This is a genomic window from Collinsella sp. AM10-26, from assembly GCF_003472525.1.
Lineage (GTDB): Bacteria > Actinomycetota > Coriobacteriia > Coriobacteriales > Coriobacteriaceae > Collinsella.
In genome coordinates, this window is record NZ_QRMC01000006.1 from 63,343 (window position 1) to 121,013 (window position 57,671).

The following is a 57,671-nucleotide window of genomic DNA, read 5'->3' on the forward strand; positions in this document are numbered from 1 at the left end:
AATATCACGCGAGGTGGCGTCCTTGGAGACGCCCAGGGTCTCGTAGTAATCTTTTTCGTTCATCGTCGCCATGCGCGGCAACCTCCTGCTCACAGCAGCGTATATATTCCGGTAATTCTACCCGAGCGGCTTAAGCTAGATCCCAAAACAGCTCGAACAGAACATTTCCATCGAGCCAGCCCAGGTGGGTCGGCGCCAGACGAGCGCGAACGCGGCCCGAGACGACATCTGCCGAAGTAAAGGGTCCCTCATGGACCCCGAGCGCCTCGGGCAACCAAGTGGCAAGACCCAATTCGAGCGCGCGATCGCAGGCAGCTGCCAGCTCGCCCGTTGGGATGACGCAAGCTGCACGAACCAACAGGTCGGACGCAACACCGCGCGTCATGCGACAAGCGAGCATCAGGTCTTCGGCCGAAGCCTCGCGCTGCGACAGATATTCGGCCTCGAACGCCGTCGCGTCATCGTCGCGCTGAACCAAGCGCACACGGTACGCATCGCCTCGAGAAGGCGCGCCAGGGAACAACATAGCCAGGTGATCGAAATCCTCGGCATCGAGCATACCCGCGGCAGAGCGTCCTAGACCCAAATAGCCCTGTCCAGTCCAATAGGCAATGTTATGGGCGCATTCATGGCCGTCGAGAGCGTAACTCGCCACCTCATACGGGTGATAGCCGGCGGCACCCAGGAGCTCGCGTGCCACGTCCATGCAGGCGGCCTGAAAATCCTCATCGGGCTCGAGTGACTCGTCGCGGCACACCATGCGATAAAGGGGCGTCCCCTCCTCGAGCGTGAGCGGGTAGACCGACACATGATGCGGAGCCGCCGCCAGCACGCCATCGAGTGTGCACTGCCAACTCGCCGCCGTCTGCCCGGGAAGGCCACACATAAGGTCGCACGACACATCGAGACCAGCGTCCTTCACCGTCGCGATAGCCGCAAGTGCCCGATTAGCATCGTGAATGCGGCCAATAGCAGCCAGCTCGATATTGTCGAGGGTTTGCACGCCCAGAGAAATGCGCGTGAAACCCGCCTCGGCAAGCGCCGGGGCGAGCTCAGCGGTCAACGACTCAGGATTTGCCTCGCAGGTAAATTCAACGGGCTTGCACCACATGGAGATACGACGGGCAAGTTCTACCAGGCGCTCCCCTGCCAGCGACGGCGTGCCGCCGCCTACGTAGACTGTGCGGATCTGCCTGAGTGCCCCAGCGTTGCCAAAGGCATCGAGCCGCGCATACAGCTGCTCAAAATAGGCATCGAGCGCAGCGTCCAGGTCGCACGGGGCAAAGCTGCGCGAGTCAAAGTCGCAATAGCGGCATTTTTGAGCGCAAAACGGCACGTGCACATACAGCGCGGTAACGGACACCTTTAGGCCTCCAGCGGATGAGCGGGCACCGACTCGCCGGCGGCAAGCGCGGCCTCGCAAGCCACCACATCGCGCTCGATATCATCGACCAGCCCCATAAACTCCTCGTATGTGGAACAGCGCACCACCTGGGCGCGCCAAGCGGCTGCATGGGGCATACCCTTTAAGTACCAGCTTGCATACGTACGGGCGCGCGACATAAGCGGCAAAAGCTCGTGCGTCAGCGTCAGGTGCTCGCGCAGGGCGTCCAGGCGCTCGACGGAGCTGCGCGCCGGCACCGGTGTGCCATCGAGCGCAAGGGCGCGAGCATCGCCAAACACCCACGGGTTCCCGTAGATACCGCGCGCGATAAACACCGCGCTGGCACCCGAGTTGCGCAGATGCTCCACAGCGTCCTCGGCCGCGAACACATCGCCCGAACCGATCACGGGAATCTCAACGGCATCGGCCACCTCATCGACGACCGACCAATCGGCCTGGCCCGTGTAGAGCTGCGTGGCGCAACGACCATGCACCGCCACCGCTGCGGCCCCCGCCCCCTCGAGCATTTGGGCAAACGTCGCGGCATTACAGTCCTCGGCATAAAAGCCCTTGCGGATCTTCACGGTCACGGGAACGTGTGCCGCGCCCACTGCCGCCTGGACGATTTTCTCGGCCAGGTCGGGCGTGCGCATGAGCGCCGAGCCCTCGCCCTTGGTGACGACCTTGCGAGCCGGGCAGGCCATGTTGATATCGATCAGCAACAGGCGATCGCCCACGCGTTCCTCGACGGCAGCGACAGCGCTCGCAAATTGATCGGGCTTGGAGCCAAAGAGCTGCACGCAAATCTGCTGCTCCTCGTCGGCCGGCAGCACCAGACGCCACGTCTTATTGCTAGCATAGGCAAGGCCCGCCACGCTCACCATCTCGCTATAGGCCAGATTGGCACCGCGGCGGCGGCACATAATGCGATACGCGGGATCGGTCACGCCCGCCATGGGAGCCATAAGGAACGGCTGTTCGGCATAGGCGCCCAGCAGCCGCGTACTGTATTCAGAAAGCGCCATGGTCCTACTCGTCCACCTTGAGGATCGCCATAAAGGCCTCCTGCGGGACCTCGACCGAGCCGATGGCCTTCATGCGCTTCTTGCCCTCTTTTTGCTTTTCGAGCAGCTTGCGCTTACGCGAGATATCGCCGCCATAGCACTTAGCCAAAACGTCCTTGCGGCGCGCCTTGACGGTGGAGCGGGCGATGATCTTGTTGCCGATGGCGCCCTGAATAGGTACCTCGAACAGCTGACGCGGGATGATCTCCTTGAGCTTGTCGCACAGGCCGCGGGCCAGGCCATAGGCCTTGTCCTTGTGCACGATAAACGAAAGCGCGTCGACCTCGTCGCCCGAAAGCAAAATATCGAGCTTAACGAGCTCGGAGGGACGATACTCGTTGAACTCGTAGTCGAGCGACGCATAGCCCTTGGTGCGGCTCTTGAGCTGGTCAAAGAAGTCCAGGATGAGCTCGGCAAGCGGCATGTCAAAGCGCATCTCGACCGATTTGCTCGTGAGGTGGATCATATCGGTGGTAACGCCGCGGTGCTCGATAGCGAGCTGCATGACAGCACCCGTATACTCGGGCGGGCAGATGATCTTGGCCTTGAGGTAGGGCTCCTCGATACGCTCGATGCGCGTGGCCTCGGGCAGGTCCTGCGGGCTGCGGACATCGATCATCTCGCCGTCGGTCTTGTAGACGTGATAGTCCACCGAAGGGCTCGTGGCGATAAGGTCCAGGTTGAACTCGCGCTCCAGACGCTCCTTGACGACCTCCATATGCAGCAGGCCCAAGAAGCCCACGCGGAAGCCAAAGCCGAGCGCCACCGAGGTCTCGGGCTCCCACACCAACGACGGGTCGTTGACATGCAGCTTATCGAGCGCGTCACGCAGGTTCTCGTAGTCCTTGTTATCGATCGGGAACAGGCCCGTATAGACCATGGGCTTGGCCTCACGGTAGCCCGGAAGCGGCTCGGGGCAGGGATTCGATGCCCACGTGAGGGTGTCGCCCACACGCACGGCCTCGGGGTCCTTCAGGCCCGTGACCACGTAGCCCACCTCGCCGACCGTCAGCGCGTCGACCGGCGTCTCGGCGGGACGCTTGACGCCCACGCCGTCGACCAAAAAGTCGCCCTCGGCCTGCATCATGCGCAGGGTATCGCCCTTCTTGATGGAGCCGTCAAAAACACGAACCGTGGCAACCACGCCGCGGTATTCATCAAAATAAGAATCCAGGATGAGCGCCTTGAGCGGCGCGTTTGCATCGCCCTTGGGCGGTGAGATCAAAAAGACGATGGACTCCAGCAGATCGTGGATCCCCTCGCCGGTCTTGCCCGATACGCATACGGCATCGTCGGCAGGAATCGCCAGGTCATCCTCGATCTCGGTCTTGACCTCGTCGGGGTGCGCCGACGGCAGGTCGATCTTGTTGATGGCGGGCACGATATCCAGGTTGGCGTTCATGGCGAGCGTCGCGTTAGAGACGGTCTGTGCCTCGACGCCCTGCGTGGCGTCGACGACGAGCACCGCGCCCTCGCAGGCGGCCAGCGAACGAGAGACCTCATAGGTGAAGTCCACGTGGCCCGGCGTATCGATCAGGTTGAACTGATACGTCTCGCCATCGTCGGCGTCATAGGAAACGCGAACGGCATTGGACTTGATCGTGATGCCGCGTTCGCGCTCGATATCCATGGTATCGAGCAGCTGCGACTCCATGTCGCGCTCGTCGACGGTATGGGTGAGCTCGAGGATACGGTCACTAATCGTGGACTTGCCATGGTCGATGTGCGCAACGATCGAGAAGTTACGGATGTGGGAAATGTCAATTGAAGTATTCATGCGGACTATCTTACCCGAGGGGCACAAAAAATGGAGCCTGTTCCATAAAACAGGCTCCATTTATGCGCGTAATCTGTGTGGTGTGAAATTTACAACTTAGGCGTTGATGCTGTTCACGAGCTTGGCAAGACCGGACTTGCGGTTGGAAGCCTGGTTCTTGTGGATAACATGCTTGGCAGCAGCCATGTCGAGACGCTTGGTGACGGTCTTGAGGGCAGCCTGGGCCTTCTCGGCGTCGCCCTCGGCGACAGCGGACTGGACGTGCTTGGTCAGCGTCTTGAGCTCGGACTTGACAGCCTTGTTACGCATGCGAGCTGCCTCATTGGTGCGGATACGCTTCTTCTGAGACTTGATGTTTGCCACTTCTGGAGTTCCTTTCGAGTTCCTTGCAAAAAATGTATGACACCTCTGAGACACGGTGAGGTCATGCAAGCGCCTACTATAGCACGCTCCCCCTCAAAGGGATAGAACGAATTTGTCAAATAGGCAGGTATCATCACGATTTTCTCAAGATGTTCGTAATCCAGAGCAAAAGCGCGGTCTCAGAATCGGCCGAACCCTTGAGCGCGAGCTCCACATCAACGGCACCCTCGAGCGCTGCGACGAGCTCGGTCATCGAAAAACGACGTGCCCAGGTCAGGTGATTTTTGACCTGCCAGGGCTGAAGTTTGAGCGTCGCGGCGAGTTCACGCCCCTGCCCACGAGAGTCGAGCGCCTTGGCGACGATCAGCTCACGAATGCGACCGCATAGCAGCGTGTAGGTCCACACGTAGCTCTTAGAGGGCAGAAGCTTAAAGAGCTCGAGCGAACGCCGCATATCGCGAGCTGAGACGGCGTTGAGGAAGTCCCAAGGTTGAACCTCGGCCGTACGCACGATCCAACGCTCCACGTCGGCAAGCTCAATCTGGGGCGCCTCGACCATCTGGGAGAGCTTTGCCAGGTCGTTATCGAGCATGCGCGTGTTTTCGCCCGAGCGCGAAACGAGCTCCTCGGCGGCCGCCGTCGAGATCGACTTGCCGTGCTGCGTCGCCATCTGCTGCACGCGGCGCGGTAGCTCCCAGCGCTTGGTACCCGAGCAATCGACGATAGCCTTCTTGTCGATTTTGGCGATCGCCTTATACAGGCGCGTGTTCTTGGCAAGCGAGTCGGCGATGATGAGGCAGACCGTTGTGGGGCTGGGACTCGCCAGATACTCGACGAGCGGCTCCGAAACCGCCTTGGCAAGCTTTGAGCAGCCATCAAGGATTACCAGGCGAAACTCGTTGCCCATGGGAAAGGTATTGAGCGATCCGATAATGGACTCGATATCGGAGTCTTTGGTCATGTCGCGCTCGTCGAGGTTGAACTCGACCATTCCCGACTTTTCCAGACGCGCTTTCATACGCGAGACGGCGTGATCGCGCTTGACGCCGTCAGTACCGACGATCAGGTATGCCGGCAGCAGACCGGTTTCGGACATTGCGCTCCCCTCCCGCAGGCCTTCGTATTCATTCCGTGCCATTCTAGCCCAGGGGCCCACCACACGCCAACGATGTCGTCACGGTCGCTGGCATCGCATCGCAAAACCATTCGCAGTCGGCGCGACGGTAATGTCGCCGTGTTCGATAGTGCACGCGAACACACCGCCCGCTTCCTTCACGGAATCGATGCAGGCATCGGACGGATGGCCGTATCGATTCCCCTCGCCCGCGCTCGCGAGGGAAAGCTCGGGCTTCAGGACGTCCAGCAACTCACCATCGACTGAAACCTTGGAGCCATGATGCCCAAGTTTAAGTACATCGATATCCCCCACCTCCTGCACGAATTCCCGTTCTTGGTCGAGTTCGGCATCACCGGTGAGGAGCATGCGCAGGCCCATGCCTTCCTGAACATAAGAGAGCAGCAGGACAAGCGAGTCCTCATTTCCCTCGCCATCCACAGACTCGAATGGCCACATCACGCGGGCGCAAAATGAGCCGATGTCGACCATATCCCCACGGCGCACCTGTCGATACTCCACGCCAGGTCGGTTCAATACCTCGACAGGAGCATCCTCCAGCGCTTCGGCCGCCACGGCAATCGTTCCAACCGAAAACTGTTCGAGCACGGCAGGCAGACCACCCCAGTGATCCTCATCCCAATGCGTCACAAAGACGGCATCGATATGGTGCACGTTATTGCGAACCAACGCCGCTACCACGCGCTCGTCGACCCCGCAGTCGACGAGCGCTACTGCGCCGCCCTGGCGGATAAGAATCGCATCGGCCTGGCCCACATCGAGCACCGTCACCGAAGGCGGAGCGAATCGATCCCAGTAGACGTACGGAATCGCAGCCAAGAGCACCAGACATGCAAACCCCACCGCCATAGGCCGTGCCTGAGGGCGCGGCCACCAGACCAGGAGAACCGCCAGCAAACACGGCGCTAGGTAAATCCACATGCTATCCGGCGGCACACTCACGGATGCACCCGGCACGGCGGCAAACAGCTGCTCGAAGAACAGCGTGCAACGGGCGGTAATCATGGGCACAACGAGCGCCCAAGTGCGCAACGGCGCCACGAGCGAAAAGGGAACCAGCACGATCGACACAGCAAGCAGCAGACTCACCACCGGACCGATGACCGCATTTGCCAGCGGAGCAATGAGCGAGAACGTACCGAAGGCAGGAATGGTAATGGGAAGAGTCGCCAGCTGCGAGCACAGCGTGACGGAAAGCATGCTGGCAATGCCCGATGGCACACCCAGCTCACCCATAGCGTAGGTCGCATAGGGGCAAAAGCACAGGATGGCTAAGACGCTGGCGCATGAAAGCTGAAACCCCATCTCGAACAGCACCGTCGGCCGCAGTAGCACAAAGATGGACATGGTTACGAAGAGTGCCGATGCGCCGTGCCGGCGACGGCCCGCGCCGTTTACGACAAGCGTCGCGAACACCATGCAGCACGCACGCACGGCCGAGGGAGACGCGCCCGTAAAGGCAGCGTAGCCTACAAGCGTTATCGCCAATATCGCCCGCTGAAGGCCACGTGAGCACCGAGTCTTTTGCAATACGCCCTCGATTACAAACCCCACGATAGCCAAATGGCTGCCCGAGACGGCGATAAGATGCGCCGTTCCCGTCACCGAAAACCAGTCGCCCGCCGGCTGGGCGCGCAGCTCGGCCGAACGACCGCAGACGACACCGGCTATGAGCGCACGCGCCGGGTCGGTCGCAGGCGCGATGGAAGCAAGCAGCCCATTTCGCAGCCGAGGCAGCGGCCCCAGAGAGCCCTCATCGACCGACACAATCCGAACGGCTTTAACCTTGCGCACCTCGCCTCGGAGCATGCGCGATCGTCCATGCGCATCGTTCTCAAAACGTGAAACGCGACCGATAACACGCACGTGCGCCCCGACCTTGAGCTCGCGGCCACACGATAGGCGAACCGTTGCCAAGCTCTTGCCGTCCGTGCGTGCCTCGCAAGTATAGGAATACACGTCGTCGTTTATGGATGGATCACCCTGCACGACAAACTCGAGGCTGCTTGCCGCTCGACCATCGAGCGCCTTCGAGGCGCTGAGCGCGCCCACAGCCCACCACGCCGAGACGACCGCTCCCGCCACGAGACCGACGGACGCGGCATACAGCCACCGCTTAAAAGGGGCAAACCGCGCACAAGATTGAGCCAGCGCAACGAATACCGCCGCCGCAACGGGAATAGCCCATAGCGGCCCGAACGCTGGCGCCTGCTCCCCCAGTAGCGCATCAGCGGCCACGTTGAGCACCAAGGCGCAGCTCACGCACATGCCGACACACAGGGCCATCGTCCACGGAATCAGGGGCCGCGGAGGCATCACATGCTCGCGCTCGGTCGCACTCATACGCAGATGCAATCTTTGATTTTGGCAAGCTTCTTCTCGCCGATTCCCGACACACGCATCAGATCGTCAACCGAGGCAAAGGCACCGTTCTTTGTCCGCTCATCGATAATCGACTGAGCCATGGAGGGACCGATGCCCGAAAGCGTCTGCAGCTCTGCCGCGCTTGCCGTATTGATGTTTACTAGGCCTTTTGCGCCACTCACGCCCGATGATGCGGAAGCCCCACCATCGACACCGGCTTCCGCAATGGACGCCCGCTGTTCCCCTACCGTTGGAACGTGAATCTTCTGTCCATCGATGACCTTAGATGCCCGATTGAGCCCCGTAACGTCTGCCTCGGGCGCCAGCCCGCCGGCGGCATCAATCGCCTGAGCCACCCGCGCGCCGTCCTTGAGGCGATATACACCGGGCGACACAACGGCGCCATCGACATCGACATAGACCTCTGCCGCGGCAGAAGCCTTAGTCGAAGATCCTTCGGATGTCTTTCCGCTCGAAGCATCGCCGGATCCCGGCTCCACTAACGAGCCCGAACCATCAGTGCGCTCAAACGACACACCGCCGGCACCGCCGCCAAGGTTCGCCATCGCCAAGCCGCTCGCCATCGCAATGACGCCCAGCATCGCCACCACCACTGCCTTATGACCGAGCAGCTTGCCCGCCCAGCGGTCCATCTTTTTGACCCGTTCGTGTTGTTCGCGCTGCGCCATAGCAAAACCTCCCAACAACATCGTGTCAGGAAAAGAGCCCTGCAACAGCCATGCTTCAAAACCGGTTATCGCGGTCAAACCAAAAGCCGACCAAAACCTTGCACAAATCTGTCCATTTATTCAGGCACACGTCAGCAAATGAACACTTAGTCGCAAAATGCCCAGATGGCAAAAAACCGACGATGCAGGCGCATCGTCGGTCTATGCACAAATTTACTCGTGATCTTGGTAAATCTCACGCGGAGCAAGCTCCGAATGTTTGCGTTTTAAGGTCTTAGGCGCCTTATACGTGTTGCTATCGAAGTCGATGTACTCGGTCTGCTTGAGCAGACGCTCGATCATCTCCTCGTGATCGAACAACTCCCAGGCCTCATGCACGGCATCGAGTTTAGCATGCGTCTCGGGACGGCGCGGCATAAACAGCGTGCAGCAGTCGGGAGCGGCCTCAGTCGAGATATCGAACGTACCGATCTCCTCGGCGCGCGCGATGATCTCCTGCTTGTCCGAACCGATGAGCGGACGGAACACAGGGATCTTCACGGCCTCGTTGACGGCCATGATGTTCTCGAGCGTTTGGGAGGCAACCTGCCCAAGTGATTCGCCCGTAACGATGGCCTTGGCACCCTCGATGTGTGCAATGCGCTCGGCAACCGAATACATAATCCGGCGATACATGATCACACGCAAGTTGCTGGGGCAGGTGACCGAAATCTCACGCTGACAGTCGCCAAACGGGACTACGTACAAGCGGCCGATCTGGACACCCGGTGCAAGCGCACGGATGATGTCCTGCACCAAATACTCGCTCGTATCGGGCGTCTGCGGACGACCGGAGAAATGCACCGGCACGCACACCGCACCGCGACGCGCGAGCATCCAGGTCGCCACCGGAGAATCGATACCCGACGACAGCAGCGTCACGACCTTACCGGCAGAACCCACCGGCAGGCCACCCACGCCGCGCTCGGAACGCGCATACACATAAACGCTGCCCTGGACCACCAACACATGCACCATCGCATCGGGGTCGTGCATTTGAACCTTTTTATCGGGGAAGGCCTCACACAGCACCTCGCCCACCTGACGATTGATATCAATCGAGGTGAGCTCATAGTCGGTGTTGGAGCGCTTGGCGTGCACCTTAAACGAATCGAAGGAACCAAACTCGCGCAGCGCCTTCACGGCGGCGGCGCAGTACTCCTGCGGGTCGCGGTTGGTGTGATACGCCAAAGACACACGAGCAACGCCGGGAACGGTGCGAATGACACGCGCCGCCTCGTCGGCCTGATGCTGGTTAAAGGTCACGAGGATATAACCGGAAATTCGAGACACGGCATTCACGGAAAAGGCGGCCAAGGCCGCCTTGATGTTATCCATGAGGATATGCTCAAAATGTGCGCGGTTCTTGCCCTTCAGTCCAACCTCGTGATAGTGGACCAGGCAGACGCGAGCTGCCATTTAGGCTTCAGCAACCTTGTGGCCGAGCGCCTTCTCGTAACGAGCCTCATCGTAAGAGATGTCGCCATCGACAATCTCGTCCATAGCCATCGAGATAGTATCGGCACCGGAAAGCCCGATGGTGATGTCATCGACATCCTGGACGGCAAGCACGCGATTGTGCTGGCCACGCAGCATGCTATTGATGTCGCAGGCGCGCTTGGAGGCAAGCGAAGCGAGCAGGAAGCGGTTGTGATCGGTCTTCTCCAGAAGATCGTCAATGCAAGGCTTTACAACGGACACGGACCTCAGATCCTTTCATGCATATCGAGAACGCGAACGAGCTCATCGGTCGCGCGGTCGAGATCGTCATTAACCACGACGTCGTCGTAGCGGTCGGCAAGGGCAAGCTCATCGGCGGCGTTTGCCATGCGCAGCTCAATCGTCTCGGGCGTCTCGGTACCGCGACCGACTAGACGCTCGCGGAGCACCTCAAGCGAAGGCGGCTTGATAAAAATCAGCACGGCCTCGGGGAAACGCTCCTTCACCTGCAGGGCGCCCTGGACATCGATCTCCAAAATCAGTGACGCGCCCGAGGCGAGCTTGGATGTGACCTCGCTCACCAACGTGCCGTAGCAGTTACCGTGGACCTCGGCCCATTCAACAAACTCACCGTTTGCCACGCGGCGGTCGAACTCCTCGCGCGTCAGAAAAAAGTAGTTGACGCCGTCGACCTCACCTTTGCGTGGTGCTCGCGTGGTAGCCGAAACCGTCAGGCCCAGGTTCGAGCGGAGCTCGCGCACACGAGTGACGAGCGTGCCCTTGCCTGCGCCTGACGGTCCAGAAATCACAAAGAGCTTGGAATCCTGAGCGCTCACTTATTTGGTCAGCTGCTCGAGGAGCTGCTCGCGCTGACGGACGCCGAGGCCCTGGACGCGACGGGTAGCGGAGATACCGAGCTCCTCCATGATCTTGGCGGCCTTGGCCTTGCCATAACCAGGGAGAGACTCGATGAGGGTGGAAACCTTCATGCGGGAAGCGATGGGGTCATCGGAGTTGAGCACGGACTCGAGGGACTTCTCGCCCTTCTTGATCTGCTCGCGAAGCTCAGCGCGGGCGTGACGTGCGGCAGCAGCCTTCTCAAGTGCCTGCTTGCGCTGCTCGTCGGTAAGCTGAGGGAGTGCCATTCGAACCTCCAAATAGTTGGGTTATATCTGATGCAGTAATTGGCATTTTAGCACGTCAAACGCACTAAATGCCCAATCGACGGCTCCATAGATTAGACGATACCTACGAAAAGTGCAATATGCGGAGGTCAAAGTTAAGCCCCTGACCTGCGATTCCACACAAAGGGTAGGAAAGTTTTCGCAGGTACAGGGGCAAATTTGTGCTAATGATACCCAAAAGTGGTGACTTGAGGGAATCTTTTAGGCGACGTTTTCGACCAGCTCGGCAACAATAGCGTCAAAGGCGGCAACCGGATCGTCGGCACCGGTAATGGGACGGCCCACCACAATGTGGCTTGCACCACGCTCGATAGCCTGGGAAGGCGTCGCCACACGAGACTGGTCACCAAGAGCGGCACCCATCGGACGCACACCCGGAGTAACGATCAGGGTATCGGGACCCAGCAGCTCACGCATGTCGTGAGCCTCCATCGGCGAGCACACGATGCCATCGATGCCGTTGGCCTGAGCGAGCTTTGCCAGGCGGACGGCCTCCTCGGCCACAGGCGACTCGACGCCGATCTCGCTCAAGGCATCCTGATTCATGCTCGTGAGCACGGTGATGGCGACGAGCTTGGCGCGGTCCTCGCGCGCCTCCTCGGCACCCTCACGGCAGGCGGCGAGCATAGCACCCGAACCCAAGCCGTGAACCGAAAGCAGGTCGGCACCGGCAAGCGAGGCCGAGCGGGCGGCACCGCGAACCTGATGCGGAATATCATGGAACTTAAGGTCAAGGAAGACCTTAAAACCCAGGCCCTTGAACGTCTTGACGATCTCGGGACCCTCGGCGTAATAGAGCGTCATGCCCACCTTGAGCCAGGCGGCATGGCCCGAAAGCTCATGGGCGAGCTCGAGCGCACGCTCACGGTCGCAGTCGAGGGCGACGATAACACGGTCGCGGGCATCGGTCTCTAGCATTCGAAAGCACCTACCAGCTCGTTGATGTCCTTCACGCCCTGGGACTCAGCCCAAGCCTCGAGCTCATGCGCGATCTTGAGCGAAGCACACGGATCGACAAAGTTGGCCATGCCGACCGACACGCAGGTGGCACCGGCCAGGATAAACTCAGCCGCATCCTCGCCGGTCATGACACCGCCGACACCGTTGATGGGGATATCGACGGCCTGGGCAACCTCCCAGACCATGCGCACGGCGATGTGGTGGCACAGCGGGCCCGAAAGGCCGCCCTTGGGCTTGGCCACGCGGGACTTACGGGTATGGACGTCGATGGCCATGCCCTGAATGGAGTTGATGACCGAAAGGCCGTCGGCGCCGGCAGCCTCGAGGGCCTTGGCGATCTCGGCGACGTTGACCGGCGCCATCTTCACGAACAGCGGCTTATCGGTCACCTTGCGGCAGGCAGCCATAACGGAAGAGGCGCCCTCGGGCGTGGAGCCCATGGCGGCACCGCCAGCGGCGATATTAGGGCAGCTCACGTTGATCTCGTAGCCGGCAGCCCAAGGGCACAGCTCGACATACATCTCGAGTGCGCGGACAAACTCGTCAACAGAGTGACCGGCAACCTGGCAGATGACCTGGCAGCCGTCCTTGGAAAGCTGCTCCAGCCAAGGGCCGGACTCACGGGCAAAGGCGGCCACGCCGGGGTTCTGAAGGCCCACCGAGTTGATCATACCGCCGGGGATCTCGGCCATACGGGGTGCGGGGTTGCCGGGCCAGGGCTCGGCAGCGCAGCCCTTGGTGGTGATGGCGCCCAGCTGGGAAACATCGAAGAAGTTCTGGAACTGCCAGCCGTAACCAAAAGTGCCGGCTGCGGTGTTGATGGGGTTTTGCATCTTGACGCCGCCGAAATCGACGGCCATGTTCACGGTACCCACTAGAAGACCACCACCTTGGAAGCATCGAACACGGGGCCGCACATGCAGGCGCCCTTCATACCGTCAACCGTCTCGACGTTACAGGTGTTGCAGGCGCCAAAGCCGCAGCTCATCATGCGCTCAAGCGACACCTCGCAGTACACACCGGCCTCGGCGGCAGCGGCGGCGACCTTCTTCATCATGACGGCGGGACCGCAGCTGGCGACATAGTCGTAGCCACCCTCGCCAAGCAGCTCGGCGGCCGGATCGGTGCAAAAACCATGCGTGCCAAGCGAGCCGTCGTCGGTGCATACATTAACCGTGGCGCCCAACGCGCGGAACTCATCGATACCCACGGCCTTGGACGCGGTGCCAAAGCCCATGCACACGTCGACGGCCACACCCTGCTCGGCAAGCATGCCCGCCAGGCAGAGCACGGGCGGGACACCGATGCCGCCCGCCACGAGCAGCGCCTTCTTGGCGCCCTCGGGCACCAGCCAGCCGCGACCGCCAGGGCCCAGCAGGTTAGAAGTGGAACCAGAGGCCATCTGCGACAGACGGCGGGTGTCGTCGCCCACGACGGTGTACCACAGCTCGACGGTGCCGGCCTGGGCGTCGGCGCGATAGAAGCTCAGGGGCACGCGAAGCAGCGAGGACGCATCGCCGGGCACGGCGATGTTCACAAACTGACCGGGCTTGAGCGCACTTGCAAGCTTGGGGGCCGAGATTACGAGCGAGAAGATGCCCTCGGCGATCTCCTGGTTCGAGACGACCTCGAAGTCGTGCATGCGTGCAGTGGAAGGTGTGGGCATAGACGCTCCAATCCCCCATGCGGTTGCATGGTCAAAACGAACAGAAAGCGCGGCACCGCAAGGGCACCGCGCACAAAAGCGATAAGGCTATGCTAGCAGATGCAGCCGTCGGCAAGCGTCTGTTTACCGCCGACAAATACATCGGTGGCACGACCGGTGAGCGTGCGGCCAGCAAAACCGGAATTCTCGGCACGCGACTCGTAGCCGTCCTCGCCGACCGTCCAGGTGGCAGACGGGTCGAAGACAGTCAGGTCGGCAACGGAGCCTGCCTTGACCTGAACCTGGTCGAGGCCCAAGATCTCACGAGGCTTGATGGCCATGAGCTCAACCATGCGGCCCATGCTCATCTTGCCCGTATTGACCAGCTCGGTGAGCACGAGCGACAGCGAAGTCTCGAGGCCGATCATGCCAAAGGGTGCAAGCTCGAACTCGCGGGCCTTCTCCCACGGGGTGTGGGGAGCGTGATCGGTGACGATAACGTCGACGGTACCGTCGATGACGCCCTGACGGATGGCCTCGGCGTCCTCCTCGGTACGCAGCGGCGGATTGACTTTGAGCGAGGTGTTGTAGGTCTCGTCCAGGTCGTTCTCGGTCAGGAACATGTGGTGCGGGGTGGCCTCGCAGGTAACCTGAACGCCAGCGGCCTTACCGGCACGCACGATCTCCAGGCCATGGGCGGTGGAGATATGCTGGATGTGCAGCTTGGCACCGGTCAGCTTGGCAATCTCGATGTCGCGGGCGATCTGGAGCTCCTCGCCGGCAGCCGGCCAGCCCTCGAGAGCCAGACGGGTCGAGACCTTGCCCTCGTTGATCTGGCCGTGGCCGACCAGGTCCTCGTCCTGGCAGTGACTCATAAAGACCTTGCCGAACATCTTGCCGTAGTCCATGCAGCGACGGAGCATGCCCGCGCCCTGCACGCCGCGACCGTCGTCGGTGAAGGCGACGGCGCCGTGGGCGACCATATCGCCCATCTCGGACATGGCCTCGCCCTTAAGACCGCGGGTCATGGCGCCCGACGGATAGACGCGGCAGTGACCGACCTCGGCAGCACGGGACTTGACGAACTCCACGACGGTGCCGTTATCGGTGACGGGATCGGTGTTGGGCATGGAGCACACGCCGGTAAAGCCGCCCTTGGCAGCTGCGCGGGTGCCGCTCTCGATGTCCTCTTTGACCTCGTAGCCGGGCTCGCGAAGGTGAACGTGCATATCCACCAGGCCGGGGACGAGGTACTTGCCGGAAAGGTCGCGGACCTCAGCCCCCTCGACGGCGAGATTCTCGCCGACCTCGGCGATCTTGTCGCCGTCAATCAGGACGTCAACGACACCGTCAAGCTCGACGGACGGATCGACGACGTGGGCATTCTTAAGAAGCAAGGCCATTATCGGCACCTCCAAGCAGCAGATACAGGATAGCCATACGCACGCAGATACCGGCGTAGACCTGCTCCAGGATGACGGAGCGTTGCGGGTGGTCGGCCATATAGGAGTCGAACTCGACGCCGCGGTTGATGGGGCCCGGGTGGCAGATGATCGCATCGGGCTTCATGAGCTTCTCGCGATCCTTGGTCAGGCCGAAGAGCTTGTGGTACTCGCGAATGGTCGGGAACGGGGCGCCCTCGAGGCGCTCCTGCTGCACGCGCAGCATGTAGACGACGTCCAGCTCGGGCAGGACGGAATCGAGGTCACTCGTCACGTGGTCGCAGCCCAGGACCTCGGGCGCCGGCGGCAGCAGCGTGCCGGGAGCGACGGCGTAGGTCTCGCAGCCCATGATCTTAAGGGCGGGGATCAGCGAGCCGCAGACGCGGGAGTGCGCGATATCGCCAACGACGGCGACCTTCAGACCGTGGAAGTCACCCTTGTGCTCCCAGATGGTGTACAGGTCGAGCAGGGCCTGCGTGGGATGGTTGTGCTTGCCGTCGCCGGCGCAGATGACGCTCGCAGGCGAGTTCTGCGTAACGATATAGGGAGCGCCGGCGTGCTTGTCGCGCACGACGATGCAGTCGATCTTGTAGGCGTTGAGGGTCTCGACGGTGTCGACGAGGCTCTCGCCCTTGACCGTAGAGGTCGAGGAGCCGCCGAAGTTGAGGCTGTCGGCCGAAAGACGCTTCTCGGCAAGCTCGAAGGAGCTACGGGTTCGCGTCGAGGGCTCGTTGAACATGTTGACGATGGTCTTGCCCTTGAGCGTGGGAACCTTCTTGATCGCACGCTCGTTGACCTCGGAGAACGCCTTGGCGGTCTCGAGGATGAGCTTGATGTCCTCTTCGGAGTACTCGGTAATGTCGATCAGGTGCTTATGATTGAACGCCACGGTACTACTCACCTCCCAGCGGCGCGGAGCCCACGCGGGAACCCGGCGCGACGTCGTTGATCTCGACGGCGGTGTGGCCGTCGACTTCTTTCATATATAGGTGCACGTTCTCCTCATGCGACGAGGGAACGTTCTTGCCGACAAAGTCCGGCGAGATGGGGAGCTCGCGGTGGCCGCGGTCGACGAGGACCGCCAGCTCGATGCGGCTCGGACGACCCAGGTCCATGACGGCGTCGAGAGCGGCGCGGATGGTACGGCCCGTATACAGGATGTCGTCCACCAGCACGACGCGTTTGCCGTCGACGCTAAAGGGAATGTTGGTGGCGTGGATCGCGGGAGCGAAATTGGTAGCGTAGTCATCGCGGTAGAAGCTGATGTCGAGGCTGCCGAGCGGAACGTCGACGCCCTCGATCTCCTTGATCTCCTCGACGAGCTTCTTTGCCAGAAGGTCGCCGCGCGTGACGATGCCGACCAGAGCGAGGTCTTCACAGCCCTCGTTGCGCTCGAGAATCTCGTGCGCGATGCGGGTCATAGCTCGATTGACGGCGGTCTCGTCCATGATGACCGCCTTGGGGGAAGTCGTGCCCATCGATCTCCTTCCTCACATGTCTTGACTGCTGACACAGTCAAAAAAAATAGATGTCCGACCGCTTAAAGCGGACCAGACACCCACAGGAAGGGCTGCTCTTTGGCAGCTATGTAATTCCATGTGGGTATCTCGTACCCCTTTAATGGTCAAGGTATAGTGTAGCCAACCTCGAGCGTAATTGCGAGCATAAATACAAAGCAATCCATAAACGGGCGCAGGCGCTCCATAAACCTATATATATTTGTGGGACGAACTTGAAAACCTCGGTTCGAGCTGGCATAATCCCCTCTGCTGCACGCAAATCGGATCTACGTCCAGGGCCGTGGCGTGCGCACTATCGCCAAAAGAGGAATATCTCTGTGTAGATTGCGCACAGGGAGCGACTTCTGTGCTATAGTTCAGGCTTGTTTGTTAACGCGACATGTTCGTTTGTCGCCCAAGGAGGGTCAGTTATGTCCAAAGTTTGCGAAGTTTGCGGTAAGCACCCCGTTGCCGGTCGCTCCATCAGCCACTCTCACCGCGTCACCAACCGTAAGTTCCGCCCCAACATCCAGCGCGTCTACGTCGTCGTCGATGGTCACCGTCGCAAGATGAACGTTTGCTCCACCTGCCTCAAGTCCGGCAAGGTTGCGCGCTCCTAAATAAGGTCTTACCAACAAGTACCTCGGACTCTCCGGGTCAAAGACCTCGCGTTCACATAGAACTTACCAAGGGCGTCCTCCCCTACGGAGGGCGCCCTTTTGCACTCATTGGGGACAGACTTACATAAGTGTTTTCACGCATTGGGGACAGACTTAGATGAGCGCTTTCCTAAGCTCGCAGCGCATCGATGAACTCACGGCGTTTCGATCGGCCCCAATCCATACCTCACGCCGCCTCTTTCCAGCCTGTGGTGGCCTTGGTTACGCTCGTAGCGCCGATACCGGTGATACGGGCAATTTGCTTGACCGTGAGATGCGCCCGCCTGAGCCTCAGCAGACACGCATCACGTTCGGGACGAGGCAGGGCCTTGAGCAGCGCAGGATCTATGCTCGGCAACACTTCGTGCGCGACGGCAAGGGCATCCTCATCGGGGATCCGCCGGCGTGGAAGAACCCCCACTGACCAGATGCGCCCAGCAACTTCCTTGAGATGCTCGCAATAGCAACGGGAGCCTCCGACAATATCGAGCATGGGGGCCGCATCGCAGATATCAAAGGGATCATAGCCCAGCTGATATGCCTTGTAGCTTGACCAGCGGTATGCCTCGAGTGAGTCGAGCGCACCTTTCACGGGATTGAGATGAATATAGTCGAGCAGCTGCACCGCCTGCGTGTCCGTCTCAACAGCGACCCGCGAATAGCGATTGTCAAACAGATGGCCCGTTCTTCCCGTTTTCCCATTGAAATACTTAGCATACGCCGTCAGTGCGCACTGCATTGCCTTTGAAAGGTTGTCATATGGGTCATCAACCATCAAATGGAAGTGGTTGTCCATAAGGCACCAAGCCAACACCGCCACTTTATGACGCGCAAACCTGTCCGAGATGTCCGATAAGAAACGATAACGGTCGGAATCATCTTCAAAAATAATCTGTTTGGAGTTGCCACGGTCAAAGACGTGGTAATAGCCGGTGAGCGAAACGGCGCGGGCACATCGGGGCATAGCCTCTCCTTTCAAAACTGTACAGGCAACACCTAAAAGGAGAGACGCAACGCGAAATGCTGAGCCTGTAACCTATTTATATCCAATGAGCGGCTATAACAGGCCCAGAACGGCAAAATGGCAAAACGATGTCTGTCCCAAATGAGTGAAAGCACTCATGTAAGCCTGTCCCCAATGAGCGGGGCGATGCAGCAGAAAGATTGTTTTAGTTGAAACGTTTCATTATGTTGAAGCGTTTTAGTGTGCCTTTTACAGGAATCTTGCCACTCACCGAATTATTTATTGCTATCATGCAAGGCGTAGGGTAAATCTCCGATCGCAAGGAGACACAAATGGTGAAAAAGTCACCGGAAAACACTACTCCCGCAATTGTGGACAACGTAGAGGCGCTTGAGGCTAAGCTCGCTCAGATGCGAGAGGCCCAGGCGCTTTTTGCTACGTACACGCAGGAGCAGGTCGACAAGATCTTCTACGAGGCCGCCATGGCCGCCAACAAGGCTCGTATCCCGTTGGCGAAGATGGCCATCGAGGAGACCGGCCGCGGCGTTCTTGAGGACAAGGTCATCAAGAACCACTACGCCGCAGAGTACATCTACAACGCTTACAAGAACACCAAGACCTGTGGTGTCCTGGAGCGCGACGAGGCCTACGGCATCACCAAGATTGCCGAGCCCATCGGCATCGTGGGCGCCGTCATCCCGACGACCAACCCCACCTCCACCGCGATCTTCAAGACGCTGATCAGTCTGAAGACCCGCAACGCCATCATCATCTCCCCGCACCCGGCTGCCGCCAAGTGTACCATCGCCGCCGCCAAGCTCGTGCTTGACGCCGCCGTCAAGGCCGGCGCCCCCGAGGGCATCATCGGCTGGGTCGATGTCCCCTCCATCGAGCTAACCAACATGGTCATGCGCGACGTCGACATCATCCTCGCCACCGGTGGCCCGGGCATGGTCAAGGCCGCCTACTCCTCGGGCAAGCCCGCCCTGGGCGTTGGCGCCGGTAACACCCCGGTCATCATCGACGACACCGCCGACGTGCTGCTCGCCGTCAACTCCATCATCCACTCCAAGACCTTCGACAACGGCATGATCTGCGCTTCCGAGCAGTCCGTGACCGTCATCGACAGCATCTATGACCTGGTTAAGGCCGAGTTCCAGAAGCGCGGCTGCTACTTCGTCAAGCAGGGTGCCGAGATGGAGGCCCTGCGTGGCGCCATGTTCAAGAACGGCGCTCTCGATCACCGCATCCCCGGCATGGCTGCCGCCAAGATCGCCGAGCTCGCCGGCATCGAGGTTCCCGCTAAGACCAAGATCCTGATCGCCGAGGTCACCTCCACCGATCCGGCCAAGGAGGAGTTCTCCCACGAGAAGCTCTCCCCGGTCCTGGCCATGTATCACGCCAAGGACTTCCAGGAGGCCGTCGACAAGGCCGAGCACCTGGTGCTCGCCGGTGGCCCGGGCCACACCGCCTCTCTGTACGTGCACCCCGCCCAGGCCGAGAAGATCAGCCTGTTCGAGCACGTCATGAAGGCCTGCCGTATCGTCATCAACACCCCGTCTTCGCATGGCGGCATCGGTGACCTGTACAACTTTGGCATGAAGCCGTCTCTGACCCTGGGCTGCGGCTCCTGGGGCGGCAACTCCGTCTCCGAGAACGTTGGGGTGAAGCACTTGATCAACGTTAAGACTGTGGCCGAGCGCCGTGAGAACATGCTGTGGTTCCGCGCTCCCGAGAAGGTCTACTTCAAGAAGGGTTCCACGCCCGTCGCTCTCGACGAGCTCGGCACCGTCATGGGCAAGAAGCGCGCCTTCATCGTCACCGACCAGTTCCTCTTCAAGAATGGCAACACCCGCGCCATCGAGGCCAAGCTCGACGAGATGGGCATCGCCCACGACTGCTTCTACGACGTCGAGCCCGATCCGTCGCTGCAGTGCGCACGTCGCGGCGCCAAGCAGATGGCTCTCTTTGAGCCGGACGTCATCATCGCCGTCGGCGGTGGCTCCGCTATGGACGCCGGCAAGATCATGTGGATGATGTACGAGCACCCCGAGTGCAAGTTTGAGGACATGGCCATGGACTTCATGGACATCCGCAAGCGTATCTTCACCTTCCCCGAGATGGGCAAGAAGGCCTACTTCGTCGCCGTCCCGACCTCTTCGGGTACCGGCTCCGAGTGCACGCCGTTCGCCATCATCACCGACAAGGAGACCGGCATCAAGTGGCCGCTTGCCGACTACGCGCTGCTCCCCAACATGGCTATCGTCGACGCCGACAACTGCATGACCGCCCCGCGCGGCCTGACCGCTGCCTCCGGCATCGACGTCATGACCCACGCCATCGAGTCCTATGTCTCCATCATGGCTTCCGACTACACCAAGGGCCTCTCCGAGCGCGCTGCCAAGCTCGTTTTCGAGAACCTGCCCTCCAGCTTCGAGAACGGCGCCAAGGACCCGCACGCCCGCGAGGAGATGCACAACGCCTCATGCATGGCCGGTATGGCCTTCGCCAACGCCTTCCTGGGCCTCAACCACTCCATGGCCCACAAGCTCGGCGCCTTCCATCACCTGCCCCACGGCATCGCCAATGCCATCATCCTGACGCGCGTCATGCGCTACAACGCCGCCGAGGCTCCCGTCAAGATGGGCACGTTCTCCCAGTATCCTTACCCCAACGCGCTGCACAACTACGCCGAGATGGCCAAGTACTGCGGCATCGAGGGCAAGGACGACAAGGAGGTCTTCGAGAACTTCACCACGAAGCTCGAGGAGCTCAAGGACTTCATCGGCGTCAAGAAGACCATCGCCGACTACGGTGTTGACGAGCAGTACTTCCTCGACACCCTCGACGAGATGACCGAGCAGGCATTCAACGACCAGTGCACCGGCGCTAACCCGCGCTACCCGCTCATGAGCGAGATCAAGGAGCTCTACCTGGACGCCTACTATGGCCGCGAGCCCCAGGACTACGCCGTCTGCTAGTCTTTAGCACGGTTATTTGCGGCGGGGGTGCACGGGTGTACGCACGCCCCCGCCGTTGCTTCTATCGCATCGTTGAAAGGATGCAATCATGCTGCTTCCCGATTCCAAGACCGAGCTCGTCCGTCGTGGCAACAAGGTCGTTTACGACCTGGGCGACAAGATTGTCAAGGTCTTTAACGAGACCAAGCCCGTCTCCGACGTGTTCAACGAGGCTTTGAATCTTGCCCGCATCAATGAGTGCGGCATCCGCAGCCCCAAGGCGCTCGAGGTTTCTCAGCTCGAGAACGCCAACGGCTGGGCGCTTGTGACCGAGAAGGTTGCTGGCACCACCCTCGCCGACAAGATGGCTGCCGAGCCCCAGCGCCTTGGTGAGTACCTCGAGATGTTCGTCGACCTCCAGATCGAGATCCATGGCTACACCTCCCCGCTGCTCAACCGTCAGCGCGACAAGTTCGCCCGCATGATCGACAGCCTTGATCAGCTCAATGCCACCACGCGCTACAACCTTCAGGAGCGTCTGGACGGCATGACCAAGGAGTTCAAGGTCTGCCACGGCGACTTCAACCCCTCCAACGTCATCGTTGGCGACGACGGTCAGCTGTACGTCTGCGACTGGGCACATGCCACCCAGGGCTCCCCTGCTGCCGACGTTGCCACCACCTACCTGCTCTTTGCCCTCAGCAGCAAGGACCAGGCCGAGGCCTACCTGGAGCTCTACTGCGACCGCGCCGACATGCCTATGCAGGTCGTGCGTCAGTGGACGAGCATCGTCGCCGCTTCCGAGCTCGCTCGTAAGCGCAACGTGAACGATGAGTTCCTTAAGAACTGGATTGACGTCGTCGATTATCAGTAATATCTGAGCGATTTATTTCGCATCGGAGGCACAAAAGGAAACCCCGCAGCTCGCTGGGCCGTGGGGTTTCCTTTTAGATATCGAGGATGCCACAAGATAAAAGGACGGCCCCACATCTCCCCGATCTGGAGAAATGCGGGGCCGTCCCGTATATCGAACTACAAGCGAAATCGCCGATTAGCGGCGGGCAGCCTTAACAAGCTCGGCAACCTTGGCGACGATCTCGTCAATCGCCACGTCCTCGCGATCGCCCGTGGCACGGTCCTTGAGCTCGACGGTGCCATTCTTAAGACCGCGCTTGCCCAAAACCACCTGATACGGGAAGCCCATGAGGTCGTTATCGGCAAACTTAAAGCCGGGACGCTCATCGCGGTCGTCGACGACGACCTCGATACCCTCGGCGCACAGACCGTCGACGATCTGCTCACAAACGGTAGCGCACTCCTCCTTCTTGGGATCGAGCGGAATCACCGCGACCTCGTACGGGGCAACGGAGACCGGCCAGACGATACCGTGCTCATCGTTGTGCTGCTCCACGACGGCAGCGAGCGAGCGGGACACACCCACGCCGTAGCAACCCATGATGAGCGGCTTCTCCTTGCCGTCCTCGTCCATAAAGGTGGCACCCATGGCCTCGGAATACTTGGTGCCCAGCTGGAACACCTGGGAGACCTCGATACCGCGAGCAGCGGAGAGCGGCTTGCCGCAGTGCGGGCAGGGATCGCCGGCGACGACGGTGACCAGGTCGGCCCACTCATCGACGGTAAAGTCGCGCTCGGGGCAGGCACCGGTAAAGTGGTAGTCGACCTCGTTGGCGCCACAGGCCCACTGCTTAGACTCACGCAGGCTCTCGTCGCACACCAGACGGATGCCCTCGGGCAGGTTCACCGGTCCGATAAAGCCCTTGTGCAGACCGTAGGTCTGGAGCTCCTCGTCGGTCATCATGCGATAGCCCTTGCCAAAGACATGCTCGGCCTTGCAATCGTTGAGCTCGTGGTCGCCCGGGACAATGGCCACGACCGGCTTGCCCTCGGCGTCGATGAGCGCCAGCGACTTGCGCGTACCGTTCTCGGGGAAGCCGAAGAACTTGGCGACAGCCTCGATGGTGCCCATGCCCGGAGTCTCGACCTTGGTGAGCGTGCCGTCGCCGGGGCCCTCGGTCACGACGACCTTGGTGCTTGCAGCCTCGTCATCGGCAGCAAAACCGCAATCGTCGCAGTAGACGAGCGAAGCCTCGCCGGCGTCGGCCAGCGCCATGTACTCGACGGAGGTGTCGCCGCCGATCTCGCCGGAGTCGGCGACAACGGGCAGAGCCTTGATGTAGCAGCGCTCGCAGATGTTGGCGTAGGCCTGCTTCATCTTGTCGTACTCCTCCTGCAGACTCTCCTGCGTGGCAGAGAAGCTGTAGGCGTCCTTCATGATGAACTCACGACCACGCATCAGGCCAAAGCGGGGACGGAACTCATCGCGGAACTTGTCCTGAATGTGGTACAGGTTGACGGGCAGCTGCTTATAGGAGCGCAGCTCGTTGCGCACCAGGGCCGTGACGGTCTCCTCATGCGTGGGGCCCAGCACAAACTCGCGACCGTGACGGTCATCAAAGCGCACGAGCTCCTTGCCATAGGCATCGATACGGCCGGACTCACGCCACAGCTCGGCATCGACCATAATGGGCATCATGAGCTCCTGGGCGCCGGCAGCATCCATCTCGTCACGCACGATATTCTCGATCTTACGAATCGAGCGCCAAGCGAGCGGCAGATAGGAATACAGGCCGGCGGCCTCCTTGCGGATCATACCGGCACGAAGCAGCAGACGATGGCTTGCAAGCTCGGCGTCGGCCGGATCCTCTTTGAGCGTCGGTGCATAGAGCTTAGACATATACATTGCTCGAGTCATTTATTTCTCCTCAATAAGCTTGTCGACCTCGGCCATAAGCGCGTCGACAATTTGATCCTCAGCTACTTTACCAATGATCTGGCCATGCGAAAAGAGCAGAGCCTGACCACGTCCGCAAGCAACGCCCAGGTCGGCATCAGAAGCCTCACCGGGGCCATTAACGGCACATCCCATGACGGCAATCGAAAGCGGCGCGGCATAGTTCTTAAGTCGCTCGGTTACTTCCTCAGCGATTGCGATCAGGTTAACCTGGCAGCGGGCGCACGTGGGGCACGAGACAATCTCGGGACCACGGCGACGCAGGCCCAGCGACTGCAAAATTCCCCAGGCGACCGGCGGCTCCTCAACCGGATCGGCCGTAAGCGAGACGCGCATGGTGTCGCCAATACCCTCAGACAGCAGGATACCAAGACCCACCGAACTCTTGATGGTGCCCTGCAGCTTGGTACCCGCCTCGGTTACGCCCAAGTGAAGCGGAACGTGGGGAATCTCACGCGACAGGGCTCGATAGGTATCGAGCGTCGTTTGCACGCTATGGGCCTTGGCCGAAAGCACAATGTTCGTAAAGCCGCGGTCTTCAAAATGTTTGACGAAACGCTCGCTCGACATCACGAGCTTTTCGGGCTGCGTGAGGTCGTCACGCTCGGCGATATCCTGCTCAAGTGAACCGGCATTGACGCCGATACGAATCGCGCAGCCCGCGGCACCCGCAGCATCGATCACCGCGTCAACCTTGGCCCAATCGCCGATATTGCCGGGATTGATGCGCAGCTTGGCGGCACCGGCCTCAACGGCACCAATGGCAAGCTTATGGTTAAAGTGGATATCGGCGACAATCGGCACTGGAGACTCGGCACAGATGGTGCGGAAACCCTCAAGCGCGGCCTCGGTGGGCACGCTCACGCGCACGATATCGCAGCCAGCCTGCGCCAAAGCACGCACTTGCGCAAGCGTTGCCTGGGCATCAGCGGTATCGGTGCAGGTCATGGACTGGACCACCACCGGCGCGCCGCCACCGATCTGCACGCCGCCCACATGCACGGGACGCGTCAGCTCGCGAGGCAAAGGATGGGATAAAGACAGTCCAACCACTCCCCTACAGAATAAATCGAAGGACGTCGGAACGAAGCATATAGACAAACAACAGCGCAAAGAGCGCGATGCCCACATAGCTCACAATCGTCTGGACCTTGAGCGGAAGCTCGCGGCCCGCAATCTTTTGAATGATCTCGATGACCAGCTTGCCGCCATCGAGCGGTGGGATGGGCAGCAGGTTCATAAAACCAAGCGAGAACGAAATGAGGGCGGCAAACGACAAGAACGTGATGGGACCGGCAGCAGCAGCCTGCGAGGACATAACGCTAATACCCACGATCGAAGAGGACTGATCGAGGATCTCCATCGTGTGCTGCGGCTGGAGCAGGCGCATCACGCCCTCTGCTGTCTGCACGACATAGGAGAAGGACAGACGAGCCGACGTGATGGGGTCTAAACGGACCACCTGCGTAGAGGCATACACACCTAGGCGCTCGTCCTCTTTGAGTGCAACCGTGGTCGAATGCCGCTTGCCGTCACGCTCGTACTCGATGGCGATATCGTCCTTACCGGCAGCCTTGCCGATGGCATCGTAAACGTCCATCCAGGTAGAGCACGATACTCCGTCGACCGAAAGGATCGCGTCGCCACCCTCGATTCCCGCCGCGGCTGCAATAGACCCCTCGTCAACCTGACCGATCACGTTGGTATCCATCGGCACGGTGACACCCGCAATGGAATAGATGCTCATAAGGAGCAAAAAACCCGTCAGGATATTGACGAGAATGCCCGCGAGCAGCATAAAGGCGCGCTTGAGAAAGCCCTGGCCAAGATAGGTGTGCGAACGTTCTTGCGCAAGGAACTCGGCCTCGCCGCACGGCAGCTCCCACACATCGCCCTCGGCAGTCGCATGCTCACGATCGAACCGGCGGCCGTCAAAGGTGGTGTAACCCTCAGTGTCTCGCGGCAGCGTCTGATACTTGGTGGGATAGTAGCTCGGCGAGGGCTTCTCCCCTTCCTCATACCAAGGTGCGATGGAGCCCCAGCCCAGCAATAGGGCGCATGCCTCGAGCACATCCTCCTCGGAAAGCTCGAGCTCGACAGCAAGGTCTGCCACGCTCACGCGACCATGACGGTAAATAGCCGCGAGCACGCGATCGGCGCACGAGACATCGGTCGGATCCATACCGCAGATGGCAGCGTAGCCACCCAGCAGCAGCGGGGTCACGCCAAACTTGGTTCCAATGCGACGCGACGTGTAATGGATGTCAAAGCGGCACGGCAGGCCCAAAAAGAACTCGGTCACACGGACGCCGCAGGCACGAGCCGCCAAAAAGTGGCCGCCCTCGTGCAAAAACACGAGGACGGAAAGCATCAGCAGGCCCCAAAAGACCGATGAGAGAACGCTCAGAACAGTATCCATAAAACGAAAAAGCAATCCTTATGGGTTAGGAACGGGTTGCGACGAGCACCTGCGCAGCCTTTTCACGCGCCCACGCATCGATGTCGCGAAGCTGCTCAAACGAATCGACCGCCTGAATATCGTGGGCATCCATGCAGGATTCCACAATGCGATCGATATCGGTAAAGCTGCAGCCATCGTGCAGGAAGGCATCGACGGCGACCTCGTTGGCGGCATTGAGCACGCACGGCATGGTGCCACCCGTCTTGCCGGCACGCTCGGCCAGTGCCAGACAGCGGAAGGTATCCATGTCGGCAGCATCAAACGTGAGCTGCCCCAACTCGCGAAAATCGATACGAGGCGCCGGGGTATCCCAACGCTCGGGATACGAGAACGCGAACTGGATGGGAATACGCATGTCGGAAGCACCGAGATGCGCCATCACGGAGCCGTCGGCGAACTCGACCATAGAGTGAATCTTGGACTGACGCTGCACGACCACGTTAATGAAATCGAGGTCGCAGTTAAACAGATGCATGGCCTCAATACGCTCCAGGCCCTTGTTCATGAGGGTAGCGGAGTCGATAGTGATCTTGGCACCCATGGCCCACGTGGGATGTGCGAGGGCATCGACACGCGTCACGCAATCGAGCTCGTCGCGCGTGCGGCCAAAGAACGGACCGCCCGAGCAGGTGAGCCAAATACAATGAGCCTCGCGCGGGTTCTCCCCCAGATAGCACTGGTAAATGGCTGAGTGCTCAGAGTCGACCGGAATAAGCTGGCCCGGTTGCGCCAACGGCATAAGCAAGTCGCCACCGACGACGAGGGACTCCTTGTTGGCAAGAGCAAGGCGCTTATTCGAGGTCAAGGCCGCATGGCTCGCCTCGAGACCGGCAGCGCCCACAATAGCGACGAGCACGCAGTCGACATCGTCGCGACGCGCGAGCTCGCAAACCGCCTGCGCGCCAACGCCGAGCTTCGTTCCCTCGGGCAACTCCTGCAGCACGGCGTCATCGCCATGAGCGACATCGGCCACGGCAACCGCCGGAACCGAAAACTCGCGGGCAGCGGCAACGAGCTCCGAGGTGCTGGAATTAACGGACAGCGCCGTCACCTGTAGGCGATCGGCATGCTGGCGGCACACATCGAGCGCCTGGGTGCCGATAGAGCCCGTACAACCCAGGATGGCAACACGGAGGCGTCCATCGGGGCCATACGTCGTCTGGAATGACATTACAGCACGCCTCCAATCATCAAAAGCAGCTGCGCGGTAATGCAGCCGAAGATAAGCGAATCGCTACGATCGAGCATGCCGCCATGGCCCGGGATAAGATTGCCGGAATCCTTGACGCCCACGCCACGCTTGATGCGTGACTCGATGAGGTCGCCGATAACGCCCAGGACGGACACGACCACGCCGCACAGCAGCGCATAGGGCAGGCTGAGCTTGTAGAAGTGCGTCGCCCACAGGATGAGCCAAATCAAAACCGAGCCCAGGATGCCACCAACAAACCCCTCCCAGCTCTTTTTTGGAGAGATCTTGGGAACCATCTTGTGCTTGCCGATACGGCTGCCCACGATGTAGGCAAACGAATCGGAGACCCAAAGGGACGCGCAAACGCCCACCGAAAGCAGAGCGCCGGCAAAACCGGGCACGGAATCGCGCAGCAGCACGATAGCCGACAGCATAAAGCCAGTGTAGATGGGACCCATGAGCGTCACGGCCACATCAGATATGCGGGTACGCGGCGACCAGACATACCAAATGCCCACCGCGAGCATCAGGGCAAAAAGCAGGGCATTCAACAACATCGAATCGCCCAACGCCGACAGCGGAAAGAGCACGGCGGCAGCGATACCCATACGCTCGTTCGCCATCTTGCCATCGAGCCTTGTCATACGGAAAAATTCATAGCAGCATAGACCGCTCATGACGGAAACAAAGATGGCCGTGGGCACGATACCCAAAACCAGGCACAGGATAAAGACGACGGCGTAGACGATACCGGCGGCGGCACGGGTAATAAAGCCCGCCAGCCACGAACCGGTGCCACTCTTCGCTGCAGGCGCTCCCGCAGTGCCAGCTTTGCGCGCAGGCGTCTTGGGAGCAGATCCCTTGGGACGATCGGACACGATTAAGCCTCCTCGGTCTTGCTCAGTCCACCAAACCTACGGTCACGGCCCTGATAGGCCAAAATGGCGTCGACGAGGCCCCAGCGATCAAAGTCGGGCCAATAGGTATCGGTGACGTAGAACTCGGAATAAGCCACCTGCCACAGCAGATAGTTCGAAAGGCGCAGCTCACCAGAGGTGCGAATCACAAGCTCAGGATCGGGAAGACCGGCGGTATAGAGGTGGGAAGCAACCATGTCATCATCAATTGCGGCAGGATCGATCTTACCGGCGGCAGCGTCGAGCGCAATCTGACGGACAGCGCGGGTAATCTCGGCACGCGCGCCGTAGTTGACGGCAAGCGCCAGCGTCATACCGGTGTGATCGGCGCACTCGGCAAGACCGCGTTCAAAAACGTCGCGGGTCTTCTTGGGCAGCGCGGAAATGTCACCCAAAAAGACAACGCGCACGTTTTCGCGCTTCAGAAGCGGCAGCTCGTCGATAAACGTCTTGGCAAACAGATGCATCAAGACGTTGACCTCATGCTGCGGGCGGTTCCAGTTTTCGGTAGAAAACGCATAGGCAGAAAGCACGTCGACGCCCAGACGCACGCAGGCGGTAATGATCTCGCGAAGGGAGACGATACCCGCCTTGTGGCCCTCAGTGCGTGCAAGACCGCGCGACGTGGCCCAACGACCGTTGCCGTCCATGATGCATGAGATATGATGCGGAATGTTATTGAGGTCAAGGTCGGAAAAACCGACGCCCGCAGGGGCGTCGGCAAAGTACTCGACCAGTTTATGCTCGTCGTATTGCACCTTAGATCTCCATGACCTCGGCTTCTTTTTCCTTCAGAAGCTCCTCGACCTTGGCGACATACTCATCGGTGTGCTTCTGGACCTTAGCCTGCTCGCGACGGACATCGTCCTCGGTGAGCTCCTCATCGCGCTCGAGCTTGTTGTTGAAGTCGCGACGGATGTTACGGATAGACACCTTGGCCTGCTCAGCGTACTCGCGGCACTCCTTGACGAGCTCGCGACGGCGCTCCTCGGTGGGAGCCGGGAACGGCAGACGAACGACGGTGCCATCGGAGTTGGGGGTAATACCCAGATCGGAAGCGCCGATGGCCTTGACGATAGCGTTGATGAGCGCCTTGTCCCACGGCTCGATGAGCAGCATGTGGGCCTCGGGGGTCTTTACAGCGGCAACCTGCGTGACCGGCGTGGGAACACCGTAATAATCGACGGTGATGTCGGACAGAATGTTAGCGTTGGCGCGACCGGTACGGACCTTGGAGAAGTTATGCTTGAGGGACTCGAGCGACTTGTCCATGTGGGCGGTGATGTTCTCTGCCATGCTTAATCCTCCTGATAGACGAGCGTGCCGACGGGCTCACCCGAAAGCGCGCGCTTGACGGTGTCCTCGCCATCGATGTTGAGGACCAAAATCGGCATACGGTTATCCTGGCACAGTGCCGTAGCCGTGGAATCCATAACTTGCAGACCGCGGACGAGCACCTCATGGTAGGTGATCTTGTCAAACCGGACGGCGTCAGCACACTTGACGGGATCCTTGTCGTAGATGCCGTCAACCTTGGTGGCTTTAATCAGAATCTCGGCGCCGATCTCGCACGCACGAAGAGCCGCAGCGGTGTCGGTCGTAAAGTACGGATTGCCCGAACCGGCGGCAAAAATAACGACGTTGCCCTTGGAAAGGTGATTGATGGCGCGACGGCGAATATAGGGCTCGCAGATCTCGTTCATCTGGATAGCGCTCATCACGCGGCAGGGAACATCGTTATGCTCGAAGGCATCCTGCAGGGCAAGCGCGTTCATAACGGTTGCCAGCATGCCCATGTAGTCGGCCTGAGCACGCTCCATGCCACCGGCAGCGCCGGCCATGCCGCGGAAAATATTGCCACCGCCGACAACGACGCCGACCTCATGACCAACGGCGAGCAGCTCCTTGACCTGCTTGGCAAGATGGTCGGTAACCTTGGGGTCAATGCCATATTGGCCGTCGCCCATCAGTGCTTCGCCGGAAAGCTTCAGAAGCACGCGTTTATATCGGATGTCGGACAAAGCGATCCTCCTTTAATTAGACTTTTAATATGATAACAAAGGCTTAACGGGGAGCCATGAAAAAGCAGGCTGTGAGTAAAACCCACAGCCTGCTCATTACCAGCTACAAGAGCTTATTTACTCGCCACGGACCAGACGGTCAAAGGCAACGACGGTAATGGTGTCGCCGAGCTCCTTGGAGACCTGCTCAGCGTACTTCTTGATGGTGAGGGAGCTGTCCTTGATGAACTCCTGCTCGGTGAGCACGGACTGCTTGTAGAACTTCTCCAGACGGCCGACAGCCATCTTCTCCTGGATAGCCTCGGGCTTGCCGGACTCGGCAGCCTGAGCCATGTAGATCTGCTTCTCGTGCTCGACGGTCTCGGCCGGAACCTGATCGCGGGTAGCGCAGATCGGGGCGACGGCGGCAACCTGAAGGGCAACGTCGTGAGCGAAGGTCTTGAAGGACTCAGCCTGAGCGGTCTCGGCCTTCTCGAAAGCAAACTCGACGAGGACGCCGATCTTACCACCCATGTGGATGTAAGAAGCGAGAGCGCCGTTCTCGGCCTTACGGGCGGCGAAGCGGGAGATCTTCATGTTCTCGCCCATGATGTGAATCATCTCGGTGAGCTCGGAGGAAACGGTCTCCTCGCCCATCGGCTTCTCAAGCAGAGCGTCGACGTCAGCAGGCTCGGTGGTAGCGACAACCTCAGCGACCTTGGAAGCAAAGCCGGTGAACTTGGCGTTGGAGCCAACGAAGTCGGTCTCGCAGGAGAGCTCGAGCAGAGCGCCGGTCTTGCCATCCTCGGAGACGAACGCGGCGACAGCGCCCTCGTTGGTCTCACGGCCAGCCTTCTTGGCGGCCTTGGCAAGGCCGTTCTTACGCAGAATGTCGACAGCGGCGTCCATGTCGCCGTCAGCCTCGACGAGAGCCTTCTTGCACTCCATCATCGGGGAGTCGGTCATCTCGCGAAGCTGCTTGACCATAGCGGCGGTAATCTGGGCCATTGTGGTTCCTTTCAAAGAGATGAAAAAGAATTAACTAAGACTGATTTACTCGGCCTTGGGCTCAGCGGCCATCTCGGCCTCGGAGACCTGCTCCTTGCCGGAGCCAGCGAGGCAGGCGTCAGCCATGAGCTCGCACATAAGGGTGACAGCGGAGATAGCGTCATCGTTGCAGGGGATGCCGTACTCGACCTCGTCGGGATCGGAGTTGGTGTCGATCAGAGCGACGACGGGGATGTTCAGGCGCTGGGCCTCCTTGATGGCGTTCTCCTCGCGCTTGGTGTCGATGACGAAGAGAGCCTGGGGCAGACCCTTCATGTCGCGGGCGCCACCGAGGTTGGTCTGGAGCTTGGTGAGCTCCTTGCCGAGCACAGCCTGCTCCTTCTTGGGGAGCACTGCCATGCGGCCGTCATCGACCATGGCCTCGAGCTCCTCCATGCGGTTGATGCGGGAGCGGATGGTGACGAAGTTGGTCAGCATGCCGCCGAGCCAACGCTGGTTGATGTAGGGCATGTTGGCGCGCTCAGCAGCGTTCTTGACGGCCTCCTGAGCCTGCTTCTTGGTGCCGACGAACAGCACGTTGCCACCTTTGGCGACGTTCTTGACGAAGGTGTAGGCCTGGTCGGCGTCGAGGATGGTCTGCTTGAGGTCGAGGATGTAGATGCCGTTGCGCTCACCGAAGATGAACGGCTTCATCTTGGGGTTCCAGCGACGGGTCTGGTGACCGAAGTGGCAGCCGGCCTCGAGCAGGGTGCGGATATTAATCTTGGTAGCCATGTTAAACCTCCTGTGGTTTGCCTCCGCGCGGGGTCATCCTCCAAAACCAACCCGGACATGTGCCACCAAAGCCCGGGCACCACGGTATGAAGTAGCCGCGCGTGCGTGATAAAAACCTGTTGCCGTGAAGCAACCCGATGAATGATAGCAGGAATGCATCTTCCTGCCAACCCGCAATCAAAACCACACACCTGAGTGCGGCGCAGGACGTCCCAGCCACTATTCGCCGCGGGGATGGGCTTGAGCCACGGCCCGCTTAAGCCGATCGGGCGTGAGATGCGTGTAGATCTGCGTCGTGGACAGGCTCGCATGACCCAGCAGCTCTTGAACCGAGCGCAGGTCCGCACCGCCCTCGAGCAAGTCGGTCGCAAAGGTATGGCGCATCGCATGCGGGGCGATGTCGGCCGGAATGCCGGCGAGCGTCGCCAGCGTATGGAACCGCCGCCTGAGCATGGCGGCGCTCATGCGATTGCCGCGCGCCGATAAAAGCAGCGGATGCACGCCGTTTGCGCCGTCGCTTCGCCTTGCCTGCGCAAGGAGCTCCGGCCTCCCCTCCTCTATATAGAGACGGGCCGCCTCGAGAGCACGCCGATAGAGCGGCACAATACGCTCCTTGCTCCCCTTACCCCAAAGTCGCAACGTTCGCTCGGACCAAGCGATGGACTCCACATTGAGCGCCGCGAGCTCAGAGATGCGGGCGCCGGAGGCATAGAGCAGCTCGAGCATCGCCGCATCGCGCAATCCCGCGGGAGTTGAGGTATCGGGGGCTTTGAGGAGCGCCTCCACCTGTTGGTTCGTCAGCACACCGGGCAGATCACGCGGGAGCTTGGGCGAGGATATCGCCGAGACCGCATCGCCCTCAACGATCCCCTCGGCAGCCATCCATCGATAAAGTGAGCGAATGGCAGACAAGTGCGCCGCAAGGGTCCGAGCCGCCACCTGGTCACGCGACAGCTCGGCCAAATAGGAGCGAACCGTCCGTACGTCGGCGGCACGCGCATCGACGCCTTCGCGCTCGCACCATGAAGCGAAACGCTCCAGCCGCGAAGCGTAGGCGGTCACCGTGTTGGGAGCGAGCCCTTCGACGCGAGCAATATAGGCGATGAACGAGTCGATGGTGTCGTACAGGTCAAAGGCTATGACCGGTCGCCTCCAAACAGATCGGGGCGAGTGGCCAGATAGGCATCAAGAGCTTCGAGCGCACGGTCCGCATAGGCCTGGTAGCGGTCGCGCTTACTGCGGCGCTTGCCGTCCTCGAGCGGTGGCACGAGGCCAAAGTTGACGTGCATGGGCTGATAGCCCACGGTGGCAGGATCGGTCGCATAGCCCACGAGCGCACCCAGGGCGCCCACGCGCGGCAGCTCAACAGGCTCCGCCTCGATTGCCTCGGCATAGGTGTTGAGCGCGGCGAGCAGACCGGTCGCCACGGCCTCCATATAGCCTTCGGTGCCGGTGATCTGGCCGGCAAGGCGCACGCTCGTACCGGGCACGGCAAAGGTGCCATCGAGCACGTGCGGGGCGTCGACAAAGGTATTGCGGTGCATGACACCGTAGCGGAAGAACTCGGCGTTCTCCAGGCCCGGCACCATATGGAAGACGCGCTTCTGCTCGCCAAAGGTCAGGTTGGTCTGGAAGCCCACCAGGTTATAGGCAGTCTTCTCCTTGTTCTCGGCACGCAGCTGAATCGCTGCCCAGGGGCGACGTCCGGTACGCGGGTCGGTGAGGCCGACGGGCTTCATGGCGCCAAAGCGAATGGCGTCCTTGCCGGTGCGCGCAACCTCCTCGGCAGGCTGGCATGCCTGGAACAGATCGCCGCCCTCAAAGTCCTTGAGCACCACGCGGTCGGCCGTGGTGAGCGCCTCGATAAAGGCCTCGTACTCTTCCTTGTTGAGCGGGGCATTGAGGTAGTCGCCACTCCCCTGTTCCTCGTAGCGCGACTGCGAGAACAGCACGTCCATATCAAGCGTGGAGGCATCGACGATCGGTGCCGCGGCATCGAAGAACGCAAGGGCGTCGCCACCGACGAGCTTCATGACCTCTTCGCTCAGCGCCGGCGAGCACAAGGGGCCGGCGGCAATGACCACGTGACCCTCGGGAATCCGCGTGACCTCGCCGTGAATGATCTCGATATTGGGACGGGCGGCAACCTCGGCCTCGACAAGCTCGGAAAACTTGACACGGTCGACCGCCAGGGCACCACCGGCGGGAACAGCCGCGCGACGGGCGCAATCGAGCAGGACCGAGCCCATGCGCTCAAGCTCGGCCTTCAGCAAACCAGCCGCAGAGTCCGGACGGGTCGACTTAAACGAATTGGAGCAGACGAGCTCTGCCAGGTGATCGGTATGGTGGGCCGGGGAGCTCACCTGGGGGCGCATCTCGCACAGCTTTACGGCGAATCCGCGGTCTGCCAGCTGGATCGCGCATTCCGAACCCGCCAAACCGCCACCGATAACCGTCACCTGATCAAACAGCATCTGCAAACACCTTTCTAATTGACACGTTTTCCATTGTGACCGAAGGGGGTCTGGGCGTGAAGGGCAAACTTGGAGGGCGCATACCTTCCATCCATCATGCGCTCGATAAGACCCTCGAGCTCAAGCGAACCTAGGAGTTTGAGTACGCCGACGGCATCGAGCGAGACGAGCGCCGCGATGTCATCGACCTTGAGCGGAGAGGCGATGAGCGCATGCATCACGGTCTGCCGTGTTGGATCCAAGTCGGCAATACCGGGAGCATCGGGGCGCGAGTAGCGCAGGGTGCCGTAGATGCGTGAAATAGCCATCTCAATAGATTCCTCGTCGATGATGCAGCAGGCACCGTTCGCAATGAGGTAATTCGTGCCACGCGACTCGGGCGATAGGATCGACCCCGGCACGGCAAGAAGTTCGCGCCCCAAATCCATAGCAGCCTCGGCTGTAGAAAACGTCCCGGAAGGCATACCCGCCTCGGATACAAAGAGGGCTTGCGACAGGGCCGCGATCACACGATTGCGGCGCGGAAAGGCAAACCTGCGCGGACCCATGCCCCACGGAGAGATCGACACGATCGCGCCACCCGTATCGAGCGTGCGAGTAATAAGCCCCGCGCTCGAACGCGGGTAAACCACGTCGGCGCCCGTCCCCAGCACCACGACGTGTTTGCCGCCGGCGTTGACCGCAGCCCAACCCGAGGCCTGGTCACAACCGACCGCGCCGCCCGAAACAACCGTCACTCCCGCCTCGACCGCCACCTTTGCCGCAAGCTCTGCCACGGCAAGACCATACGGAGAGGCCTTGCGCGCGCCGATGATGGAGAGCGCAGGCGTCGAAAGCACCTCGGGGTTGCCGCGCACAAAGAGCGTCTGGGGTACATCAGAAAGCTCCAAAACGGTCTCGGGATACAACGCGTCACCTGGATGCAGCTCGAAGGTCCCCTCGGCCATCATTGGTCCCTCCTTCCCTGGTACATCGCCGCCTCGAGCACGTGATCCTGCGTCACCTGCTCGCTCTCGGCGACGTCGGCGATGGTACGTGCGATACGCACCAGGCGCACGATGCCGCGGCCCGTGAGATGCGTGCGCTTTGACAGGCCGAGCACACACTTCTCCGCCGCATCATCGAGCTCAAAGGTCGAAACGACGCCGTCAATGGACCGCGTCTCATCATCCTCGGCCTCGGCGTCCGCATCGTCCATACGGGATTCGCGCCAAGCGCGAAAAGCACGACCGCGCACAACGAAGTCACGCAACTCGGCCGACGACATACCCTCCGCACCCTCGATAATCACTTGGGGGTCGGGACGGGTCACATCGATCATCATGTCGATACGGTCGGCCAAAGGACCGCGCAGCTTTGCCCGATAGCGCTCCACCATCGATGCCGAGCAGCGGCATGGCACCTCGCGATCGCCCAAAAAGCCGCAGGGACAGGGATTGCTCGCGGCCAGCAGCTGAAAGCGCGACGGGAAGGTAAAGGCCCCGTCGACGCGTACGATCCTCACATAGCCGCGTTCGATGGGCTGACGCAGCGTCTGCAGCACACCCGTGGGAAACTCGGCAAGCTCGTCCAAAAAGAGCACGCCGCCATGAGCAAGGCTGATCTCACCCGGATGCACCGGGCGTCCTCCGCCGATAAGGCCTGCGGTCGAAATACTGTGGTGGGGACTGCGGAAGGGCCGGTGCCCCGCCAACAAGCCATCAATGTTCTCACCCAAAACCGAATGGATGCACAGCGCCTCCTGTTGATCTTCAACGGAAAGCTCGGGCAGGATGCCGGTCATACGGCGCGCAAGCATCGTCTTGCCCGATCCCGGGGACCCAATCATGAGCAGTCCGAGTTCTCCTGCCGCCGCAAGCGCCATGCCGCGTTTAGCGACTTCCTGCCCCAGTACGTCGGCATAGTCGAGCTCGGGCTCAAAGGTCGCCTCGAGCACTTCAGAATCCAGATAATGCCGCGCGGCGTCCCCCATGCCATGGGCAAGCTGAGATAGATGGTCGATAAACCCGCAGTCAACGCCCGCAAGCGGCACATGCTGATCGGACCTGCCGGCGATAAAGGACAGCCCCATATCACGTGCCAATAGCTGAAACGCCACCTCGCCCTTGACAGGAAGCACCGTACCGTCCAAGCCAAGCTCACCTGCGATAAGACAACGATCGAGGTTGTCGCGGGGAATCTGACCATCGGCCGCCAATACCGCAATGGCGATGGGCAAATCAAAGCCGCTACCGGTCTTGCGAATATCGCCGGGCGCCAGATTGACCGTAATGCCCGAGCGCGGAATCTCGAACCCGGCGGAGCGCATCGCGCAGCGAATACGACCGCGTGACTCCATCACCTCCATACTCGGAATGCCGAGCATCTGGATGCCCGGAACGCCACCGGCAAGCGAGACCTCGACCGTGACGTGAATCGCCTCGACGCCGCGGATGCAGGCCGCGTGAACGGCAAACGTCTCGAACGCCATCACGACACCTGCCAATCGAATGCGTTGTACTGATGCTCGATCTCGGCGATATGCCCGCCGCGGATGGTGACGCCCACGGCATCGAAGCGAATCGCCTTGAGCGGATAATGCTCCATGAGATAGCAACTTGCGATGCGGCGGTAGCGGCGTTGTTTTTGGGCGTCCACGGCCTCCTCGGGAAAGACCCGCGTGCTGCAATCCAGTGCAACGCGTCTGGTCTTGACCTCGGCCATCACCACGACATCGTCGAGCTCATCGAGCAGCACCAGATCGGCCTCACCCTCGGTGCAACGATAGCCCTGCTCCAGCAAGGTGTAGCCGCGCTCGTTAAAGTAGTCGATGGTGATCAGCTCGCCCAGCATGCCCAGCTCGCGGGGGCTGAGTCCCTTGATAAGCTCGGGCGTCATCGCCCCACAATCGAGCTCGCCGTTTTCCCAACGCTCCTTGAGCTGCTGCGTCTTGCTCTTTTTGCTTGCGGCACTCATGGGTCTCCTTTCCCGCACACTGCATTGCCCCGATGATGAGGGCACCTTTCATGCGGGTAAGTACCGGATGCAAACCAAAAGCTGACCAAATACCGACAAAAAATGGGCCGTACGCAACAATCACGTTGCACACGGCCCGCTACCAGCAGGTTTATAAAACGCCAGGGGTCCCTTTCTCCACAATTGATCTAGAAAAGGCGCTCAGTCTGCAAAAAGTTTCCGCAAAAGCTCACGCGGTGCAGTGGACAAAGTCCATGTTTGCGAATGGCCTCGATATGCTCGGGGCTTGCATAGCCCTTCGACTCGGCCAGATGGTACTCGGGGTACTCGGCGTCGTACTCGACCATCATCTCGTCACGCGTGACCTTGGCCATGATGGACGCAGCGGCGATGCAGGCGATTTTGGCATCGCCCTTCACCACATCGCGCTCGTTAGGAACGGCGCCCAAGGGGTTGCCATCCATGAGGACGCAGTCGGGCTCGAGGCGCGTATCGGCCACGGCGCCCGCGACGGCAGCGCGGATGGCGCGGGCCATGCCCATATCATCGATATCCGTAGGCGCGATATGGCAAAAACCGATCGCCGTCGCCACCTCGGCAATCTTCACCGAGAGCAGCTCGCGGCGCGCCGGCGTGAGCTTTTTGGAATCGTTGATACCCCAGACGCGCGGCTCCATAGGAAGACAGACGGCGCACACCGTCAGAGGACCGGCCACCGATCCGCGACCCACCTCATCGACACCAACGACCACCCCATCGCCGCCAAGCTCATGCATAAGCTCGTACATGTCATTGACGCGCTCACGCTCTGCAAGCTCTTTGGCATGGCGTTTGAGGGCGCGTTCACAAGCCTTGATCACCTGCTGGCGCGGGTCCTCGCGATAATGCTCCACGAGGGCGGGAATCTCCTCAAACGTAGCGCTCGCCAACTCACCGGCAACCTGCGATGCCGAAACCGAGCTCGTCATGTTGGCCATACCAGGCCCTCCTTGCATGCAAATCAGATAAAAAGAAGGGCCACCCGAAGGTGACCCTTGTGTCCAAACGAGTGGACAGACGCTGCGATCTTCTTAGCGCTTCTCGGGGATGCGAGCAGCCTTGCCCACCTTGTCGCGGAGGTAGTACAGCTTGGCGCGACGGACGCGACCATGACGAACGACCTCGAGCTTGGCGATCTTGGGGCTGTGAAGCGGGAAGGTACGCTCAACACCGACACCGAAGGACATCTTGCGGACGGTGAAGGTCTCGCGGGCACCGGCGCCGGCCATACGGATGACGTCGCCCTGGAAGACCTGGATGCGCTCGCGGTCGCCTTCCTTAATGCGGTAGTGAACCTTGACGTTGTCGGCGACGCGAACCTGAGGAATGTCCTCGCGGATCTGCTGACGCTCGATTGCGCGGATGTAATCCATGTGCAATTCCTTACTCTTCTAGAGGTGCCGTACCACCTTGGCCGGCACGTAGTTGAACAAACGTATTCGAGTATACACGCGCGGGTTTCTGCTGCAAGAACAATTTTTTACGCAGACAAAAAGACAAAACCCGCACATGATAACCGCCCGCCTCACGAATGAGACGGGCGGCATGAAGGGGGGCTACACTAGGCGTCTACACCCAAAACGTTAGGCGGAACGCTTGGCCTCGAGCTTGGCCTGAGCGGCGGCCAGGCGCGCCAGGGGCACGCGGTAAGGCGAGCAGGACACATAGTCCACATCGGCCACGTTGAACAGGCCCTTGATAGACTTAGGGTCGCCGCCGTGCTCACCGCACACGCCAAAGTGCATGCCGGGGTTGGTGGCGCGGCCCTTCTCGACAGCCATGCGCACCAGCTCCAGCACCGCCGTGTCGATGGTCTCGAAGGGGTTATCCTTCAAGATCTTCTTATGCATGTACAGCGGGATGAACTTGGCCTCGGCGTCGTCGCGCGAGAAGCCAAAGGTCGTCTGGGTGAGGTCATTGGTGCCAAAGCAGAAGAAGTCGGCGTGATGGGCGATCTCGTCAGCGACCATGCAGGCGCGCGGCAGCTCGAGCATCGTGCCCACGGGAATGTTGAGCTCGACGCCCTCCTCGTAGGATACCTCGGCGATGACACGCTCGATGACCTCGCGGGTCTGGACATGCTCGTCCGTGATGGAAACGAGCGGGACCATAATCTCGGGGCGCGGGTCGACGCCCTCCTTGATAAGGCGGGCGGCAGCCGTGGCCACAGCGCGGACCTGCATGAGCGGCAGATCGCCAAAGACGACGGACAGGCGCACGCCGCGCAAGCCCAGCATGGGGTTGGACTCGACCATGCCGTCAATGCGACGCAGGCGGGCGCGCAGGGCAGTGAGCTCCTCCTCGGGAGCGCCGGCGGCCTCCTTCTTGGTGATGGCGACCTCGAGCTCGCGAGGATTATCCAAGAACTCGTGCAGCGGCGGATCAAGCAGGCGAACGACCACATCGCGACCGGACATGGTCTTGAACATCGCCAAGAAATCCTCAGTCTGGACCTTGAGCAGATCGGCCAGGGCCTGCTGCTTCACAGCCTCGTCGTCGGACAGGATGAAGCTCTGGATAATGTTCTTGCGGTCGCCCAGGAACATGTGCTCGGTGCGGCACAGGCCTATGGCCTCGGCGCCAAACTCGAGCGCGAGCGCAGCATCCTCGGGGTTGTCGGCGTTGACGCGCACGTGGTTGGCGTGACCGTCGGTCCCGTCCAGGCGGATCTCGTCGGCCCAAGACAGGATGGTGTCCAGATCGCCGGTGAGCTCAGCGGAGACCAAATCGACAGCGCCATCGACGACGATGCCCTGAGTGCCGTCGATGGAGATGATGTCGCCCTCGTGCAGCACGCGGTCGCTGCCCTCGATGCGCACGACCTTCTCGGCCGCGTCGATATGGAAACGCTCGACACCGCAGACGCAGGGCGTACCCATGCCGCGGGCGATAACGGCTGCGTGGCTCGTCTTGCCACCATGGCTCGTCAAGATGCCCTCGGCGGCGACCATACCCTTCAGGTCATCGGGGTTGGTCTCCCAGCGGACCAAAATGACCTTATGGCCCTCGGCAGAACGCGCGACGGCGTCATCGCTCGAGAACACGACCTCACCCACGGCGGCACCGGGACTGGCGTTAAGGCCGTGTGCAAGCGCCTCGTACTTCTTAGAGGAGTCGAACTGCGGGTGCAGGAGCTGGTCGAGCTGAGCGGGGTCGATGCGGCTCACGGCCTCCTCACGGGTGATGAGGCCTTCCTCGACCATCTCGATAGCGATGCGCAGAGCGGCGGTGGCGGTACGCTTGCCCACGCGGGTTTGGAGCATCCAGAGCTTGCCCTGCTCGATGGTAAACTCGATGTCGCACATGTCACGGTAGTGATCCTCAAGCGTCAGGAAGACACACTCAAGCTCCTCACCTGCGGACTCGAGGCCCGGGGTGGTCTTGAGGTCGGCGATGGGCTCGGTATTGCGGATGCCGGCGACGACGTCCTCGCCCTGGGCGTTAACCAGAAAGTCACCGTAGAACTCCTTGGCGCCGTCGGCCGGGTTGCGCGTAAAGGCGACACCGGTCGCCGAGGTCTCGCCCTTATTGCCAAATGCCATAGCCTGAACGTTGACGGCGGTGCCGAGCTCGTCGGAGATACCATGCTGCTTGCGGTAGATGCAGGCGCGCTCGTTCATCCAGCTGCCGAAGACGGCCTGGATAGCAAGGCGTAGCTGGAGCTCCGGATCGTGCGGGAAGACGGGCTTGCCGTCCGCAACATCGAGCTCGGGGTACAGGGCGGCATCGACGTTGTCGGAGAAAATGCCCTTGAACGTCTCGACGAGCTCCTGCAGGTCCTCGGCCGAAAGCTCGGAATCGACGCGAACGCCGGCGACCAGGCGGGCCTGGGTCAGGGCATTCTCGAACAAGTCGGCATCGACACCCATGACGACGTTGGAGAACATCTGGATAAAGCGACGATAGCTGTCCCAGGCAAAGCGCGGGTTTTGCGTCTGGGCGATGAGACCCTGAACCGAGTCGTCGTTGAGGCCCAGGTTAAGAACCGTGTCCATCATGCCGGGCATGGAAAACGGAGCACCCGAGCGAACCGACACGAGCAGCGGATCGTTAGCGTCACCAAGCTTCTTGCCGCAGCGGTCCTCGAGGTCTGCCTCGGCGGCAACGATCTCGTCGAGCGCGCCCTCGGGCCACACGTTGCCGGCACCGGAGTATTCAACGCAGGTCTGGCAGGTAATGGTAAAGCCACCGGGGACCGGCAGGCCGATGCGGCTCATCTCGGCAAGGTTAGCGCCCTTGCCGCCAAGCACAAAGTTCATGGACTTGTCGCCCTCGGTGACACAGGTGCCCTGGGCGTCGGTTCCAAAACGGTAAACCCTCTTGCAATCGCTCACGATACTTCCCCTTCCATGCACTTACGCGCACGACCGTGGTAACGAATCGACCCGCCGGATGCGGGCCGTGAGGGAACTATACGGCGGGTTTTGAGCGGGCTTGAGCAGAGGATGCGCGGTTTGGTAAACGTGCTAAAACTGGCGGTAAACGGTAGGTAAAGGTGGTTACCTTATGAAGATACCACTAGAGTGTAATTGCAGGTTAAAAGCAGTAAAAACTGCTAAATCGCTTTACCATAATCATGCATTATTTTGAGGTAGTCTCTTTGGGTAGCTAATTTGGGACGGGGCTATTTTAGCTACCCCACACGAGCGTTCGGCCCCAAGCCGTATCCGGATTATGGGTAGCTAAAATAGCCCCGTCCCAAATTAGCTACCCAAACACAACCTTATCCCAAATGGGCTACGTTTGTTGGGCCCGACGGGCGGCGCGGCGTGCGCGGGCTTCTTTGATTTCCTCCAGATGGCTAATGATCTCGGCAGCGCTTTCCTCGATGGCCTTGCCGTCGGTACGCACCACAAAGCAGCCTAGGCGCTTCATGAGCGCACGAGCTTCCTCGAGCTCGCTGCGCACGCTCTCGGGCTCGGCATAGGAGCCGGCAACGGCACGGGCGTAGTCATCGCCCAAGCGGCTATCGCGAATCTCGGAAATAACGTCGACGGTCGAAATCAGGCCAAACAAACGCATCGGGTCGACCTCGTAAATTGACTTGGGCGGCTCCATGCCATGGGCCAACGGAACATTGGCAACCTTGTAACCTTGAAAGGCCAAAAACATCGACAGCGGCGTCTTGGACGTGCGCGATACGCCCAGCAGCACGATATCGGCACCCGACAGATCGTCGCAGCCGCGCCCGTCATCGTGCTCAACGAAATACTCCATGGCCTCGATACGATGGAAATAGCGGTCATCGGTCTTGTGAATCACGCCCGCGACGCCCTTGGGCGGTACACCGATGAGCGACGACAGCACGGCGAGCGTCGGGCCGATCAGGTCGACCGAGCGAATATGCAGCATGCCCAGGTAATCGAGCACACGAGCACGTAGCGCCGGGTCGACAATGGTGTGGAATACGGCAATATCGCGATGGTCCGCATCGACGCGCGGACCCACAAACGATTTAACCTGCTCCACCGAGTTCACCTTGGGCAGGCGCAAGAGATGAAAAACCCCTTCATCAAATTGCCCGGACGCCGCAAGCACCACCTCACAAGCGGTATCACCGAGCGAGTCGGAGATAACGATAACGGTGGGACGAGCGGTGACCGGGCAATCCATGCGGGGCTCCTTTTGCGCTTATGCGCAGGCTGGCTTACTTTTTGCGGGCAAGCTCACCGATATTGGCGATGCCGGAGAAAACGGCCTCGAAGCGGTTGAGCAGCTTAAGGCGATTATCGCGGAGCTGCTCGTCCTTGTCCATGACCATAACCTCGTCGAAGAAACGGTCGATGGGCGCGCGCAGGGCGGCGAGGGCAGCAAATGCGGCAGGATAATCCTCGGCGGCGAGAGCAGCATCGACGGCGGTCTGAGCGGCCTCAGAGGCGTCGGCAAGCGCAAGCTCGACCTCGCCCATCAGGCTGCGGTCGTACTCCGCACCCAGCTCGGGCTTGGAGATGTGCGCGGCGCGAGCATAGGCGGTAGCCAGGTTGTCGAAGGTCTCGGCATCGTTCTTGCGGGCCTCATCGAGAGCGGCGCAGCGGGCGAAGAAGACGGACGGGGCGATGATGTGCACCGCAGAGACGGCGGCAACGGTATCGGCCGGGATCTTCTCGTCGCGGGCCATGCTCACCAGGCGGCCATGGAAGAAGTCGCGAACCTGCTGGGCGACTTCGGTGGCGTCGAACTCAATGCCCTGCTCACTATAGAGCTCGAGCGCAAAGTCGATGAGCGACGTGGGGTCGATCGGCAGGCGGTCGCGCAGGATGTTGATGATGCCGATAGCGGAACGACGCAGCGCATAGGGGTCGGAGGAGCCGGTCGGGGGCTCGCCGATGGCAAAGATACCGGCAATGGTATCGAGCTTGTCGGCACAGGCCACGATGCAGCCAGCGGTGCCCTCGGGCAGCTCGTCACCGGCAAAGCGGGGACGATAGTGATCGCGAATGGCGTGGGCGACCTCGTCGTTCTCCCCCATCGCGGTCGCGTAATAACCGCCCATCACGCCCTGCTGGCTCGTGAACTCGACGACGGCGTTGGACACCAGATCGGCCTTGCACAGGTGCGCGGCGCGAGCGGCATCGGCGGCAAGGTGGGCGCCCAGATGAGCCTCGCGGGCGATAGCGAGCGCGAGCTGCTCGATGCGCTCGGACTTGGCGAGCACGCTACCGAGCTTCTCCTGGAAGGCAACCTTGGCCAGGCGCTCACGGAACTCGTCGAGGGAGATCTTCAGGTCCTCCTCGTAGAAGAACTTTGCGTCGTCCAGACGGGCGCGCACGACGCGCTCGTTACCGTCGATCACGCGCTCGGCATTCTCAGGCTTGCTGTTGGAAACGACCACGAACTCACGCGTGAGCTTGCCCTCGCCGTCATAGATCGGGAAGTAGCGCTGGTTGGTGAGCATGGACTCGCAGATGATCTCGTGCGGGACCTTGAGGAACTCCTCATCGAAGGTACCGACGAGCACCGTCGGCCACTCGCAGAGGTTAATGACCTCCTCAAAGACCTTCTTGGGCGTATCGACATGGCAGCCGGGACGGGCAGCCTCGACCTCGGCGATACCGGCAAGGATGGCCTCACGACGACGCTCGGCAGAAAGCACACCGGCGTCCTCGAGCACCTGCTCGTAAACAGCGGGGCTGGCAACCACATAGTCGCCAGGGCCAAGTACGCGATGACCGCGCGTGGTGTTGCCGCTCGTCACGTCGGCAAACAACACGGGCACAACATCCTCGCCCAAAAGGCAGCAGATCCAGCGGACCGGACGAACAAAGGTCGCATGCTCGTGACCCCAGCGCTGGCTGCGGTAGTTGGGCCACTGCAGGCCGGCGATGGTCTTCTCGCACAGAGCGGTCAGAATCGGCGTAGCCGGTACGGAGGGAATGTTCTTCTCGGCGAACACATACTCGCGACCGTCAGTGTCCTCGCGACGGACCAGGTCCTCGGCAGCCACACCGCACTTGCGGGCAAAGCCCTGGGCGGCCTTGGTGGCGTTACCGTCAGCGTCGAAGGCAATGTTGGCCGCGGGGCCACGCTTGACCTCGTGAACCTCATCGGTCGCGGTGGCGACGTTGGCAACGAGTGCAGCCAGACGACGCGGGCTCGAGATCACGCGGACCTCGCCGTGGGCCAGACCGGCCTCGTCGAGGCCCTTGGCGATCATGGTGCCAAGCTGCTTGACGGCATTGTTCAACGGTGCGGAGGGCATTTCCTCCGTACCGATCTCAAACAGGAAATCCTTAGCGTCTGCCATGGCTTACGCCACCTCGCCTTCCTGATCGGCATTCTCGTTAACTCCGGCGACCTCGGCCATATAGGCCTCGCAGCACGCCTTGGCAACGGCGCGGACGCGCAGGATGTAGTTGGCACGCTCGACCGCGGACAGCGCGCCGCGGGCATCGAGCAGATTGAAAGCGTGGCTGCACTTCATGACGCAGTCGTACGCCGGCAGCGGAAGCTTGCGCTCCAGGCAGGAATGGCACTCGGCCTCGTAGTCGTCAAACTTCTGACGCATCATCTCGACGTTGGCGACCTCAAAGTTATAGGCACTGAACTCGCGCTCGTTCTCGAGGAACACGTCGCCGTAGGTCATGGGCGTGCCGTCGGGCAGGTAGCTCCACACCAGGTCGTAGACCGAGTTGACGCCCTGAGCGTACATGGCGATACGCTCCAGGCCATAGGTGATCTCGACGGGCACGGGGTCGACCTCGATACCGCCCACCTGCTGGAAGTACGTAAACTGCGTGACCTCCATGCCGTTGAGCCAGACCTCCCAGCCAAGGCCCCAGGCGCCGAGCGTCGGGCTCTCCCAGTCGTCCTCGACAAAGCGGACGTCATGGTCGTTGGGGTCCAGGCCAATGGCGGCCAGCGAACCCAGGTAGAGCTCCTGGGCGTTAACCGGCGAGGGCTTGATGAGCACCTGGAACTGATAGTAGTGCTGCATGCGGTTGGGGTTCTCGCCGTAGCGGCCGTCGGCGGGACGGCGGCAGGGCTGCGCATAGCAGGTGCGCCACTCGGCGGGACCGAGCGAGCGCAGCGTGGTCGCGGTGTGGAAGGTACCGGCACCGACCTCGGAGTCATAGGGCTGCATAATGACGCAGCCCTGCTCGCCCCAGTACTGCTGGAGACGCAGGATGATGTCTTGGAAGGAAAGCGATGAAGCGTTCATGCCTCTAATATCCCCTTGTCGAAACGATTACACGGTTAGGTACTGTACTATAGCGGTTTTTAGTCGATAGCGCCGATACGGTTGAGCGGCCAGTAGCGAACAAGCGCCACGGCGATCAGGTCCGAACGGTCGACCGGGCCAAAGTAGCGGGAGTCGGCAGAGTTCTCGCGGTTGTCGCCCATCACCCACACGCACCCGTCAGGGACGGTGTAAGGATAGCTCACCTGAGCAGCGGGCGCCTGGACCGAAAGCGGCCAGCTCATGCCGGTCGTATAGTCTTCATCGAGCGCCTGGCCGTCGACGACGACCTTGCCGTCCTGAAGGTCGACCGTCTGGCCGGCCGTGGCAATAACTCGCTTGACGAGAACATCGTGCTCGGAGGTGCCATCGGGGTTGTGGAATACCACAATATCGCCCTGTTTGACGGGCTGACCGAGCTCGAGGCTCACCTTTTGCGCCAGAATCTGATCGCCAATCTCGATCGTAGACTCCATGGAGCCGGTAGGCACCACAAAGGGTTCAACCACAAACGAGCGAATCAAAAAGGTGGCGACGAGCGCAATCGCGACGACCACGATCCACTCAAAGGCACCCTTTAGCACGGAATGCTGCGATGGAACCATTCTCACTCCTCGCTTAGCGAATACGACGCGTCCAAAATCTCTTGCGCGTACACGCGCTCCTCGGGCGTAAGCCGTGCCGTCTCGATCAGATCGGGTCGCCAGCGGCAGGTACGCTCAATGGCATTCTTACGGCGCCAGGCGTCAACCTTGGCATGATCGCCACTCACGAGCACCGGGGGCACACCCTCGCCGTTGAACTCGGCGGGGCGGGTGTACTGCGCATATTCGAGCAGGCCACCGTCCTCGGCAGTCGAGAAGGACTCATCCACGTTGCTCATCTCATCGCCCAGGGCGCCGGGGATGAGGCGAACGACAGCATCGGCCACGACCATGGCGGGGAGCTCGCCGCCCGTGAGCACATAGTCGCCGATCGACAGGCGCTCGTCGGCATACGCATACGCGCGCTCATCGACGCCCTCGTAGCGACTGCACACAAACAGCAGGCGCTCACTTTTGAGTAGGCGCTCGGCCACATGCTGCGTAAAAGGCTCGCCACAGGGGGTAAAAAACACCACAGTGGGCTTGGGACCCTCTGCGCTAATGGCCTCGACGGCCTCGGCAATAGGCTCGACCTTCATGAGCATGCCCTGCCCGCCGCCGTACGGCTCGTCATCGACGGTACGATGGCGGTCGTGCGTCCAGTCGCGCAGGTTATACGCCTTAAAATCAAAAAGGCCGGCCTTGCGGGCGCGGCCCAAAATCGACGTGGACATGACGGGCTCAAACATCTCGGGAAAGACCGAAAGGGTCTCGATCAGCATGTTGTCCTCCCTACTTGTCCATATCGATCAAACCATCCATAACGTGGACGGAAATTGCCCCCTGATCGGGAAGATCGAGCACAACCTGCTCGATCACGGGAATCAGTACCTCGCCGTACCGATCGCCCTCGACAACCCAAACATCGTTGGCGGGCGTCGACATAATCTCGACAATCGTGCCGAGCGAGCCAAAGCGCTCATCGACCACCTCGCGACCCATCAGGTCGGTATAGGCGGCGTCGAGTGAATCGAGCTCAAAATCGTCACGATTTGCCAGCACATAGCATCCCGTGATGCCCTCGGCGGCCGTCAAGTCGTCAATGCCCTCAAACAAGACCAGATCGCCATCGCCCGTATCGGTGACGGACACGACCTTGCAAAAGCGGTCGCGCTTGAGTGCCGGCGGCGTCAAGGCGATGCGCATACCCGGCTCCAATACAGAAGGAAGCCCCCGCAGCGGCTGCGCGAGGACCTCCCCCTTCCTTCCGTGCGGCTTGACCACACGGGCGATGTTTTTGTACTGGGACCTCAAGGTCCTAGCCCAGAACCTCTACCTCGACTGCAGTGTCGAGGCGAGCGGCCAGTGCACGGGCGAGCGTGCGAATGGCCTTGATGGTACGGCCACGACGGCCGATGACCTTAGCGACGTCATCCTCGGCAACCGAAACCTCAATAGTAGAGGCGTCTTCGCCATCGATGACCTCAAGGCTCACGGAATCCGGGTCGTCGACGATCTGAACAACGAGATATTCGACGAGATCGGCGATGCGATCTGAGAGCATTGCCTCACCCTCGAGCTGTGCAGCGTCAACCTCAGGCACGATTTACTCCTCGGCGCCCTCAGCGGCCTCAGCGGCAGCCTTAGCGGCCTCGGCCTCTTTGGCGAGCTGCTTCTTGGACTTCTTGACGACGGTCTCGGTCTTCTCGCCCTCGTTGGCGGCCTTGACCAGAGCGACGACAGCGTCGGTGAGCTGAGCACCCTTTGCCTGCCAGTCGGCGATCTTCTCGAGATCGAGGTTGATGGTCTTGGGGGCGGTCATCGGGTTGTAGCGGCCAACCTCCTCGATGATACGACCGTCACGCGGGGCGCGGGAATCGGCGACGACGACACGGTAGTACGGACGCTTCTTAGCGCCGTGACGAGCAAGGCGAATCTTGACTGCCAAAGGAAACTCCTCCAACCAAGCAGCTTTAGGCTGCAACTACAAACAAACATTTGAATATAATACGCCATCGACGCGGGCAGGTGAAGTCCGTGAGACCAACTTCTTCGGTGTAGTCGAAGGCAAATCCATATCTTAGACAAGAATTCGCGATTTGCAAGCACATCCACGCACCCCACATGAGCTGCGCGGTATACTCATGCCATGAAAAGACGCGAACATACATACGGTTATGAGGATGCTGCGGGCGTCACGCCGCCGCCCTGGACGGGACCGGCGGTGGGCCTCATGGACCTCGACGCGTTTTTTGCGAGCGTGGAGATGCTCGACCACCCCGAGTGGCGCGGCAAGCCGCTCATCGTGGGCGGTGACGCCGATTCTCGCGGTGTTGTATCGACCTGCTCCTACGAGGCGCGTCGCTTTGGCGTGCATTCCGCCATGCCCTCGGCCGAGGCACGGCGCCTGTGTCCGCAGGCCATTTGGACGCATGGGCATTTTGATCGCTACCGCGAGGTCAGCGCGCAGGTCATGGCGATTCTCGCCGACGAGACCCCGCGCGTTGAGCGCGTATCCATCGACGAGGCTTTTATCGATATCACACCGGGTCGCTTTGCGCCCGAAGACCCGTTGCAGGTTGCACGACGCATAAGCGACCGCGTGGCAGCGCTCGGCGTGACCTGCTCCATCGGTGTCGGCTGCAACAAAACGGTCGCAAAGATCGCAAGTGAGCGGGACAAGCCGTTTGGATTGACCATCGTGCGTCCCGGAACCGAACAGCGCTTTTTGGCCGCGCTGCCGGTATCTGCCATGAGCGGCATCGGGCGCTCGGCCGAAGAGCGACTGCGCCGCATGCGCATCTACACGCTCGGCGAGCTGACACGTGCACCGGAATCCACCTTGGCCTCTATTTTTGGTGTCAACGGCGTACGCATGCGCCAGCGTGCTCTGGGACTCGAGGTTTCCGAAGTCACGAGTCTTGATGAGGAACGCGAGGTTAAATCGGTGAGCAATGAGCGCACCTTTGCGAAAGATTTGACTGAGCGTGGGGACATCGAAGCGGCGATTGCACTGTTGGGAGAGTCAGTGGGACGCCGTCTGCGCCGTCAGGGACTAACGGGCGCCACGGTGACGCTCAAGCTCAAGTATTCGTATGGAAGCGGGCGAACGGCGCAGCGGCGGCTGCCTCATCCGACCGACGATGAGAACATCTTCGTGGCGGTTGCACTCGAACTGCTCGACAACATCTGGCAGGAAGGCATGCATGTTCGCTTAGCTGGCATCGGCATGAGCGATTTCGATCACCAAGGCGGGATCCAAACCGACCTGTTCTGCGAGATCGATGACCGCGGAGCCCAATCCAGCGACCGCCGCGACCTCTCCGTCGCCATCGACGCCGTCCGAGACAAATTCGGCGACACCGCCCTATCCTTCGGCCGCCAATCCCGCTTCAACGATTAACCACCTTTGGGTAAAAAGAAAGCCGGGTAGCTGCGGAAAACCGCAACTGCCCGGCGATATGCGTGAGGTTAGCTAAACCCCGTCTCAAATGAGCTACTAGAGGAGGTTGAGGGGGAGCTGGGGGGCGTCGCCCCAGAGCTTTTCTAGGCGGTAGAAGTCGCGGGCTTCGGGAGTGAAGACGTGGACGACAACAGAACCGTAGTCCATGAGCATCCAGGTCTTCTGCTCACGGCCCTCGATGGAGAACGGATGCTCGCCGCAAGCCTCGGCGACCTTCTCCTCGATCTCGTCGACGATCGAATCGACTTGGCGGTTGTTGGTACCGGTGGCGAGCACAAAGTAGTCGCACACACCGGAAAGCTCGGTCAGGTCGAGCACCTGCACGTCCTCGCCCTTCTTGTCGTAGGCGGCCTGCGCGGCGGCGCGGGCGACATCCTCGGCGGCGACACCGCTCGCGGACAGCGAGGCGGCGGTGCGGTCGGACGTGGCGGCGAAGCTCTTGTGCTCCACACCCTCAAGAATCTGCTCGTCGGTCATGGTCTCGTCGGCCATGGAATACCTCTTTCTAGACGCACCCGAGCTAGCGCAGCTGGGCGTAATGGTTGTAAATCGTAATAGCCGTGGGATAAAGATAACGCCCGGTCTGAATCACATAGACCAGACCCTGCGCAAAACAGGAGAAGAACAACTCGTCGAGCGAGGACTTCCCCACCATCTTGCGCAGCGCATGGGCATAATCGCCGTGGCGGTTGGGTTCGATGGCATCGGCAACAAAGACCACCATATCGAGCGGCATCATGTCGCAAGCGCCCACGGTGTGACGGTCGACAGCCTGAAAGACCGCCGGCGACAGCTCGGGAAAAAGCTGCGGAAGCTCACAGGCGGCAACAGGGCCATGCAAAAGCGGCGTCGCAGCGGAAGGAGAGCCGGCAATCTTAATGCCATAATGCAGAGCGCGCGTGACCAGCTCGTCGTCGGAGAGCACCTTGTCCCAGTCATGGATCAGGCCGGCGGCGGCGGCATCAAAGCGGTCGACACCGTACACCTCGGCTAGGTGCAACGCAGTCTCGGCAACACCAAGCGAATGGACATAGCGCTTGCGCTTATCCTTCATGCGAACATCGAGCAGCCCATGAATACGCGCCAGCAGCGCGCGCTCATCGCCCTCAAACTGATCCTCTACCGGCAACGTAGACCCCCATCACTCAAAATCTTTTTGACCCAGATCGGCATACAGCCCGCGTTTACGAATATAGCCGAGCACGGACTCGCTCGTAAGATAGCGCACACTCATACCGCGGGCAACTCGCTTACGAATGTTGGTCGAGCTGATCGCCAGCGCCGGAATCTGGATATAGCGCACGTCGAACGGCAGACCCGACTCTTTGATTCGGGCACGCGCCGTATCGATATCAAAGCCCGGTCGCGTCGCCGCAATAAAGGTAGCAAGCTCAGCGATTCGTTCGGCATCATGCCAGGTCACAATATCGATAATTGCGTCGGCGCCCGTAATAAAGTAGAGCTTTACCTGCGGCGGGTAAAAGTCGCGAAGGGCATGAAGCGTATCGGCCGTATAGGTTACGCCCGGACGGTCGATCTCGAACCGGCTCGCCAAAAAGGCCGGGTTCGCGGCGGTGGCGAGAACCGTCATGGCATAACGGTCCTCGGCAGGCGTCACCGGCTTGTCAAGCTTAAAGGCAGGCGTGCCCGCCGGCATAAAGAGCACGGCATCCAAGTCGAGGGACTCGCGCGCCTGCTCAGCGGTCACCAGGTGTCCGTAATGGATGGGATCAAAGGTGCCACCCATAATGCCAAGCCTAAACTCCTGCCCAACCTCTAGAGGAAGCTCGGGCAGACCGATTCCACCGCGCAGCGACATGGCTTACTCGCCCTCCGGAGTCTCGACATCGTCCGCGGCATCCGCCACATCGACAACCTCGACGCCCTCATCCGCAGCATCGGCCACGTCAATGGCCTCAACGGCAACGTCCTCGCCAGCATCCTCGAGCTCCTCGTACTCCGAGAAGTCCTCGGCGCCCTCAAAGTCAAAGGCGCGCTGGCAAATGCGGACCTCGTCGCCCGCACGGCAGCCGGCCTTCTCGAGCGCATCGTCGACACCCATGCGCGCAAACTTATGCTGCAGGTAGATGATGGCTTCCTCGTTTTCCCAGTCGGTCTGGATGACCATGCGCTCAATCGCGCGACCAACCACACGGAACGCACCGGGCTCTTCCTGGACAATGCGGAACCGCTTCTCACGCTGCAGGCGGCGGCGCTCCCACTCATCGTCGCGCAGAACGACCGGCTCATCAGAGACCGCCAGCTCGGCGCGAAGCTTAGCCACCTGCTCGCCCACGGCAAGCATCAGCGTGTTGAGGCCGGCGCCAGTCACGGCGGACACGGCAAAGAACATATGGCCATCGTCGAGCGCCGCACGCTTAAGGTCGGCAATCTTGTCGGCCGTGCCCGGCGCATCGCACTTGTTGGCGACAACGATCTGCGGACGCTCCGAAAGCTCGGCGCCATACTGCTCGAGCTCGCGGTTAATAATGCGATAATCCTCGACCGGATCGCGATCCTCAAACCCGCCCGTCATGTCGACGACGTGCATGATCAAAGCCGTGCGCTCAATGTGGCGCAGGAACTGATGGCCCAGCCCCTTGCCCTCGCTCGCGCCCTCAATAAGGCCGGGGACGTCGGCAACGACGTAAGAATATTCGCCGGCACGCACCATGCCGAGGTTTGGCACGAGCGTGGTAAACGGGTAGTCAGCGATCTTGGGACGGGCGGCACTCATGCGCGCAATGAGCGAAGACTTACCCACCGAGGGAAAGCCCACGAGCGCGGCATCGGCCATAAGCTTCATCTCGAGCTCAATCCAGTGCTCCTCGGCCGGTTCGCCCAGCTGAGCGAACGCGGGCGCGCGGCGCACCGACGTCACAAAGTGGGTATTGCCCAGGCCACCGGCACCGCCGGGCGCCACGACGACGCGCTCGCCATCGTGCACCAAGTCGGCAATCTCGAACATCGGGGTCTGCGTCTCGGGGTCGAGCTCGCGCACCACGGTACCCATAGGGACCTTAAGAATCAGGTCCTCGCCGCTCTTGCCATTGCGACGAGCGCCCTGGCCGTGCGTGCCGCGCTCGGCGCGGAAGTGATGCTTAAAACGGTAATCGATCAGCGAAGACAGCTGAGCATCGGCCTGGATGACGACATTGCCGCCACGACCGCCGTCGCCGCCATCGGGGCCGCCCTTGGGAACAAATGCCTCGCGCCTAAACGACATGCATCCGGCTCCGCCGTCGCCGCCGCAAACGTTAATGCGGCTGATATCGGTGAACTGTGACAACAGAATCGCCTCCTACAAAAAAGAGGGAGACCCTTGAATCCTAAAACTCAAGTGCCTCCCACATATGTGCTCTATGAAGGGTGAATTACGCGTTCGCGAGCGGGCGTACGCTGACCCTGTGCTTGATACCCTTGTGGAACTCAACGGTACCGTCGACCAGCGCGAACAGCGTGTCGTCCTTGCCACGGCCAACGTTCTCACCCGGGTGGATGTGCGTGCCGTGCTGACGGACGAGAATCGTGCCCGTGGTTACCGTCTGGCCGGCGAAGCGCTTCGTGCCAAGGCGCTGACCGCGGGAGTCACGGCCATTACGGGAGGAACCGAGTCCTTTTTTGTGTGCCATTGTGTATACCTACTCTTTCGTTACGAGTGTAATCTACTCGGCGACGGGAGCCTCGGCAACAGCCTCGGCCTCTGCCTTGACAGCCTTCTTGGCGCGGGACGTAGCCTGGACCTTCACGATCTTCAGCTTGGTGAGCTGCTGACGATGACCCTTCAGACGACGATAGCGCTTACGCTTGTGGAACTTGAAGACCAGCTGCTTCTCGCCCTTGAACTGCTCAACGATCTGAGCGGTAACCTTGGCCTTGGCCAGCTTGTCGGGATCGGTGACGATCTTCTTACCATCGTTGAGGAAGATGACCGGCAGGGTGACCTTGTCGCCCTCATTGCCCTCGATCTTCTCGACGGTGATGACATCGTCGGTGGCGACCTTGTACTGCTTGCCGCCCGTGTTAACGATTGCGTACATGTTTACTTGCCCTTCATGCATCAGTTAGTGCAACAGCCGAATATAGTAGCAGGCGATAATACCCCCGTCAACGAGTATGTGGAGCAAATCCACAAGTTCGCACAGGTATGGGGCTGACGAGTCGGCCCTCGTCGTCCTCGCATGCTTGATTCTGACGCTCGACATCGTAGGAGCAGATGGTCACGAGGTCTTGCATACCGGTGGAAACAATAGGTGCATCCACGCCCGGGGTCAAGCCCTGCAACAAAACATCAGCAGCGGAAAGCAAAATTTCCGGACGCATGGAGCCCTCGTTGTCGGCATGGGTGTCGAGCATGAGCACCAAATGGTCCGGGCGATCCCCCGCCGTGAGCTCATAGCCCACGAGAGTGTGATCCAAATCCAAGCGCTTGCTTTTTTTGCCGCGCGCGTAGTCGATGCCATGGTCCGCGCGCAGTGCGTCGATCGCGCGACGCACCTCGTCGGCGCTTACGGGCGCCTCGGGATCCAAGTGCAGGTCAATGCGATACGACAGGCGCGTGAGCTGCGCCGTCAACGCCGGCGTGCGCACGTCGATGTACGCCGCCTCGATGGGTGCCAGATCGGCCGGAGACGCCGCAGCCAGGCGCCCAAACGCCTCGTCGAGCGCCACGAACTCGGTCATAAACAGGTCATACCACTCGCAGGTCGACGACGTACCCACCGGTAGCGCCGAAGAGAAGCCCACGCGCATGTGCGGAGAGAAGCCCTGCGTGACGGCATAGGGAAGTCCCGCACGGCGCACGATGCGCTCAATGGTATGGATTACTTCGAGATGGCCCAGGTACTTAAGGCGATCGCGCTTGCCATAGCGAACACGAAGTCTAAAGAGCGTGGGGTTGTCGGTCAGGCGCTCACTCATGCGCGATCACCCATCAATACATTCTTGGCGTGGAGCGTGGGGCAGATTCCGCAGCCGGTGCACGACGTGCGGGTGCAGTCGGGAGTCGTGACACCCTCGAGCGAGCGTCGGTACTCGCGCTCGAGGAAGCCGCGCGTGCAACCGGGGCTCACGTGCTCCCACGGCAGGCGCCAGTCCAACTCGTAGGGCAGGTGCACGAGCTCATTGAGGTCGATGCCGTTTTTGGCAGCAGCCCCCTTCCAGTTATCGAGCGAGAAATGCTCTACCCAGGCGTCAAAGCGAGAGCCCGCGCGCCAAGCATCGATGATGACGGGCGTCATGTCACGACCGGCGCGGGACAGCGCGGCCTCGATGAGCGAGGTCTCGGCATCGTGGTAATGCACGCGGACGGCACGGTTGCGAACGCTCGTGATAAGCAGCTTCTGGCGACGCTTGACGTCGTCGTAATCGAGCTGCGGGCACCACTGGAACGGCGTGGCAGCCTTGGGGATAAAGACCGAAACCGAGATGGACACCGAAATCGAGCCGCGACGAGCCTTGGGCACCACGGAACGACCGAGTTCCAGCACGTGATCGGCCAGATTGGCGATGGCCACGATGTCCTCGTCGCGCTCGCCGGGAAGGCCCATCATAAAGTAGAGCTTCATGCGGTTCCAGCCGGCCTCGAAGGCCGCCTTGGCCGCACGGTCCAGGTCCTCCTCGGTCACGTTCTTGTTAATGATGTCGCGCATGCGCTGACTGCCGGCCTCGGGCGCGAACGTCAGGCCGCCCTTCTTTTCGCCGGCGACCGACTCGGCCATATCCACGCCAAACGAATCCAGGCGCTGCGACGGAATGGACACGCGAATACCCGTATCCTCCAGGCGACGGTTGAGCCTGCCGAGCACGTCGCGAATGCAGGAGTGGTCAGTCGTGGAGAGCGAGGTCAGCGACACCTCGTCATAGCCGGTCTTTTCCAGACCCTGAATCACCGACGAGACGATCTGGTCGGCCGAGCGCTCGCGCACCGGGCGATACGTCATGCCTGCCTGGCAAAAACGACACCCACGGGCGCAGCCGCGCAGGATCTCGATAGACAGGCGGTCGTGGACCAGCTGTGCATAGGGTACGCACGACTGCGACAGCGGATTGGTGGCACCAAAGTCCTCGACGACGCGCTTGTAGACCACAGTCGGCGCATCCTTTCCCTCACGCGGCACGGTGTAGCCATGCGGCGAGCAGGGCTCGTCGTGACGAACCTCATAGAGCGACGGCACGTAGTTGCCGGCAATGGATGCAAGCTGCTCAACAATCTGCGCGCGCGGGACCCCTTCGTCACGCAGACGTCGATGCAGCTGGCAGGTCTCGAGCAGCGATTCCTCGCCCTCGCCAATGAGGATAGCATCGAAGAAGGCCGCGTACGGCTCGGGGTTGTACACCGAAGGACCACCGGCGATGACAATGGGGTCGTCCTCGGTGCGGTCGGCCGCCAACAGCGGAATGCCAGCGAGGTCGAGAGCCTCGAGGAAGTTCGTCACCGCCATCTCGTGCGGCACATGCAGGCCGACGATATCAAACGAAGCGACGGGGGCGGCACCTTCGAGCGACAGCAGCGGAATACCCGCCTCGCGCATGGCGTCACCCATATCGGGCCACGGCACATAGCCGCGCTCGCAGGAGATGCCCTCGGCCTGGTTAAGAATGTTGTAGAGGATGGCGATACCTTGGTTGGGCAGACCGACCTCGTATACGTCCGGATAGATCAGGCAACAACGGTAATCGGCATCGGCCTTGGAAAGCGTGCCCCACTCGTGATCGATATAGCGGCTCGGTTTCTCGACCTTGGCG

At 60.8% G+C, this 57,671-nt stretch carries 57 protein-coding genes (2 of these 57 only partly in view); 4 read left to right on the forward strand and 53 right to left on the reverse strand.

The annotated features are described in order from the left end of the window. The 18 genes from DW123_RS06590 to pyrR all read right to left on the reverse strand — a co-directional run. Positions 1-72, reverse strand: the start of a protein-coding gene (locus DW123_RS06590; RefSeq protein ID WP_199570202.1) for a DnaJ domain-containing protein. The gene continues 1,032 nt to the left of window position 1, outside the view; only the first 72 of its 1,104 coding nucleotides appear in the window; it begins with the start codon at positions 70-72; its stop codon lies beyond the left edge, outside the window. Between the two features lie 58 nt (positions 73-130). Beyond that, the gene (hemW, locus tag DW123_RS06595) at positions 131-1,363 is read right to left on the reverse strand and encodes a radical SAM family heme chaperone HemW (RefSeq protein ID WP_118273344.1); all 1,233 of its coding nucleotides are present in this window, start codon (positions 1,361-1,363) and stop codon (positions 131-133) included. Between the two features lie 2 nt (positions 1,364-1,365). Beyond that, positions 1,366-2,409 (reverse strand): tRNA dihydrouridine synthase DusB, encoded by a 1,044-nt coding sequence (gene dusB / locus DW123_RS06600; RefSeq protein WP_118273343.1) that lies wholly within the window; start codon positions 2,407-2,409, stop codon positions 1,366-1,368. Positions 2,410-2,413: 4 nt separating this feature from the next. Then, positions 2,414-4,225: a translation elongation factor 4 gene (gene lepA / locus DW123_RS06605; protein ID WP_117735177.1), complete on the reverse strand. Its 1,812-nt coding sequence runs from the start codon at positions 4,223-4,225 to the stop codon at positions 2,414-2,416. 96 nt (positions 4,226-4,321) lie between these two features. Continuing rightward, complete coding sequence (rpsT, locus tag DW123_RS06610) at positions 4,322-4,588, reverse strand: 30S ribosomal protein S20 (RefSeq protein ID WP_022094714.1); 267 nt, start codon at positions 4,586-4,588, stop codon at positions 4,322-4,324. Positions 4,589-4,721: 133 nt separating this feature from the next. Then, the gene (gene holA / locus DW123_RS06615) at positions 4,722-5,684 is read right to left on the reverse strand and encodes a DNA polymerase III subunit delta (protein WP_117735176.1); all 963 of its coding nucleotides are present in this window, start codon (positions 5,682-5,684) and stop codon (positions 4,722-4,724) included. A 78-nt stretch (positions 5,685-5,762) separates the two neighbouring features. Beyond that, complete coding sequence (locus tag DW123_RS06620) at positions 5,763-8,066, reverse strand: DNA internalization-related competence protein ComEC/Rec2 (protein ID WP_118273342.1); 2,304 nt, start codon at positions 8,064-8,066, stop codon at positions 5,763-5,765. After that, positions 8,063-8,776 (reverse strand): helix-hairpin-helix domain-containing protein, encoded by a 714-nt coding sequence (locus tag DW123_RS06625; protein ID WP_117735174.1) that lies wholly within the window; start codon positions 8,774-8,776, stop codon positions 8,063-8,065. The genes DW123_RS06620 and DW123_RS06625 overlap by 4 nt, the downstream gene beginning before the upstream one ends. A 213-nt stretch (positions 8,777-8,989) precedes the next feature. After that, positions 8,990-10,234, reverse strand: a complete 1,245-nt coding sequence (thiI, locus tag DW123_RS06630) for a tRNA uracil 4-sulfurtransferase ThiI (protein WP_118273341.1) — start codon at positions 10,232-10,234, stop codon at positions 8,990-8,992. After that, positions 10,235-10,516, reverse strand: coding sequence for a DNA-directed RNA polymerase subunit omega (locus DW123_RS06635; protein WP_035138532.1), 282 nt, complete (start codon positions 10,514-10,516; stop codon positions 10,235-10,237). A 5-nt stretch (positions 10,517-10,521) separates the two neighbouring features. Continuing rightward, on the reverse strand, positions 10,522-11,091 hold the full coding sequence (gmk, locus tag DW123_RS06640; protein WP_117742740.1) for a guanylate kinase: 570 nt from the start codon (positions 11,089-11,091) through the stop codon (positions 10,522-10,524). Next, positions 11,092-11,400: an integration host factor, actinobacterial type gene (gene mihF, locus DW123_RS06645; RefSeq protein ID WP_006236130.1), complete on the reverse strand. Its 309-nt coding sequence runs from the start codon at positions 11,398-11,400 to the stop codon at positions 11,092-11,094. It abuts the gene before it with no gap. A gap of 240 nt (positions 11,401-11,640) precedes the next feature. Then, positions 11,641-12,357 (reverse strand): orotidine-5'-phosphate decarboxylase, encoded by a 717-nt coding sequence (gene pyrF, locus DW123_RS06650; protein WP_118273340.1) that lies wholly within the window; start codon positions 12,355-12,357, stop codon positions 11,641-11,643. After that, positions 12,351-13,259 carry a dihydroorotate dehydrogenase gene (locus DW123_RS06655; protein WP_006236128.1) on the reverse strand — a complete coding sequence of 303 codons (909 nt, stop codon included), beginning with the start codon at positions 13,257-13,259 and terminating at the stop codon, positions 12,351-12,353. Before DW123_RS06655 ends, pyrF begins: the two co-directional genes overlap by 7 nt. 14 nt (positions 13,260-13,273) lie before the next feature. Further along, positions 13,274-14,041, reverse strand: a complete 768-nt coding sequence (locus tag DW123_RS06660) for a dihydroorotate dehydrogenase electron transfer subunit (RefSeq protein ID WP_117742738.1) — start codon at positions 14,039-14,041, stop codon at positions 13,274-13,276. A 116-nt stretch (positions 14,042-14,157) separates the two neighbouring features. After that, positions 14,158-15,447, reverse strand: a complete 1,290-nt coding sequence (locus DW123_RS06665; protein WP_118273339.1) for a dihydroorotase — start codon at positions 15,445-15,447, stop codon at positions 14,158-14,160. Beyond that, positions 15,431-16,375: an aspartate carbamoyltransferase catalytic subunit gene (locus DW123_RS06670; RefSeq protein WP_035138537.1), complete on the reverse strand. Its 945-nt coding sequence runs from the start codon at positions 16,373-16,375 to the stop codon at positions 15,431-15,433. The genes DW123_RS06665 and DW123_RS06670 overlap by 17 nt, the downstream gene beginning before the upstream one ends. 4 nt (positions 16,376-16,379) lie before the next feature. Next, positions 16,380-16,964, reverse strand: coding sequence for a bifunctional pyr operon transcriptional regulator/uracil phosphoribosyltransferase PyrR (pyrR, locus tag DW123_RS06675; RefSeq protein WP_117742736.1), 585 nt, complete (start codon positions 16,962-16,964; stop codon positions 16,380-16,382). 452 nt (positions 16,965-17,416) lie between these two features. Between pyrR and rpmB the strand changes: the two genes are divergently transcribed. Beyond that, positions 17,417-17,605 (forward strand): 50S ribosomal protein L28, encoded by a 189-nt coding sequence (gene rpmB / locus DW123_RS06680; RefSeq protein WP_022094725.1) that lies wholly within the window; start codon positions 17,417-17,419, stop codon positions 17,603-17,605. Between the two features lie 226 nt (positions 17,606-17,831). Here rpmB and DW123_RS06685 read toward each other — a convergent pair whose 3' ends face one another. Further along, on the reverse strand, positions 17,832-18,608 hold the full coding sequence (locus tag DW123_RS06685; RefSeq protein ID WP_117742735.1) for a transposase: 777 nt from the start codon (positions 18,606-18,608) through the stop codon (positions 17,832-17,834). 332 nt (positions 18,609-18,940) lie between these two features. Between DW123_RS06685 and adhE the strand changes: the two genes are divergently transcribed. Then, the gene (gene adhE / locus DW123_RS06690; protein WP_118273338.1) at positions 18,941-21,589 is read left to right on the forward strand and encodes a bifunctional acetaldehyde-CoA/alcohol dehydrogenase; all 2,649 of its coding nucleotides are present in this window, start codon (positions 18,941-18,943) and stop codon (positions 21,587-21,589) included. Between the two features lie 88 nt (positions 21,590-21,677). Next, on the forward strand, positions 21,678-22,442 hold the full coding sequence (locus DW123_RS06695) for an aminoglycoside phosphotransferase family protein (protein WP_118273337.1): 765 nt from the start codon (positions 21,678-21,680) through the stop codon (positions 22,440-22,442). 177 nt (positions 22,443-22,619) lie between these two features. Here DW123_RS06695 and DW123_RS06700 read toward each other — a convergent pair whose 3' ends face one another. The 26 genes from DW123_RS06700 to rpsP all read right to left on the reverse strand — a co-directional run bounded on the left by DW123_RS06700 (position 22,620) and on the right by rpsP (position 49,409). Beyond that, positions 22,620-24,341, reverse strand: coding sequence for a proline--tRNA ligase (locus DW123_RS06700; protein WP_233505239.1), 1,722 nt, complete (start codon positions 24,339-24,341; stop codon positions 22,620-22,622). Next, the gene (ispG, locus tag DW123_RS06705) at positions 24,342-25,433 is read right to left on the reverse strand and encodes a flavodoxin-dependent (E)-4-hydroxy-3-methylbut-2-enyl-diphosphate synthase (RefSeq protein ID WP_233502206.1); all 1,092 of its coding nucleotides are present in this window, start codon (positions 25,431-25,433) and stop codon (positions 24,342-24,344) included. A gap of 4 nt (positions 25,434-25,437) precedes the next feature. Next, positions 25,438-26,799, reverse strand: coding sequence for an RIP metalloprotease (locus DW123_RS06710; RefSeq protein WP_118273336.1), 1,362 nt, complete (start codon positions 26,797-26,799; stop codon positions 25,438-25,440). 25 nt (positions 26,800-26,824) lie between these two features. After that, entirely contained in the window at positions 26,825-28,012 is a 1,188-nt protein-coding gene (dxr, locus tag DW123_RS06715) for a 1-deoxy-D-xylulose-5-phosphate reductoisomerase (protein WP_118273335.1), read from the reverse strand. After that, a complete protein-coding gene (locus DW123_RS06720) occupies positions 28,012-28,911 on the reverse strand; it encodes a phosphatidate cytidylyltransferase (protein WP_233540145.1) in 900 nt (299 codons plus the stop codon). The genes dxr and DW123_RS06720 overlap by 1 nt, the downstream gene beginning before the upstream one ends. 2 nt (positions 28,912-28,913) lie before the next feature. Continuing rightward, positions 28,914-29,708, reverse strand: coding sequence for an isoprenyl transferase (locus DW123_RS06725; protein ID WP_117735162.1), 795 nt, complete (start codon positions 29,706-29,708; stop codon positions 28,914-28,916). 1 nt (position 29,709) lies between these two features. Further along, positions 29,710-30,246 carry a ribosome recycling factor gene (gene frr, locus DW123_RS06730; protein ID WP_006236112.1) on the reverse strand — a complete coding sequence of 179 codons (537 nt, stop codon included), beginning with the start codon at positions 30,244-30,246 and terminating at the stop codon, positions 29,710-29,712. Between the two features lie 2 nt (positions 30,247-30,248). Further along, positions 30,249-30,971, reverse strand: coding sequence for a UMP kinase (gene pyrH, locus DW123_RS06735; RefSeq protein WP_035138557.1), 723 nt, complete (start codon positions 30,969-30,971; stop codon positions 30,249-30,251). A 117-nt stretch (positions 30,972-31,088) separates the two neighbouring features. Then, a complete protein-coding gene (tsf, locus tag DW123_RS06740; protein ID WP_118273334.1) occupies positions 31,089-31,958 on the reverse strand; it encodes a translation elongation factor Ts in 870 nt (289 codons plus the stop codon). 45 nt (positions 31,959-32,003) lie between these two features. After that, positions 32,004-32,732, reverse strand: a complete 729-nt coding sequence (gene rpsB / locus DW123_RS06745) for a 30S ribosomal protein S2 (RefSeq protein WP_117735161.1) — start codon at positions 32,730-32,732, stop codon at positions 32,004-32,006. Between the two features lie 219 nt (positions 32,733-32,951). Continuing rightward, positions 32,952-33,872, reverse strand: coding sequence for a tyrosine recombinase (locus DW123_RS06750; protein WP_369833515.1), 921 nt, complete (start codon positions 33,870-33,872; stop codon positions 32,952-32,954). Beyond that, positions 33,869-35,206, reverse strand: a complete 1,338-nt coding sequence (gene trmFO, locus DW123_RS06755; RefSeq protein WP_117735159.1) for a methylenetetrahydrofolate--tRNA-(uracil(54)-C(5))-methyltransferase (FADH(2)-oxidizing) TrmFO — start codon at positions 35,204-35,206, stop codon at positions 33,869-33,871. Before trmFO ends, DW123_RS06750 begins: the two co-directional genes overlap by 4 nt. A gap of 14 nt (positions 35,207-35,220) precedes the next feature. Further along, a complete protein-coding gene (locus tag DW123_RS06760; RefSeq protein WP_369831512.1) occupies positions 35,221-36,156 on the reverse strand; it encodes a DNA-processing protein DprA in 936 nt (311 codons plus the stop codon). Further along, complete coding sequence (locus DW123_RS06765) at positions 36,153-37,676, reverse strand: YifB family Mg chelatase-like AAA ATPase (RefSeq protein WP_117735158.1); 1,524 nt, start codon at positions 37,674-37,676, stop codon at positions 36,153-36,155. The genes DW123_RS06760 and DW123_RS06765 overlap by 4 nt, the downstream gene beginning before the upstream one ends. Then, positions 37,676-38,161, reverse strand: a complete 486-nt coding sequence (locus DW123_RS06770) for a YraN family protein (RefSeq protein WP_117735157.1) — start codon at positions 38,159-38,161, stop codon at positions 37,676-37,678. Before DW123_RS06770 ends, DW123_RS06765 begins: the two co-directional genes overlap by 1 nt. Positions 38,162-38,349: 188 nt before the next feature. Further along, positions 38,350-39,138 (reverse strand): ribonuclease HII, encoded by a 789-nt coding sequence (locus DW123_RS06775; protein WP_117735156.1) that lies wholly within the window; start codon positions 39,136-39,138, stop codon positions 38,350-38,352. Between the two features lie 93 nt (positions 39,139-39,231). Continuing rightward, positions 39,232-39,573 carry a 50S ribosomal protein L19 gene (gene rplS / locus DW123_RS06780; RefSeq protein WP_006236098.1) on the reverse strand — a complete coding sequence of 114 codons (342 nt, stop codon included), beginning with the start codon at positions 39,571-39,573 and terminating at the stop codon, positions 39,232-39,234. Positions 39,574-39,783: 210 nt separating this feature from the next. Beyond that, positions 39,784-42,534, reverse strand: coding sequence for a pyruvate, phosphate dikinase (ppdK, locus tag DW123_RS06785; protein ID WP_118273333.1), 2,751 nt, complete (start codon positions 42,532-42,534; stop codon positions 39,784-39,786). Between the two features lie 403 nt (positions 42,535-42,937). Further along, positions 42,938-43,813: a pyruvate, water dikinase regulatory protein gene (locus DW123_RS06790; RefSeq protein ID WP_118273332.1), complete on the reverse strand. Its 876-nt coding sequence runs from the start codon at positions 43,811-43,813 to the stop codon at positions 42,938-42,940. Between the two features lie 34 nt (positions 43,814-43,847). Beyond that, positions 43,848-45,944 carry a glycine--tRNA ligase subunit beta gene (gene glyS, locus DW123_RS06795; RefSeq protein WP_118273331.1) on the reverse strand — a complete coding sequence of 699 codons (2,097 nt, stop codon included), beginning with the start codon at positions 45,942-45,944 and terminating at the stop codon, positions 43,848-43,850. Between the two features lie 3 nt (positions 45,945-45,947). Then, positions 45,948-46,859, reverse strand: coding sequence for a glycine--tRNA ligase subunit alpha (locus DW123_RS06800; protein ID WP_006236091.1), 912 nt, complete (start codon positions 46,857-46,859; stop codon positions 45,948-45,950). A 59-nt stretch (positions 46,860-46,918) separates the two neighbouring features. Further along, positions 46,919-47,482: a signal peptidase I gene (gene lepB, locus DW123_RS06805; protein ID WP_118273330.1), complete on the reverse strand. Its 564-nt coding sequence runs from the start codon at positions 47,480-47,482 to the stop codon at positions 46,919-46,921. A 2-nt stretch (positions 47,483-47,484) separates the two neighbouring features. After that, positions 47,485-48,243, reverse strand: coding sequence for a tRNA (guanosine(37)-N1)-methyltransferase TrmD (gene trmD / locus DW123_RS06810; protein WP_118273329.1), 759 nt, complete (start codon positions 48,241-48,243; stop codon positions 47,485-47,487). Positions 48,244-48,253: 10 nt separating this feature from the next. Then, a complete protein-coding gene (rimM, locus tag DW123_RS06815; protein ID WP_233505236.1) occupies positions 48,254-48,745 on the reverse strand; it encodes a ribosome maturation factor RimM in 492 nt (163 codons plus the stop codon). A gap of 34 nt (positions 48,746-48,779) precedes the next feature. Then, the gene (locus tag DW123_RS06820; RefSeq protein WP_229042092.1) at positions 48,780-49,025 is read right to left on the reverse strand and encodes a KH domain-containing protein; all 246 of its coding nucleotides are present in this window, start codon (positions 49,023-49,025) and stop codon (positions 48,780-48,782) included. A 42-nt stretch (positions 49,026-49,067) separates the two neighbouring features. Further along, the gene (rpsP, locus tag DW123_RS06825) at positions 49,068-49,409 is read right to left on the reverse strand and encodes a 30S ribosomal protein S16 (protein ID WP_117735148.1); all 342 of its coding nucleotides are present in this window, start codon (positions 49,407-49,409) and stop codon (positions 49,068-49,070) included. Between the two features lie 201 nt (positions 49,410-49,610). Here rpsP and dinB point away from each other — a divergent pair, with 201 nt between their 5' ends. Next, on the forward strand, positions 49,611-50,864 hold the full coding sequence (gene dinB / locus DW123_RS06830; protein ID WP_118273328.1) for a DNA polymerase IV: 1,254 nt from the start codon (positions 49,611-49,613) through the stop codon (positions 50,862-50,864). 96 nt (positions 50,865-50,960) lie between these two features. On the opposite strand, the gene rsfS is transcribed toward dinB, so the two are convergent. The 8 genes from rsfS to DW123_RS06870 all read right to left on the reverse strand — a co-directional run. Then, the gene (gene rsfS / locus DW123_RS06835) at positions 50,961-51,416 is read right to left on the reverse strand and encodes a ribosome silencing factor (protein ID WP_118273327.1); all 456 of its coding nucleotides are present in this window, start codon (positions 51,414-51,416) and stop codon (positions 50,961-50,963) included. Between the two features lie 28 nt (positions 51,417-51,444). After that, the gene (gene yqeK / locus DW123_RS06840) at positions 51,445-51,978 is read right to left on the reverse strand and encodes a bis(5'-nucleosyl)-tetraphosphatase (symmetrical) YqeK (protein ID WP_199412313.1); all 534 of its coding nucleotides are present in this window, start codon (positions 51,976-51,978) and stop codon (positions 51,445-51,447) included. Between the two features lie 87 nt (positions 51,979-52,065). Continuing rightward, on the reverse strand, positions 52,066-52,743 hold the full coding sequence (nadD, locus tag DW123_RS06845) for a nicotinate-nucleotide adenylyltransferase (protein ID WP_117735145.1): 678 nt from the start codon (positions 52,741-52,743) through the stop codon (positions 52,066-52,068). 3 nt (positions 52,744-52,746) lie between these two features. Beyond that, positions 52,747-54,213, reverse strand: a complete 1,467-nt coding sequence (gene obgE, locus DW123_RS06850) for a GTPase ObgE (RefSeq protein WP_199406634.1) — start codon at positions 54,211-54,213, stop codon at positions 52,747-52,749. A gap of 85 nt (positions 54,214-54,298) precedes the next feature. Further along, positions 54,299-54,556 carry a 50S ribosomal protein L27 gene (rpmA, locus tag DW123_RS06855; RefSeq protein WP_089573443.1) on the reverse strand — a complete coding sequence of 86 codons (258 nt, stop codon included), beginning with the start codon at positions 54,554-54,556 and terminating at the stop codon, positions 54,299-54,301. A gap of 33 nt (positions 54,557-54,589) precedes the next feature. After that, positions 54,590-54,964, reverse strand: coding sequence for a 50S ribosomal protein L21 (rplU, locus tag DW123_RS06860; RefSeq protein WP_035138585.1), 375 nt, complete (start codon positions 54,962-54,964; stop codon positions 54,590-54,592). A 67-nt stretch (positions 54,965-55,031) separates the two neighbouring features. After that, positions 55,032-55,844 carry a TIGR03936 family radical SAM-associated protein gene (locus DW123_RS06865; protein ID WP_117735143.1) on the reverse strand — a complete coding sequence of 271 codons (813 nt, stop codon included), beginning with the start codon at positions 55,842-55,844 and terminating at the stop codon, positions 55,032-55,034. Further along, a protein-coding gene (locus tag DW123_RS06870; protein WP_117794417.1) for a TIGR03960 family B12-binding radical SAM protein crosses the window boundary here: on the reverse strand, positions 55,841-57,671 show its 3' portion. Its footprint extends 47 nt past the window's final position; 1,831 of the gene's 1,878 nt are visible here — the last part of the coding sequence; the start codon falls outside the window, past its right edge — the gene reads right to left on this strand; its stop codon occupies positions 55,841-55,843. The genes DW123_RS06865 and DW123_RS06870 overlap by 4 nt, the downstream gene beginning before the upstream one ends.

Bases quoted from the DNA above. Each gene is read 5' to 3' on its own strand.
- dusB (WP_118273343.1), bottom strand. From the start codon at position 2,409: ATGGCGCTTTCTGAATACAGTACGCGGCTGCTGGGCGCCTATGCCGAA.
- lepA (WP_117735177.1), bottom strand. From the start codon at position 4,225: ATGAATACTTCAATTGACATTTCCCACATCCGTAACTTCTCGATCGTT.
- holA (WP_117735176.1), bottom strand. From the start codon at position 5,684: ATGTCCGAAACCGGTCTGCTGCCGGCATACCTGATCGTCGGTACTGAC.
- DW123_RS06620 (WP_118273342.1), bottom strand. From the start codon at position 8,066: ATGAGTGCGACCGAGCGCGAGCATGTGATGCCTCCGCGGCCCCTGATT.
- DW123_RS06625 (WP_117735174.1), bottom strand. From the start codon at position 8,776: ATGGCGCAGCGCGAACAACACGAACGGGTCAAAAAGATGGACCGCTGG.
- thiI (WP_118273341.1), bottom strand. From the start codon at position 10,234: ATGGCAGCTCGCGTCTGCCTGGTCCACTATCACGAGGTTGGACTGAAG.
- mihF (WP_006236130.1), bottom strand. From the start codon at position 11,400: ATGGCACTCCCTCAGCTTACCGACGAGCAGCGCAAGCAGGCACTTGAG.
- pyrF (WP_118273340.1), bottom strand. From the start codon at position 12,357: ATGCTAGAGACCGATGCCCGCGACCGTGTTATCGTCGCCCTCGACTGC.
- DW123_RS06655 (WP_006236128.1), bottom strand. From the start codon at position 13,259: ATGGCCGTCGATTTCGGCGGCGTCAAGATGCAAAACCCCATCAACACC.
- DW123_RS06660 (WP_117742738.1), bottom strand. From the start codon at position 14,041: ATGCACGACTTCGAGGTCGTCTCGAACCAGGAGATCGCCGAGGGCATC.
- DW123_RS06665 (WP_118273339.1), bottom strand. From the start codon at position 15,447: ATGGCCTTGCTTCTTAAGAATGCCCACGTCGTCGATCCGTCCGTCGAG.
- pyrR (WP_117742736.1), bottom strand. From the start codon at position 16,964: ATGGGCACGACTTCCCCCAAGGCGGTCATCATGGACGAGACCGCCGTC.
- rpmB (WP_022094725.1), top strand. From the start codon at position 17,417: ATGTCCAAAGTTTGCGAAGTTTGCGGTAAGCACCCCGTTGCCGGTCGC.
- DW123_RS06685 (WP_117742735.1), bottom strand. From the start codon at position 18,608: ATGCCCCGATGTGCCCGCGCCGTTTCGCTCACCGGCTATTACCACGTC.
- adhE (WP_118273338.1), top strand. From the start codon at position 18,941: ATGGTGAAAAAGTCACCGGAAAACACTACTCCCGCAATTGTGGACAAC.
- DW123_RS06695 (WP_118273337.1), top strand. From the start codon at position 21,678: ATGCTGCTTCCCGATTCCAAGACCGAGCTCGTCCGTCGTGGCAACAAG.
- DW123_RS06700 (WP_233505239.1), bottom strand. From the start codon at position 24,341: ATGACTCGAGCAATGTATATGTCTAAGCTCTATGCACCGACGCTCAAA.
- DW123_RS06710 (WP_118273336.1), bottom strand. From the start codon at position 26,799: ATGGATACTGTTCTGAGCGTTCTCTCATCGGTCTTTTGGGGCCTGCTG.
- dxr (WP_118273335.1), bottom strand. From the start codon at position 28,012: ATGTCATTCCAGACGACGTATGGCCCCGATGGACGCCTCCGTGTTGCC.
- frr (WP_006236112.1), bottom strand. From the start codon at position 30,246: ATGGCAGAGAACATCACCGCCCACATGGACAAGTCGCTCGAGTCCCTC.
- tsf (WP_118273334.1), bottom strand. From the start codon at position 31,958: ATGGCCCAGATTACCGCCGCTATGGTCAAGCAGCTTCGCGAGATGACC.
- rpsB (WP_117735161.1), bottom strand. From the start codon at position 32,732: ATGGCTACCAAGATTAATATCCGCACCCTGCTCGAGGCCGGCTGCCAC.
- trmFO (WP_117735159.1), bottom strand. From the start codon at position 35,206: ATGCTGTTTGATCAGGTGACGGTTATCGGTGGCGGTTTGGCGGGTTCG.
- DW123_RS06760 (WP_369831512.1), bottom strand. From the start codon at position 36,156: ATGATGGCCGAGGGGACCTTCGAGCTGCATCCAGGTGACGCGTTGTAT.
- DW123_RS06765 (WP_117735158.1), bottom strand. From the start codon at position 37,676: ATGGCGTTCGAGACGTTTGCCGTTCACGCGGCCTGCATCCGCGGCGTC.
- DW123_RS06770 (WP_117735157.1), bottom strand. From the start codon at position 38,161: ATGAGTGCCGCAAGCAAAAAGAGCAAGACGCAGCAGCTCAAGGAGCGT.
- DW123_RS06775 (WP_117735156.1), bottom strand. From the start codon at position 39,138: ATGGCCAACATGACGAGCTCGGTTTCGGCATCGCAGGTTGCCGGTGAG.
- rplS (WP_006236098.1), bottom strand. From the start codon at position 39,573: ATGGATTACATCCGCGCAATCGAGCGTCAGCAGATCCGCGAGGACATT.
- DW123_RS06790 (WP_118273332.1), bottom strand. From the start codon at position 43,813: ATGGATTGCCCGGTCACCGCTCGTCCCACCGTTATCGTTATCTCCGAC.
- glyS (WP_118273331.1), bottom strand. From the start codon at position 45,944: ATGGCAGACGCTAAGGATTTCCTGTTTGAGATCGGTACGGAGGAAATG.
- DW123_RS06800 (WP_006236091.1), bottom strand. From the start codon at position 46,859: ATGAACGCTTCATCGCTTTCCTTCCAAGACATCATCCTGCGTCTCCAG.
- lepB (WP_118273330.1), bottom strand. From the start codon at position 47,482: ATGGTTCCATCGCAGCATTCCGTGCTAAAGGGTGCCTTTGAGTGGATC.
- trmD (WP_118273329.1), bottom strand. From the start codon at position 48,243: ATGCTGATCGAGACCCTTTCGGTCTTTCCCGAGATGTTTGAGCCCGTC.
- DW123_RS06820 (WP_229042092.1), bottom strand. From the start codon at position 49,025: ATGCTCTCAGATCGCATCGCCGATCTCGTCGAATATCTCGTTGTTCAG.
- dinB (WP_118273328.1), top strand. From the start codon at position 49,611: ATGAAAAGACGCGAACATACATACGGTTATGAGGATGCTGCGGGCGTC.
- rsfS (WP_118273327.1), bottom strand. From the start codon at position 51,416: ATGGCCGACGAGACCATGACCGACGAGCAGATTCTTGAGGGTGTGGAG.
- yqeK (WP_199412313.1), bottom strand. From the start codon at position 51,978: ATGAAGGATAAGCGCAAGCGCTATGTCCATTCGCTTGGTGTTGCCGAG.
- nadD (WP_117735145.1), bottom strand. From the start codon at position 52,743: ATGTCGCTGCGCGGTGGAATCGGTCTGCCCGAGCTTCCTCTAGAGGTT.
- rpmA (WP_089573443.1), bottom strand. From the start codon at position 54,556: ATGGCACACAAAAAAGGACTCGGTTCCTCCCGTAATGGCCGTGACTCC.
- rplU (WP_035138585.1), bottom strand. From the start codon at position 54,964: ATGTACGCAATCGTTAACACGGGCGGCAAGCAGTACAAGGTCGCCACC.
- DW123_RS06865 (WP_117735143.1), bottom strand. From the start codon at position 55,844: ATGAGTGAGCGCCTGACCGACAACCCCACGCTCTTTAGACTTCGTGTT.